Annotated in this window: 37 protein-coding genes; 23 read left to right on the top strand and 14 right to left on the bottom strand. The window is 67.4% G+C overall.

Annotated elements, in window-relative coordinates; genetic code table 11:
- From KDH83_RS09685 to KDH83_RS09650, 8 genes are all read left to right on the top strand, one after another.
- Positions 1-751 (top strand): amidase family protein (locus tag KDH83_RS09685; RefSeq protein WP_249204981.1); only part of this gene is annotated, 751 nt, incomplete at its 5' end.
- An 80-nt stretch (positions 752-831) separates the two neighbouring features.
- Positions 832-1,737, top strand: a complete 906-nt coding sequence (locus tag KDH83_RS09680; protein WP_212314837.1) for a LysR family transcriptional regulator — start codon at positions 832-834, stop codon at positions 1,735-1,737.
- A 107-nt stretch (positions 1,738-1,844) separates the two neighbouring features.
- Positions 1,845-2,651, top strand: coding sequence for a putative hydro-lyase (locus tag KDH83_RS09675; protein ID WP_212314835.1), 807 nt, complete (start codon positions 1,845-1,847; stop codon positions 2,649-2,651).
- Positions 2,652-2,875: 224 nt separating this feature from the next.
- Positions 2,876-4,126 carry an ABC transporter substrate-binding protein gene (locus KDH83_RS09670; RefSeq protein ID WP_212314833.1) on the top strand — a complete coding sequence of 417 codons (1,251 nt, stop codon included), beginning with the start codon at positions 2,876-2,878 and terminating at the stop codon, positions 4,124-4,126.
- 54 nt (positions 4,127-4,180) lie between these two features.
- Positions 4,181-5,032 carry a branched-chain amino acid ABC transporter permease gene (locus KDH83_RS09665; protein ID WP_212314831.1) on the top strand — a complete coding sequence of 284 codons (852 nt, stop codon included), beginning with the start codon at positions 4,181-4,183 and terminating at the stop codon, positions 5,030-5,032.
- Between the two features lie 7 nt (positions 5,033-5,039).
- On the top strand, positions 5,040-6,017 hold the full coding sequence (locus tag KDH83_RS09660; protein ID WP_249204980.1) for a branched-chain amino acid ABC transporter permease: 978 nt from the start codon (positions 5,040-5,042) through the stop codon (positions 6,015-6,017).
- Positions 5,998-6,720 carry an ABC transporter ATP-binding protein gene (locus KDH83_RS09655; RefSeq protein WP_212314826.1) on the top strand — a complete coding sequence of 241 codons (723 nt, stop codon included), beginning with the start codon at positions 5,998-6,000 and terminating at the stop codon, positions 6,718-6,720. The genes KDH83_RS09660 and KDH83_RS09655 overlap by 20 nt, the downstream gene beginning before the upstream one ends.
- A 4-nt stretch (positions 6,721-6,724) precedes the next feature.
- Positions 6,725-7,432 carry an ABC transporter ATP-binding protein gene (locus tag KDH83_RS09650; RefSeq protein WP_212314846.1) on the top strand — a complete coding sequence of 236 codons (708 nt, stop codon included), beginning with the start codon at positions 6,725-6,727 and terminating at the stop codon, positions 7,430-7,432.
- A 152-nt stretch (positions 7,433-7,584) separates the two neighbouring features.
- On the opposite strand, the gene KDH83_RS09645 is transcribed toward KDH83_RS09650, so the two are convergent.
- From KDH83_RS09645 to KDH83_RS09630, 4 genes are all read right to left on the bottom strand, one after another.
- The gene (locus KDH83_RS09645) at positions 7,585-8,661 is read right to left on the bottom strand and encodes a porin (protein WP_212314823.1); all 1,077 of its coding nucleotides are present in this window, start codon (positions 8,659-8,661) and stop codon (positions 7,585-7,587) included.
- A gap of 330 nt (positions 8,662-8,991) precedes the next feature.
- Positions 8,992-10,293, bottom strand: a complete 1,302-nt coding sequence (locus KDH83_RS09640) for a TRAP transporter large permease subunit (protein WP_212314821.1) — start codon at positions 10,291-10,293, stop codon at positions 8,992-8,994.
- Complete coding sequence (locus KDH83_RS09635) at positions 10,286-10,786, bottom strand: TRAP transporter small permease (RefSeq protein ID WP_212314819.1); 501 nt, start codon at positions 10,784-10,786, stop codon at positions 10,286-10,288. The genes KDH83_RS09640 and KDH83_RS09635 overlap by 8 nt, the downstream gene beginning before the upstream one ends.
- 7 nt (positions 10,787-10,793) lie before the next feature.
- Positions 10,794-11,768 (bottom strand): TRAP transporter substrate-binding protein, encoded by a 975-nt coding sequence (locus KDH83_RS09630; RefSeq protein WP_212314817.1) that lies wholly within the window; start codon positions 11,766-11,768, stop codon positions 10,794-10,796.
- A 342-nt stretch (positions 11,769-12,110) separates the two neighbouring features.
- Here KDH83_RS09630 and nudC point away from each other — a divergent pair, with 342 nt between their 5' ends.
- The 5 genes from nudC (at position 12,111) to KDH83_RS09600 (ending at position 21,585) form a co-directional block, all read left to right on the top strand.
- Positions 12,111-12,878 (top strand): NAD(+) diphosphatase, encoded by a 768-nt coding sequence (gene nudC / locus KDH83_RS09625; protein ID WP_212314815.1) that lies wholly within the window; start codon positions 12,111-12,113, stop codon positions 12,876-12,878.
- Between the two features lie 131 nt (positions 12,879-13,009).
- Positions 13,010-13,519 (top strand): winged helix DNA-binding protein, encoded by a 510-nt coding sequence (locus KDH83_RS09620; protein WP_103274551.1) that lies wholly within the window; start codon positions 13,010-13,012, stop codon positions 13,517-13,519.
- A gap of 100 nt (positions 13,520-13,619) precedes the next feature.
- The gene (locus KDH83_RS09615) at positions 13,620-17,243 is read left to right on the top strand and encodes a hydantoinase B/oxoprolinase family protein (protein ID WP_212314812.1); all 3,624 of its coding nucleotides are present in this window, start codon (positions 13,620-13,622) and stop codon (positions 17,241-17,243) included.
- Positions 17,244-17,467: 224 nt separating this feature from the next.
- Positions 17,468-19,012, top strand: coding sequence for a sigma-70 family RNA polymerase sigma factor (locus tag KDH83_RS09605; protein ID WP_349291612.1), 1,545 nt, complete (start codon positions 17,468-17,470; stop codon positions 19,010-19,012).
- Positions 19,013-19,128: 116 nt separating this feature from the next.
- Positions 19,129-21,585: a TonB-dependent siderophore receptor gene (locus tag KDH83_RS09600; protein WP_212314808.1), complete on the top strand. Its 2,457-nt coding sequence runs from the start codon at positions 19,129-19,131 to the stop codon at positions 21,583-21,585.
- Between the two features lie 34 nt (positions 21,586-21,619).
- Here the strand turns inward: KDH83_RS09600 and KDH83_RS09595 are convergent, their stop codons facing one another.
- Complete coding sequence (locus KDH83_RS09595) at positions 21,620-22,654, bottom strand: C45 family peptidase (RefSeq protein WP_212314807.1); 1,035 nt, start codon at positions 22,652-22,654, stop codon at positions 21,620-21,622.
- A gap of 172 nt (positions 22,655-22,826) precedes the next feature.
- Here KDH83_RS09595 and glnH point away from each other — a divergent pair, with 172 nt between their 5' ends.
- The 6 genes from glnH (at position 22,827) to KDH83_RS09565 (ending at position 28,347) form a co-directional block, all read left to right on the top strand.
- Entirely contained in the window at positions 22,827-23,573 is a 747-nt protein-coding gene (glnH, locus tag KDH83_RS09590) for a glutamine ABC transporter substrate-binding protein GlnH (RefSeq protein ID WP_212314805.1), read from the top strand.
- Positions 23,574-23,740: 167 nt separating this feature from the next.
- Positions 23,741-24,397: a glutamine ABC transporter permease GlnP gene (gene glnP, locus KDH83_RS09585; RefSeq protein ID WP_103274547.1), complete on the top strand. Its 657-nt coding sequence runs from the start codon at positions 23,741-23,743 to the stop codon at positions 24,395-24,397.
- On the top strand, positions 24,394-25,122 hold the full coding sequence (gene glnQ / locus KDH83_RS09580) for a glutamine ABC transporter ATP-binding protein GlnQ (protein ID WP_103274546.1): 729 nt from the start codon (positions 24,394-24,396) through the stop codon (positions 25,120-25,122). Before glnP ends, glnQ begins: the two co-directional genes overlap by 4 nt.
- Positions 25,123-25,434: 312 nt before the next feature.
- Positions 25,435-26,778 carry an MFS transporter gene (locus KDH83_RS09575; RefSeq protein ID WP_212314796.1) on the top strand — a complete coding sequence of 448 codons (1,344 nt, stop codon included), beginning with the start codon at positions 25,435-25,437 and terminating at the stop codon, positions 26,776-26,778.
- A 47-nt stretch (positions 26,779-26,825) separates the two neighbouring features.
- Entirely contained in the window at positions 26,826-26,990 is a 165-nt protein-coding gene (locus KDH83_RS09570) for a hypothetical protein (RefSeq protein ID WP_212314794.1), read from the top strand.
- Positions 26,980-28,347, top strand: coding sequence for an amidase family protein (locus KDH83_RS09565; RefSeq protein WP_212314792.1), 1,368 nt, complete (start codon positions 26,980-26,982; stop codon positions 28,345-28,347). Before KDH83_RS09570 ends, KDH83_RS09565 begins: the two co-directional genes overlap by 11 nt.
- On the opposite strand, the gene KDH83_RS09560 is transcribed toward KDH83_RS09565, so the two are convergent.
- Positions 28,320-29,216 (bottom strand): MurR/RpiR family transcriptional regulator, encoded by an 897-nt coding sequence (locus KDH83_RS09560; protein WP_212314790.1) that lies wholly within the window; start codon positions 29,214-29,216, stop codon positions 28,320-28,322. The two genes, KDH83_RS09565 and KDH83_RS09560, sit on opposite strands and share 28 nt — an antisense overlap.
- A 157-nt stretch (positions 29,217-29,373) precedes the next feature.
- Here KDH83_RS09560 and KDH83_RS09555 point away from each other — a divergent pair, with 157 nt between their 5' ends.
- Positions 29,374-30,843 carry a D-aminoacylase gene (locus KDH83_RS09555; protein WP_249204979.1) on the top strand — a complete coding sequence of 490 codons (1,470 nt, stop codon included), beginning with the start codon at positions 29,374-29,376 and terminating at the stop codon, positions 30,841-30,843.
- 150 nt (positions 30,844-30,993) lie between these two features.
- On the opposite strand, the gene KDH83_RS09550 is transcribed toward KDH83_RS09555, so the two are convergent.
- From KDH83_RS09550 to KDH83_RS09530, 5 genes are all read right to left on the bottom strand, one after another.
- A complete protein-coding gene (locus KDH83_RS09550) occupies positions 30,994-33,288 on the bottom strand; it encodes a bifunctional (p)ppGpp synthetase/guanosine-3',5'-bis(diphosphate) 3'-pyrophosphohydrolase (RefSeq protein ID WP_212314788.1) in 2,295 nt (764 codons plus the stop codon).
- 21 nt (positions 33,289-33,309) lie between these two features.
- Complete coding sequence (gene rpoZ / locus KDH83_RS09545) at positions 33,310-33,513, bottom strand: DNA-directed RNA polymerase subunit omega (RefSeq protein ID WP_006219679.1); 204 nt, start codon at positions 33,511-33,513, stop codon at positions 33,310-33,312.
- A 44-nt stretch (positions 33,514-33,557) separates the two neighbouring features.
- The gene (gene gmk, locus KDH83_RS09540; RefSeq protein WP_212314786.1) at positions 33,558-34,190 is read right to left on the bottom strand and encodes a guanylate kinase; all 633 of its coding nucleotides are present in this window, start codon (positions 34,188-34,190) and stop codon (positions 33,558-33,560) included.
- 97 nt (positions 34,191-34,287) lie between these two features.
- Complete coding sequence (locus KDH83_RS09535; protein WP_212314784.1) at positions 34,288-35,211, bottom strand: c-type cytochrome; 924 nt, start codon at positions 35,209-35,211, stop codon at positions 34,288-34,290.
- Positions 35,208-35,927, bottom strand: a complete 720-nt coding sequence (locus tag KDH83_RS09530; RefSeq protein WP_212314782.1) for a c-type cytochrome — start codon at positions 35,925-35,927, stop codon at positions 35,208-35,210. The genes KDH83_RS09535 and KDH83_RS09530 overlap by 4 nt, the downstream gene beginning before the upstream one ends.
- A 224-nt stretch (positions 35,928-36,151) precedes the next feature.
- Between KDH83_RS09530 and KDH83_RS09525 the strand changes: the two genes are divergently transcribed.
- Positions 36,152-36,922, top strand: coding sequence for an SDR family oxidoreductase (locus tag KDH83_RS09525; RefSeq protein ID WP_103274536.1), 771 nt, complete (start codon positions 36,152-36,154; stop codon positions 36,920-36,922).
- Positions 36,923-37,082: 160 nt separating this feature from the next.
- Here KDH83_RS09525 and KDH83_RS09520 read toward each other — a convergent pair whose 3' ends face one another.
- Positions 37,083-37,685 (bottom strand): C40 family peptidase, encoded by a 603-nt coding sequence (locus KDH83_RS09520; RefSeq protein WP_212314780.1) that lies wholly within the window; start codon positions 37,683-37,685, stop codon positions 37,083-37,085.
- A gap of 402 nt (positions 37,686-38,087) precedes the next feature.
- On the opposite strand from KDH83_RS09520, the gene KDH83_RS09515 reads away from it, so the two are divergent.
- Positions 38,088-39,593: an AMP nucleosidase gene (locus tag KDH83_RS09515; protein ID WP_212314842.1), complete on the top strand. Its 1,506-nt coding sequence runs from the start codon at positions 38,088-38,090 to the stop codon at positions 39,591-39,593.
- A 407-nt stretch (positions 39,594-40,000) separates the two neighbouring features.
- The gene (locus KDH83_RS09510; protein WP_212314839.1) at positions 40,001-41,512 is read left to right on the top strand and encodes an amino acid permease; all 1,512 of its coding nucleotides are present in this window, start codon (positions 40,001-40,003) and stop codon (positions 41,510-41,512) included.
- Between the two features lie 55 nt (positions 41,513-41,567).
- Here KDH83_RS09510 and KDH83_RS09505 read toward each other — a convergent pair whose 3' ends face one another.
- Positions 41,568-42,998: an aldehyde dehydrogenase family protein gene (locus KDH83_RS09505; protein ID WP_212314778.1), complete on the bottom strand. Its 1,431-nt coding sequence runs from the start codon at positions 42,996-42,998 to the stop codon at positions 41,568-41,570.
- A 69-nt stretch (positions 42,999-43,067) separates the two neighbouring features.
- A complete protein-coding gene (locus KDH83_RS09500) occupies positions 43,068-43,982 on the bottom strand; it encodes a LysR family transcriptional regulator (RefSeq protein WP_103274532.1) in 915 nt (304 codons plus the stop codon).
- Positions 43,983-44,176: the final 194 nt, after the last annotated feature.

Raw genomic sequence — 44,176 nt, 5'->3', positions numbered from 1 at the left:
CATGGCAGGCGTGCTGCCGCTGTCGGCCAACCTGGATTCCATCGGCCCCATCGCCGCCAGCGTGCGCTGCTGCGCCGAGCTGGACGCCATTCTGTCGGGCGACAACGAGCCGGCGCCCGCGCCGCTGCCGCTGCGCGGCCTGCGGCTGGCAGTGCCGGTCACGCTGGCGCTGGACGCCATGGACAAGCACGTGGCCGACGCCTTCGCGCGCGCGGTGGCGCGGCTGGCCGAGGCCGGCGCGCTGATCGACGAAATCGAGGTGCCGGAATTCGCGGAGCTGGCCGCCATCAATTCGAAGGGCGGTTTCACCGCTGCGGAGGCCTGGGCCTGGCACCGCGACCTGATCGCCCGCGCCGGCAAGCGCTATGACCCGCGCGTGGTGTCCCGCATCATGCGCGGCAAGGACATGAGCGCCGCCGACTACCTGGACCTGCTCGACGCCCGCGAAGCCTGGGTGGCGGGCGTGGACCAGCGCATCGCCGGCTATGACGCGCTGATCCTGCCGACCTCGCCCATCGTCGCGCCCGCGGTGGCCGACCTGGCGGCATCGGACGAGGCCTATTACGCGGCCAACGGCCTGATCCTGCGCAATCCCACGCTGATCAATTTCCTGGATGGCTGCGCCCTGTCGCTGCCGTGCCAGGCGCCCGGCACCGCGCCGGTGGGCCTGATGATCGCCGGCGGCAACGGCGCCGACCGCCGCATCCTGGGCATCGGCCTGTCGGTCGAGGATCTGCTGGCCGTTCGCTGACCGCGAATCACGGCGCGGGCCTTGGGCGCGCGCCGTGCCGGCGCTAAGATGGCGGCTGTACCAGCCGGGGTCCGGACCCGATGATCGACCTGCGCAACATCGAGACGTTTTTCTGGGTGGCCACGCTGGGCGGCTTTCGCGCCGCCGCGGAGAAGCTCAGCGCCACCCAGCCCGCGATTTCCCAGCGCATCGCCTCGCTCGAATCGGACCTGGGCGTGCGCCTGTTCGACCGCGACGTGCGCGGCATCAAGCTCACCGCCAAGGGGCGCGAACTGCTGTCCCACGCCGAGCGCATGCTGCAGATGCGGCGCGACATGCAGGAGGCCGCGCGCGCCAAGAGCGTGATGAGCGGCATGCTCAGGCTGGGCGTGTCCGAAACCATCGTCCATACCTGGCTGCCCAGGCTCATGGAGCACCTGCATGACGCCTATCCCGGGCTGATGGTGGAGATCCAGGTCGACACGACCACGGTGCTCAAGGCGCAGCTGGCCTCGCGCCAGATCGACCTGGCTTTCTTGCTCGGACCGATGGAAGAGCCCAGGGTCGAGAACCTGTACCTGTGCAACTATCCGCTCAGCTGGGTGGCCAGCCCCAAGCTCAAGGTCGGCCGCCAGCCGATCTCGCTCAAGCGCCTGGCCGAGTGGCCGGTGATCACCTATCCCTCCACCACCGATCCGCACCGCGCGGCGCGGCAGATGCTGCTGCAGGCCGGCGTGGAGTCGCCGCGCATGTATGGCAGCTCGGCGCTGAGCGTGATCGTGCGCATGGCGCTGGACGGCATCGGCACGGCGCTGATCGCGCCGGTGATCCTGCGCCGCGAGCTGGCGCAGGGCGAGCTGCGGATCCTGGACGTGAAGGATGGCGACGTGCCGCCGCTGCACTACACCGCCTGCTGGATGCAGGGGCCGGACAGCCAGGTGCCGCGCACCGTGGCCGAGGCGGCGCAGCAGATTGCGCGCGAGGAAGCGCAGCGCCATCCGGCATAACCCTGATAAGGATTTCTGATCGGGGTCTATCGCAACATGTGATTAGACGGCCGTGGCAAGTTCCGGTGCAATGCTCCCCATACCAGACAAGATTCAAGGGGATCAACATGAACGCAATCACCGTAGCGCGCGACAGCGTCGCGCTGGCCCGCCAGGCGCGGCTCGACGCCCGCAGCGGCCGGCTCACCGGCCCTACCGCCAACCTGGCGCCCGGCCATGTGCAGGCCAATCTGGCGATCCTGCCGCGAGCGCTGGCCGCCGACTTCCTGCATTTCTGCCAGCGCAATCCCAAGCCTTGTCCCTTGCTGGCCATGTCCGAGCCGGGCGACCCCTCGCTGCCGGAACTGGGGCAGGACATCGACATCCGCAGCGACATCCCGCGCTATCGCGTCTGGAAGCATGGCGAGCTGGTGGCCGAGCCCACCGACGTGCGCGACTGGTGGCGCGACGACCTGGTGTCCTTCCTGATCGGCTGCTCCTTCTCGTTCGAGGAAGCGATGCTGGACAACGGCCTGCCCGTGCGCCACATCCAGCAGGGCTGCAACGTGCCCATGTACCGGACCAATGTGCCCACGCATCGGGCGGGCGTGTTCGGCGGCCCGCTGGTCGTGTCCATGCGCCCGCTGAAGGCGGCGGACGCGATCCGCGCCATCCAGGTCACGTCGCGCTTTCCGTCGGTGCACGGGGCGCCGGTGCATCTGGGGGATCCGTCCCTGATCGGTATCGCCGATATAGCCAAGCCCGACTATGGCGACGCGGTCGAGATCCTGCCCGACGAGATCCCTGTGTTCTGGGCTTGCGGCGTGACCCCGCAGTCCGTGGTGGCGTCTGTGAAGCCGGAATTCTGCATCACGCATGCGCCGGGCCACATGCTGGTCACGGATCTGGTCAACAGCCAGATGGCGATACTTTGATATCTGAGCATAAGCCCCGCTAGCCAGCGGCGGCCTTAAGCGCTATTTTTGTTTTGCCTCCATAACGATCCATCACAGGACAAGGGGAAAAGGCGACAACGAACGAGTGCCGGCATCTTCCGCGATCGCGGAGGAGGGCGTCTTGCCGCCGGACGAAACGTACCCAGGCGGGGCGTCCGGCCCCGTCCATGTTCAGCCATCAGGCTTATTCCGGGAGTTCAGTAATGAAGATGAAGCTCATTGCGGGTGTGGTCGCAAGTCTGGCCCTGTTGTCCGCCGTGCCGGCCTCGGCGCAGCAGAAGACCGTACGCATCGGCGCGATCTATCCGCTGTCCGGCGCGCTGGCGTCCACCGGCGCCGAGATCAAGGCCGCGGTCGAACTGGCCGTGGAGATCGTCAATAATCCGCATCCCGAACTGGAAGGCATTCCGCTGGCTGCCGGCAGCGGCTTGCCGGCATTGGGCGGGGCCAAGATCGAAGTGGTGTTCGGCGATTCCCAGGGCAAGCCGGAGGTCGGGCTGGCCGACGCCCAGCGCCTGATCGACCAGGAAAAGGTGGTGGCCCTGACCGGCGCCTATCAGTCCGCCGTGACCAAGACCGCCAGCCGCATCGCCGAGCAGCGCGGCATTCCCTACCTGAACGGCGAGTCCAGCAGCCCGGACCTGACCGAGCGCGGCTACAAGTGGTTCTTCCGCACCTCGCCCAACGATGACACCTTCATCGAGAACATGATGCAGTTCCTGGACGGCGTGAAGGCCGTCCCGACCACCAAGATCGCCGTGGTGTACGAAAACACGGACTTCGGCGTGAACACCTACAAGGCGGTCGAGAAGTTCGCCAAGCAATACAAGCGCGAGGTCGTGGCCAATATCGCCTACAGCGCCGGTTCGGCCTCGGTCACGGCCGAGGTGCAGAAACTGTCGGCGGCCAAGCCCGACGTGGCGATCTTCGCCAGCTACACGTCCGACGCCATGCTGTTCGTGCGCACCATGCGCGAGAGCAAGTACGCGCCGCCGGTGCTGCTGGCCAACGACGCCGGCTTCATCGATTCGCGCTTCGTGCAGGAAGTCGGACCGCAGGTGCAGGGCGTGCTGTCGCGCGATGTCTGGGGCAACGACGTGGCCGCGGCCAAGGCGGGGCTCAAGAAGATCAACGACATGTACAAGGCCAAGACCGGCAAGGACCTGAACGGCAACAACGCGCGTTCCATGCAGGGCGTGCTGGTGCTGGCCGATGCCATCAACCGGGCCGGCTCCACCGATCCCGAGGCGATCCGCAAGGCGCTGGCCGCGACCGATCTGGGCGAATCGCAGGTGGCCATGCCCTGGGACGGCGTGAAGTTCGACGCCAAGGGGCAGAACCCCAAGGGCGCCGGCCTGATCCTGGAGCTGAAGGGCGCGGGCTACCAGACCGTGTGGCCGGACAAGTACCGCACGGACAAGAGCCTGCCCACGCTGCCGTTCAGCTGGAAATAAGCCGCATCACTTGAAAGCAGCGGCGGGCCGTGGCGCCCGCCGCAGGAGTCCCTCATGTTCGAAGCTCTCTCGGCAGGCCTGTTCAACGGCCTGATCTATGCCGCGGTGGCGGTGGGGCTGGCGCTGATCTGGGGCATCACCGACGTCATCAATTTCGCCCACGGCGAATTTCTGATGCTCGGCATGTATGCCGCCTATTGGCTCTTCACCCTCGGCCATATCGATCCCACGATGTCCGCGCCGCTGGTCGCCATCGCGCTGGCCTTCGTCGGCTTCATGACCTACGCGCTCATCATCCGGCGGCTGCAGAAGGGGCCGGCCATGGCCATCATCCTGGCCACCTTCGGCCTGGGACTGGTGCTGCGCCAGCTGGCCTTCATCGCCTTCAGCCCCGACTATCGCAGCCTGCCTGACACGCTGGTGTCCGGCAGCGTGTCGCTGGCCGGCGTCTCGCTGGGCCGTCCGCAAGTTATCACCGGACTGGTGGCGCTGCTGCTCGTGGCCGTGCTGTTCATCCTCGTCTATCGCACGCGCTGGGGCCACGCCCTGCAGGCGGTGGCGGAAGACCGCCAGGTGGCGGCGCTGGTCGGCATCTCGCCGGATCGCGTCAACGCCCAGGTCTGGATGCTGGGCAGCGCCGCGGTCGGCGTGGCCGGCGCGCTGCTGACCACGTTCTTCTATGTGTTTCCCTCGGTGGGCACGGTGTTCGGCCTGCTGGCCTTCGTGGCGGTGTGCATGGGCGGGTTCGGCTCCCTGCCGGGCGCCTTCATCGCCGGCATCCTGATCGGGATCATCGAGGCCATGACGGGCTACTTCGTCGCGCCGGCCTTGAAGACGGTGAGCGTGTTCATCCTGTTCATCCTGGTTCTCTGGTATCGGCCCAAGGGCCTGTTCGGACGGTGGTGAGATGGCGATGAACAAACCTGCTGATATTTCCACCTCGCCGAAATGGCCCTTGGCGGTGGCCGCGCTGCTGGCGGTCGGCCTGGCCCTGGTGCCCGCCGTGGTCACCGATTCCTTCACGCTGCAGGTGCTGCTGCTGGCGATCATGTTCGGCGCGCTGGGCGCGTGCTGGAACCTGGTCGGCGGCTTCCTGGGGCGGATCTCCTTCGGCCATGCCGTGTTCGTGGGCGTGGGCGGCTATACCACCTTGCTGCTGCTGCATCACCTGAAGCTCACGCCGCTGCTGGGCATCCCGCTGGGCGGGCTGATCAGCGCGGGCCTGGCCTGGCTGGTGGGCGGGCCGACGCTGCGCCTGTCGGGCCACTACTTCGCCATGGCCACCATCGCGCTGCTCCAGATCGGCCTGCTGCTGATGATCAACTGGGACTGGGCGGGCGGCGCCGTGGGGCTGGAGGCCCCGATCGGCGACGCCGCCTGGATGCTGCTGTTCCGCAGCAAGGTGCCGTACTACTGGATCGCCGTGGGCCTGGCTTTCCTGACGTTCTGCGCCACGTACTTCCTGGTGCATTCGAAGACCGGCTTCTACTGGCGCGCCATCAACGGCGACGAGGCCGCCGCGCGCAGCCTGGGCGTGGCCGCCGACCGCTACAAGATGCTGGCCTTCGTGCTGTCGGCCGGCATGACGGGCGTCTGGGGCGGTTTCTTCGCCATGTACGTGGGCTTCATCGATCCGGAGTCCATGTTCAGCCTGACCATGTCGGTGCAGGTGGTGCTGGTGACGATCCTGGGCGGCGTGGGCACGCTGCTGGGGCCCTGGCTGGGCGCGGCGGTGCTGCTGCCGCTGTCGGAAGGCACGCGGGTGCTGTGGGGCAGCTCGGGCTTGGGCCTGGACCTGCTGATTTTCGGGCTGGCCATTCTGCTGGTCACCATGTTCCTGCCCGGTGGCCTGATTACGTTGAGGAAGCGCCATGGCTCTGCTGGACGTTGAGAATCTGACCAAGCGCTTCGGCGGACTGGTGGCCAACAAGGACATCTCGCTGTCGGTGCAGGCCGGCGAGATCGTCGCCATCATCGGGCCGAACGGCGCGGGCAAGAGCACCTTGTTCAACGGCCTGGTCGGCCATCACGAGCCCACGTCGGGCAAGGTGGTGTTCGACGGCCAGTCCATGGTCGGCAAGCGCCCCGAGCAGGTGGCGGCGATGGGGCTGGTGCGCACGTACCAGATCCCGCGCAGCTTCGGCCAGATGACGGTGCTGGAGAATGCCATGGTGGGCGCCTTGCTGCGTCATCCCCGGCTGCCGGACGCGCGCCGCGAATCCATGAAGGTGCTGGAGCAGGTGGGGCTGGCGGACCGCGCCGGCGTCAGGGCCGCCGAGCTGAACGTGGCCGGCCAGAAGCGCGTGGAGCTGGCGCGGGCGCTGGCCACCGAGCCGCGCATGCTGCTGCTGGACGAGGTCGCCGGCGGCCTGAATCCGGCCGAGGCCATCGCGCTGGCCGAGATCCTGCGCGGCATCCATGCGGCGGGGGTCACGCTGATCATCGTCGAGCACGTGCTGGAAGTGGTGATGCGGCTGGCGCAGCGCGTGCTGGTGCTGAATTTCGGACAGATGATCGCCCAGGGCGCGCCGCAGGACATCGTGCGCGACCCGGCCGTCATCGAAGCCTATCTGGGGAGGAAGCACCGTGCATGAGGCGATGCTGAAGATCGAGAACCTGAGCGTGTCCTACGGCGGCGTGCAGGCGGTGCGGGATATATCCTTGGAAGTGCGCCCCGGCGAGATCGCCGCGCTGCTTGGCGCCAACGGCGCCGGCAAGTCCAGCACGCTGCTGGCCACCGTGGGCTCGGTGAAGCCCAAGGCCGGCCGCGTCATCTTCGAAGGGCGGGACATCACGGGCACGCCGCCCGACCGGCTGGTGACGCAGGGGATCGCCATGATTCCCGAGGGCGCGCGCGTGTTCGCGCGCCAGCCGGTGGAGCAGAACCTGCGGCTGGGCGCCTACACGGTGCGCGACGAGGGCGTCTACCGCGAACGGCTGGAGCAGGTCTATGGCCTGTTTCCGCGCCTGAAGGAACGGCGCGAGCAGATGGCCGGCACCATGTCGGGCGGCGAGCGCCAGATGTTGGCCATCGGCCGCGCGCTGATGAGCGGCCCCAGGCTGCTGCTGATCGACGAGCCCAGCCTGGGCCTGTCGCCGCTGCTGGTCGAGCAGGTGTTCGACGCGCTGGCCGCGCTCAATCGCGACCATGGCCTGTCGGTGCTGCTGGTCGAGCAGAACATGACGCAGGCGCTGGAGGTGGCGGCGCGCGCCTACGTGATGCAGAGCGGGCGGGTGGCGCTGTCCGGTTCGGCGGCGGAGCTGGCGGCGTCGGACGAGGTGCGCAAGGCGTATCTGGGCATGTGAGGGCGGGGCGGCGCGAGCCGCCTTGCGGTCCGGCTTGCCGTTCATCGGGCGCGTGACGGGATGGCGTCAGGGCAAAGAAAAACCCCACCGCGCGAGCGGTGGGGTTTTCTTCTTCATGCGGCCGGGGGCGGGCCTTGAATCGTGGTTGACGATCAGAAGATGTGGCGGATGCCGAGGCCGCCGCCGACCTGACTGGTGCGGCCGGAGATATCGCCGGTGGAGGCGTCGCGGACCTTGTTGTAGTCCACGGTGCCGTACACCTGGGTGCGCTTGGACAGCGCGTACTCGGCAACGGCGATCAGGGCGTAGCGCTTGCCCTTGTCGCCGTCGACCACGACGTTCTTGGCCTGGTCATAGTAGGCGGCGCCGGTGATGGTCCAGCGCGGAGTGGCCTGCCAGCTGGCGCCCAGGAAGTAGCCGTTGTCCTTGCGATCCAGGGTGCTGGCCGGGTCCACAGCGCGGCCCATGACGGCGTTGGTCCAGTTCGTCTGGTCCTTGCCGTTGAAATAGCCGGCGAAGACCTTGACGACTTCGAACTGATACGAGGCGCTGAGATTCCATACCTGCTGGCGCCTGTCGGAATCGCCACCGTCAAAGGTCTTCTGGAAGGCTCCACCCAGGCCGAGTTGGCCGATCGTGTAGCGCAGGCTAATGCCCATTTGCTGGCCAGCCTTGCGGTCCGACCACTTGTCGCCATTGGACCATTGGCCAATCACAGCCAGGTCTCCCAGAGTGTTCGCATAGCGGAAAGCATTATCCGCGCGGACGCGACCCATTGCAGCGGGCAACCACGAGTTCTCCGCGTAGTTACCGACCGTCAGCGGATCGAAGTAGTCCGCCATCAGGTCCTGGATAACGGTGTTCTGCAGGCCCATCGTGAGCGCGCCGATCTTGCCACCGTCCAGGCCGACGTAGGCCAGGCGGTTGAAGGTCTTGCTGGAATTGGTGGACTTGCCGTTCTGCACATCGAAGCCTTGCTCCAGGCGGAAGAAGGCGCGGTTGCCGTCGCCCAGGTCTTCCGAGCCACGCAGGCCCCAGCGGCTGTTGGAAATGGCGCCGTTGGACATCGAGAGGCGGCTGCCGTCTGCGCCGGTTCCGCCGTCGCTGGTATTGACGTAGCGGATGCTGACGTCGGCGATGCCGTACAGGGTCACGCTGGTTTCGGCGGCTGCGGTGCCGGCAGCCATGCCCAGGCCTGCGGCGGCGAGAGTGAGGGTGATGCGTTTCACGAAGACTTCTCCTTGTCGTTTCTGTTATGTAGAGAGCCGGGCTTGTGACTCGGCATGTTGCGTCTGGCTGATCGTCAGGCGCTGGGCCCATGCACCGACGCTGGGATGAGCGCGGGTCCGGAGCAGGGGTCCAAGGGGCTTGAGCGCGCCATCGTGGTGCAACCTCTAGCGCCCTGGAATTCTAAAAAGGTTACGAACGGTATGGGCGGATTAATCTTTTCGCGTTTTCCCTGGGTTTACAGGATTTGAAAAAATGACATTACGCGGACAATCGGGTAATTGTTCAAAAAAAACCCTGCAGCTAGTGCAGGGTTTTTGAGCGACCGAGGATCAGAGCGTCATGTGCTGGGGCAGCCACGTCGCTATGCCGGGCAGCACGTACAGCAGCAGCACGGCCAGGATCATCAGGAAGAACATCGGCAGCGAGGCGCGCGCGATATAGGGCAGCTCGCGCCCGCTCATGCCGGACAGCACGAACAGGTTGAAACCCACCGGCGGCGTGATCTGTGCCATTTCCACCACGAAAACGATGAAGATGCCGAACCAGATCAGGTCGATGCCGGCCGCCTGCACCGTGGGCAGCAGCACGCCCATGGTCAGCACCACGATGGAAATGCCGTCCAGGAAGCAGCCCAGGATGATGAAGAACACCATGAGCGCCATGATCAGCCCGAACTGCGACAGGCCCAGTCCGCCGATCCATTCGGCCAGCGCGCGCGGCAGGCCGATGTAGCCCATGGCCAGCGTGAGGAACTGCGCGCCCGCCAGGATCAGCGCGATCATGCAGTACAGCCGGGTGGCGCCCAGCAGCGATTGCATGAAGGTTGATCGATTCAGCGAGCCCTGCAGCGCCGAGAGGATCAGCGCGCCCACCACGCCCACGGCCGCCGCCTCGGTGGCGGTGGCGATGCCGCTGTAGATCGAGCCCAGCACCGCGCCGATCAGCAGCATGACCGGAATCAGGTGGCGCGAACGCGACAGCTTCTCGCGGAACGTCAGTCCCGGATCGGCCGCCGGCACTTCACCGGGATTGCGGATCGCCCACCAGGCGATGTAGCCCATGAACAACAGCGCCAGCAGGATGCCCGGCACGATGCCGGCGATGAACAGCTTGGCGATGGACACGTCCGCCGCCACGCCGTAGACGATCATGATGATCGAGGGCGGGATCAGGAGGCCCAGCGTGCCGGCGCCCGACAGCGTGCCCAGGATCTTGGATTCCGGGTAGCCGCGGCGCGTGAGTTCGGGGATGGTCATCTTGCCGACGGTGGCGCAGGTGGCCGCCGACGAGCCCGAGACCGCCGCGAAGATCGCGCAGCCAATCACGTTGGTGTGCAGCAGCCGGCCGGGCAGCCGGTTCAGCCAGGGCGCGAGCCCCTTGAACAGGTCTTCCGACAGGCGGGTGCGGAACAGGATCTCGCCCATCCACAGGAACAGGGGCAGGGCGGTGAGGGTCCAGCTGGACGCGGCGCCCCAGATCGTGACGGCCATGGCGTCGCCGGCCGGGCGGCTGGAGAAGATCTCCATGCCGATCCAGGCGGTGCCGGCCAGGGTCAGGCCGACCCAGACGCCGCAGCCCAGCAGCGCGAAGATCGAGACGACCAGCAGGGTGATGACGAGGAGTTCATTCATGGGTTTGCTGCGAAGTAGCGGCGGCGATGCCGCGCGAGCGCCGGACCAGCTCGTCGAGCAGGGCGACCAGGAACAGGACCGTGCCCACGGCCATGCTGATCTGGGGAATCCAGAGCGGCGTGGCGTCGTTGGACGTGGAGACGTCGTTGAATTGCCAGGAGTCGTAGGTCAGCTTGATGCTGAAGAACGCGAACGCGGCGGCCAGCAGGCAGCCCACGGCCAGCGCGAAGATGTCCAGGCGACGACTGCCGGCGGGCGACAGCGAGTTCAGGAGCAGCGTGACGCGGATGTGTTCGCCGTGCTTGAAGGTGCTGGCCAGCGCCAGGAAACCGGCCGCGGCCATGAAGTAGCCGGCATAGGCATCCGTGCCGGGGATGTTCAGGCTGAGCTGGCGCGCGATGATGGCGGCCAGCACCGAGACCAGCACGCCGACGGTGCACAGGCCGGCCAGCAGGCCGGCCGCGCCGTATAGAGAGTCCAGAAAGCGGCGCATGGCGATATCACTGCTTCCGGTAGCCGTCGATCATGGCCTGGCCGTCGGCGCCGGCCTTCTTGAGCCAGTCATCCAGCATGCGCTTGCCGATCACGGACAGGCCTTCCTTCAGCTCGACCGTGGGCTTGACGGTTTCCATGCCGTTCTTGGCCAACTCTTCCTGGTACCACTTGTTCTTTTCCTGCGACAGCTTCCAGCCGCGTTCCTCGGCCTGCGCGCCGGCCTTCTTCAGCGCGTCCTGCGTGGCGGGGTCGAGCGCGTCGAACGCCTTCTTGTTGACGATGACCGCGTTCTTCGGCAGCCAGGCCTGGGTGTCGTAGAACTTCTTGATGTATTCGTAGGTCTTGGTGTCGTAGCCGGTGGAGGCCGAGGACATGTAGGAATCGATCACGCCGGTGGCCATGGCCTGGGCCAGTTCGGCCTGCTGCACCGTGACGGGCTGGGCGCCGACCAGTTCGGCGATCTTGGCCGTCACCGGGCTGTAGGCGCGCCACTTCAGGCCCTTCATGTCGGAGATCTGCTTGATGTCCTTGTTGGCGAAGATGCCCTGGGGCGGCCAGGCCACCGCGTACAGCAGCGTCATGCCTTGCGAGTTGAGCTTCTTTTCCAGGAACGGCTTCTGCGCCTGGTAGAGCTTGAACGAGGCTTCGTAGCCGGTGGCCAGGAAGGGCAGGCCGTCCAGCTCGTACAGCGGGTCTTCGTTGGCGAAGTTGGTCAAGAGGATCTCGCCGATCTGGGCCTGGTTGCCTTGCACCGCGCGCTTGATCTCGGGTGCCTTGTACAGCGAGGCGTTGTTGTGCAGCGTGATCTTCAGCTTGCCGCCAGACAGGCTATCCACGTCCTTGACGAAGTTGGTCAGGTTCTCGACGTGGAAGTTGCTCGCGGGGTAGGCGCTGGGCAGGTCCCACTTGGTCTGGGCCTGCGCGCCCGCGCTGAATGCCAGGACGATGCTGCCGGCCAGCAGCGAGATTTTCTTGTGCATGGGGTGGTCCTTCTGTGCGGTGATATAGACGGGGCGGAGCCCGGTAGACATGGCGGAAAAGAGCCGGGCGCGGATGACGCGCCGCTGAAAAGCGCAATCATTCTATGTTGCCGGCCGGTCACGGCGAGCAGGCAAATGTTGAATTTACGGGTTATTCCTAGGCGTTGTGGCGCGCGCCCGCGCATGAATCCAACACATGGTCCGTAATGCGCGGCCGACATCGCGCGTGCTTGCGGTCCTGGCAAAGTGTCCGGCGCGCGAATCATGCATGCGATTGGCATCGAAGCTTGCTTGCCAAGTGAATAAAATTCCAGCATCCGCTATGCCATACAGGGGCCTGGAGTGAACTTCGTTTTTCGCCGTGATGAATTGCTGGTCGTGGAAGAGACCGGCGTATTGCCCGACGCGCAGGTGTGCGCGGGCCTGGGCCTGCCGCCGCAGGCGTTGCAACCTGTATGGCTGGATCCCGGCGCGCCGCAGCGCGCCGCGCACGTGGAGCCCGATATCGAAGCGCCGCAAGGCTACGCGTTCCGCAAGCTGCGCGGCCTGTTCGGCGTGTTGGACGATCACGGCATGGCCCAGGCCGGTCGCGCCTACCAGATCGCAGAATGGGCGCGCACGCACCGCTATTGCGGCGCCTGCGGCACGCCGGCGGAGCGCGTGGCGGGCGAGTTCTGCCTGCGCTGCCCGGCCTGTGGCCATAGCGCCTATCCGCGCATCTCGCCGGCCATGATGGTGCTGGTGCGGCACGGCGACGGCATCCTGCTGGCGCGGCATGCCGGGCGCATCTCGGCGATCTATACCGCGCTGGCCGGCTTCGTCGAGCCGGGCGAGAGCATCGAGCAGACCGTGCACCGCGAGGTCTACGAGGAAGTGGGCCTTAAGGTCGGCAACCTGCGCTACTTCGGCAGCCAGTCCTGGCCCTTCCCGAATTCGCTGATGATCGCCTACACGGCCGACTACGTGTCCGGCGAGATCCGCGTGCAAGAGGACGAGATCCTCGAGGCGCGCTGGTTCGGTCCCGGCGATCCCATGCCCGAGATCGCGGGGCGCGTGTCCATCGCGGGCGCGCTGATCCGCGCCCACATGCCGCAGGGCTGGGCCGGCTAGTCGCAAGACGGCATTTTTTCTAGGGGTATTCCCTTGAAAGGGGCGTTTCCGCTCGCGCCCTAGTTATTTTTTATTGATGAAATGTAGATAAATTATTAGTATTTTGAGGACATGAACTCCGCCAGCCAGCCATGACCTCAACCTTGATCGCCGCCTCCGCCCATCTGGCTGGGGGCAGTTCGCCCGATCTGTCCGAAGTCGAATTCGGCCTGATGATCGCCGGCCACGCGTTCGACCGATGGATCGTGCGCTGCATGGCGGCGGCCGGGCTGCCGGACCTGACGCGCACCGACGTGATGGTCTTTCACCACGTGTATCACCGGCAGCGGCCGAAGAAGCTGGCCGATATCTGCTTCACGCTCAACGTCGAGGACACGCACATCGTCAGCTACGCGCTGAAGAAGCTCGAGCGCCTGGGCATGGTGCAGGGCGAGCGCGCCAGCAAGGAAGTGTTCTACAGCGTCACCGAGGAAGGTTCGACGGTGCTCAAGCGCTACGCGGAAATCCGCGAGCAGTGCCTGACCTCCGGCCTGAACGGCCCGGGCGGCGGCGGGCTGGAGTTCAGTCGCCAGCTCGCGCACACGCTGCGCGCGCTGTCCGGCCTGTACGACCAGGCCGCGCGCGCCGCGACTTCCCTCTGATCCCGATCACCCGAATACGGCGCGGAGCCCGCTCCGCCGCCTGCAGCATCCGTCGGCACCGCGCCACGGCAATTTTTCTGTTTTCAAGGACTACCTGATCATGAAGTGGCAATTCTGGATTGACCGTGGGGGCACGTTCACCGACATCGTGGCGCGTCGTCCCGACGGCAGCACCACGACCGCGAAGATGCTGTCGGAAAACCCCGAGCAGTACCGCGACGCCGCCGTGGCGGGCATCCGTAAGCTGCTGGGCATCGCGCCGGGCCAGCCCGTGCCGACCGAGCAGGTCGAGTGCGTGAAGATGGGCACCACGGTGGCCACCAACGCGCTGCTGGAGCGCAAGGGCGAGCGCACGCTGCTGGTGACCACCAAGGGTTTCCGCGACGGGCTGCGCATCGCCTATCAGAACCGTCCGCGCCTGTTCGACCGCAACGTCGTGCTGCCGGAAATGCTCTATGAGTCCGTGGTCGAGGCCGACGAGCGCATGGACGCCGAGGGCAAGCTGGTGCGCGGGCTGGACGAGGACGGACTGCGCGCGGCGATGCGCGCCGCCCATGACAGCGGCATCCGCGCGGTCGCCATCGTGTTCATGCACGCCTGGAAGGCGCCCGAGCACGAGCAGCGCGCCGCCCGCATCGCCCGCGAGCTGGGCTTCACGCAGGTATCGGCCTCGCACGAAGTCAGCCCGCTGATCAAGTACGTGTCGCGCGGCGACACCACCGTGGTGGACGCCTATCTGTCGCCCATCCTCAAGCGCTACGTCGACCAGGTGGCCGGCGAGCTGCCCGGCATCCGCCTGATGTTCATGCAGTCCAGCGGCGGCCTGACTGACGCGCACCGCTTCCGTGGCAAGGACGCCATCCTGTCCGGCCCGGCCGGCGGCATCGTCGGCATGGTGCGCACCAGCGAACAGGCCGGCTTCCCCAAGGTGATCGGCTTCGACATGGGCGGCACGTCCACCGACGTGTCGCACTACGCCGGCGAATTCGAGCGCGAGTTCGAGACCCAGGTGGCCGGCGTGCGCATGCGCGCGCCCATGATGAGCATCCACACGGTGGCGGCCGGCGGCGGCTCCATCCTGCATTTCGATGGCGCGCGCCTGCGCGTCGGCCCCGATTCGGCCGGCGCCAATCCCGGCCCCGCCTGCTATCGCCGTGGCGGCCCGCTGGCGGTGACCGACTGCAACGTGCTGCTGGGCAAGATCCAGCCCGACTTCTTCCCCAAGGTGTTCGGCCCCGAGGCCAATGAGCCGCTGGACCGCGATGCCGTGGTGGCGCGCTTCACGGCCATGGCCGACGAGGTGCGCGCGGCCACCGGGCGCGAGATGACGCCCGAGCAGCTGGCCGAAGGCTTCCTGGAAATCGCCGTCGGCAACATGGCCGAGGCCATCAAGCGCATTTCGGTGCAGCGCGGCCACGACGTGACCGAGTACGCGCTGACCACGTTCGGCGGCGCCGGCGGGCAACATGCCTGCCTGGTGGCCGACGCCCTGGGCATGACCACGGTCTTCGCGCACCCGCTGGGCGGCGTGCTGTCGGCCTATGGCATGGGCCTGGCCGACCAGACCGACATGCGCCAGAAAACCGTCGAGCAGGTGCTGGACGCGGCGCTGATGCAGGCGCTGGCTGGCGAGCTGGACGAATTGGCGGGCCAGGCCGTGGGCGAACTGCGGCGCCAGCACGTGGCCGAGTCCGACATTTCCGTGCAGCGCCGCCTGCACCTGAAGTACCAGGGCACCGACACCTCGCTCGAAGTGCCGTTCGCCACGCTGGAGCAGGCGCGCCAGGATTTCGAGGCGGCCTATCGCCTGCGCTACTCCTTCCTGATGCCCGACCGGGCGCTGGTGGTCGAGACCATCTCGGTCGAGGCCACCGGCGGCGGCGAGCGCGTGGACGGCGCCTCGGTCGCGCAGACCCGTGACGCCGCGCTGGCGCCCAGCCGCCAGGTCCGCATGTACAGCGGCGGCGCCTGGCGCGACGTGCCGCTCTATGTGCGCGAGGCGCTGGCGGGCGGCGACAAGGTCGCCGGCCCGGCCATCATCTCCGAGCCGAACCAGACCACGGGGGTGGAAGCCGGCTGGCAGGCCGAGCTGACCGGGCAGGACAACATCGTGCTGCGCCGCGTCGAGGCGCGCCCCGAGCGCCGCGCCATCGGCACCCAGGCCGATCCGGTCATGCTGGAGGTCTTCAACAACCTCTTCATGTCCATCGCCGAGCAGATGGGCTACCGCCTGCAGAACACCGCGTACTCGGTGAACATCAAGGAGCGCCTGGACTTCTCCTGCGCGATCTTCGATGCCCAGGCCCGTCTGATCGCCAACGCGCCCCACATGCCCGTGCACCTGGGCTCCATGGGCGAGTCGGTGCGCACCGTGATGAACGCCAACCGCGGCCGCATGATGCCGGGCGACGCCTACGTGGTGAACGATCCGTACCATGGCGGCACGCACCTGCCCGACGTGACGGTCATCACCCCGGTGTTCGATCGCGGCGGCAAGGACATCCTGTTCTACGTCGGCTCGCGCGGCCACCACGCCGACATCGGCGGGACCACGCCGGGCTCGATGCCGCCGGATTCGCGCACGGTCGAGGACGAAGGCGTGCTCTTCACCAATTTCCAGTTGGTCAAGAACGGCGAGCTGCGCGAGCAGGCCGCCCGCGACATCCTTGGCTCGGGCCGCTGGCCGGCGCGCAATCCGGACCAGAACATCGCCGACATGCGCGCGCAGATCGCCGCCAACGAAAAGGGCGTGCAGGAACTGCTGCGCATGTGCGATCACTTCGGCCTGGACGTGGTGCGCGCTTACATGGGGCACGTGCAGGACAACGCCGAGGAAGCGGTGCGCCGCGTGATCTCGGTGCTGAAGAACGGCCGCTACGAGTACCCGCTGGACAACGGCGCGGTGATCAAGGTGGAAGTGCGGGTGGACAACGCGGCGCGCAGCGCCGTGGTGGACTTCACCGGCACCTCGCCGCAACTGGAGAACAACTTCAACGCGCCGGGCGCCATCGCCGTGGCCGCGGTGCTGTATGTGTTCCGCACCCTGGTCAACGACGACATCCCGTTGAACGACGGCTGCCTGGTGCCGCTGTCCATCGTGCTGCCGGAAGGCTCCATGCTCAGGCCCAACTCGCCGGCCTCGGTGGTGGCGGGCAACGTGGAAACGTCCATGTGCATCGTCAACGCGCTGTACGGCGCGCTGGGCGTGCTGGCCTCCAGCCAGGGCACGATGAACAACTTCACCTTCGGCAACGCGCGCCACCAGTACTACGAGACCATCTCGGGCGGCACCGGAGCCGGTCCGGTTCGCATCGACGCGGCCGGTCCTCGGGACGAGGGTTTCGCCGGCACTTCGGTGGTACAGGCGCACATGACCAACTCGCGCCTGACCGATCCGGAAGTGCTGGAGTTCCGTTTCCCGGTGCGCCTGGAGTCGTACGAGATCCGTCACGGCTCGGGCGGCGGCGGGCGCTATCCGGGCGGCGACGGCGGCGTGCGCCGCATGCGCTTCCTGGAAGACATGACGGCCGCGATCCTGTCGAACAACCGCCTGCACGCGCCGTTCGGCCTGTCGGGCGGCCAGCCGGGCGCCATGGGCCGCAACTATGTCGAGCGGGCCGACGGCACGGTGCAGCCGCTGGGTCCGCAGGACAGCGCCCAGCTGCGTCCGGGCGATGTGTTCGTGGTGGAAACGCCGGGAGGCGGCGGCTACGGCGCGCTGTAACTTCCATGGCAGCGCGGAATGGCGGCTTGTAGCCGCCATTCCGCGCGCGGCGGGCCGGGGCGGGGCGCAAGTCCGGCCCCCGGTTCGCGGCGGCATGCAGGCCGGGCTTGATGCCCGGCTTTTGCATGCTGGCGGGCGCGGTGGCGTATGAGATATGATAAGAATAATTCTCATAATCACTGACGCGGTTTGCTCCAGGACCGATGCGCAGTGGGGGGCGTGCCGTGTCGACTACCGAATTCGCAGTACCGCAACAGAGCATCGAGGGGATGTACACCGACCATGGCGGCTGGCTGAAAGGCTGGCTCCGGCGCAAGCTCGGTGATTCCTGCTCCGCCGCGGATCTGGCGCACGATACCTTCGTGCGCCTGCTGGCCAAGGACGCCTTGCCCGAGATCCGCGAGCCGCGCGCGCTGCTCACCACGATCGCGCAGGGCCTGGTGCTGAACCTGCGGCGGCGCCAGCGCCTGGAGCAGGCCTACCTGGAGGCGCTGGCTCGGTTGCCCGAGCCGCAGGCGCCTTCGCCCGAGACGCGCGTCATCCTGCTTGAAACCCTGCTGGAAATCGATCGCCTGCTGGATGGCCTGCCCCGGGCCGTGCGGCAGGCTTTCCTGCTGTCGCAACTGGAAGGCAGGCGCCAGGCCGATATCGCGGTCGAGCTGGGATTGTCGGTGCCCACGGTCAAGCGCTATGTGGCCAGGGCGCTGGCCCAGTGCTGCTTCGCCTTACGCCGCCGCGTTCCGCCCAGACTACGCGACGCTGCTCCGAACATGGATCTCTCCGCCCCGATCGCTCCGGAAGTGAGGCATCAGGCCGCCCAGTGGCTGGTCGAGCTGCAGGCAGATGACGTGGACGACGATACGCGGCGACGCTGGCAGGCATGGCGCCAGGCCGATCCCGAGCACGAGCGCGCGTGGCTGCGCGTCGAATCCTTCCGAGCCCGCCTGCAGGCGCTGCCCGGGCCGCTGGCCACGGCGGCGCTGGCCGTTCCGGCGTCCGGCGGCCGTCGCCGGCTGGTCAAGGCGCTGGCGCTGGCCATCTTCGCGGGCGGCGGCGCCTCCGTGCTGGACGAACAGCGCACCTGGCGGCGCTGGACGGCCGACAGCCGCACCGGCACGGGAGAGCGGGCGGAACGGCTCCTGCCGGACGGCACGCGGGTGACGCTCAATGCCGGCACGGCGATCGACCTGCGCTATTCCGCGAGCGAGCGCGTGCTGCGGCTGGTCAGCGGCGAGATCCTGGTCACGACCGCGCCGGATCCGCAGGGGCAGGGCGCGCGTCCGTTCATCGTGCAGACCGGGCAGGGCCGATTACGCGCGCTGGGCACGCGTTTTTCGGTGCGTGACCTGGATGGCCGCGGCGGCGCCACGGCGCGTATCGCCGTGTTTGAGGGCGCCGTGGAAATGACGCCGGCGCATGGCGGCGTGCCCGTGATCCTGCACGCGGGGCAGCAGGGCACGCTGATGCGCGACCAGGCCAGGGTTTCCGGCCCGGTCGGCGAGGACGCGGCGGCCTGGACCCAGGGCATGATCGTGGCGCAGGACATGCCGCTGCCGGCCTTCCTGGCCGAACTGGGCCGCTACCGCCCGGGCCGCCTGGATTGGGACGAGGGCGTGGCCCACCTGACGGTCACCGGCACCTATCCCACGGCCAACACCGATCGCGTGCTGGAAATCCTGCTCTATACGCTGCCGATCGAGCTGAGCTACCTGACCCGCTATTGGGTGACGGTCAAGCCTGGCGCCGGCGGCGATCATGGCGGCGGCTGAGGCGTAGCCTCCCATGAACGGCATATGTTTCCAGGCTGATCCCTTTTCGCGATTCGCGGGGCATGGAAGGTAAGGCAATCACGCTCACCTTCATTCTTGTTCCGAGGAAATACCCCATGGGTTCCAGCCGCCCGTCACCGACCGCCTCCATTCCCGCCGTCCGGCGCCTGCGCCGGGGCGCCATTGCTTGCGTCGCGGCTCATGGCCTGCTGCTCGGTGGCGCCGGCATCCCGCCGCTGTTGTACGCGCCGGCGGCGCAGGCGCAGCCCGCCGACGAGCCGCGCTTCTATGACATCCCGCCCGGTCCCTTGACGGCCGCGCTCAACCGCTATGGCCGCGAATCGGGGTTGATGCTGTCTTTTTCCACCGAGCAGACCGGCAGCCTGCAAAGCCCGGGCATCAATGGCCGCTACGCGGCGCGGGATGGCCTGCGCGCGCTGCTGGCCGGCACCGGGCTGGAGGCGGTGGCGCGGCCTGGCGGCGGCTATGGGCTCAGGTCGGCGCCCGGCGCGGGCGATGCGCAGATGCTGCCGGCCATCGAGGTCGCCGGCGCCTACGGCGAGACCGCCACCGGCCCGTTCACGGGCTATGCCGCGACGCGCAGCGCCACCGGCACCAAGACCGACACGCCCTTGATCGAGACGCCGCAATCGATCAGCGTGGTGGGGGCCGAGGAAATCGAGATCCTCAAGCCGCAGAATCTGCAGGACGCGCTGGGCTATGTGGCCGGCGTCAGCCGTTCCGAGGGCCTGGACCGGACCTCGGACACGCTGAACGTGCGGGGCTTCCAGCTCGACGGCAACGGCAACCAGTACCGCGACGGCACCAAGTACACGGTCAACATTTTCAATGGCCAGCAGGAGCCCTACGGACTGGAACGCATCGAGCTGCTCAAGGGCGCGTCGTCGGTGCTGTACGGCTCGGCCGCGCCCGGCGGCATCATCAACACCGTCAGCAAGCGCCCCACGGCCACGCCGCTGCGCGAGCTGAACGTCGAGACGGGCAGCTTCCGGCGCAAGCAGCTGTCCGGCGACTTCGGCGGTCCGATGGATGAGCAGGGCGCATGGTCGTACCGGCTGACCTTCCTGGGCCGCGACAGCGACACCTTCGTCGATCATGTGCCGGACCGCCGCGCATACGTCGCGCCGGCGCTGGCGTGGCGCCCCAGCGCCGCCACGTCCCTGACGCTGCTGGCCGACTACCAGCATGACCGGACCGGCTATGTGTATGGCCTGCCGGAAAGCGGCACCATCCTGCCCAACCCCAATGGCCGCATTCCGCGCGGACGCTTTACCGGGGAACCCGGCTACGACAGGTTCGTGCTGGATCGCTATTCGGTCGGCTACCTGTTCGAGCACGCTTTCAATGATCGGCTGAAACTGCGCAACAGCCTGCGCTACATGAACGCGCGCAACGAGTATCGCTCGATCTGGATCAGCGGTTTGCAGGACGACGGGCGCACTACCGAGTACCGGGGCGCCGCGCCGCGCTGGGACCGCTCATCGGGCGTGGTCTCGGATACCTCGCTGCAATACCTGGTCAGCACCGGTCCCGTGGAGCACACCCTGCTGGCCGGCATCGACTATTCATTGGCGAAGCACGAATCGGAACGCTATCAGCGCTCGGTGGCCAACATCGACCTCTACGATCCGGTCTATGGCAATCCGATTGGCGGCGTCGTCACGCGAAATCCCTTTTCCTGGAAGAGCAATACGAAGCGCCTGGGCCTCTACGCGCAGGACCAGATGAAGATCGCCGGCAAGTGGGTGCTGCTGCTGGGCGGGCGGCACGATTCCGTGCGCTATGACGCCAGCGACTACTTCACGGGCGCCAAGACCGCCGACGGCGAGAAGAGCAGCGCCTTCACGGGCCGGGCGGGGTTGGTGTACCTGACCGACAACGGGCTGGCGCCGTTCCTCAGCTACAGCGAATCGTTCGAGCCCACCGAGGGCGTGGACAGGCTGGGCGGCCGTTTCAAGCCGACCACCGGCCAGCAGTATGAAGCCGGCCTGCGCTATCAGCCGCCAGGTTCCAATACGCTGGTCTCGGCCTCGGTCTATCAGCTGACGCGCAAGAACGTGTCGGTGTCCGATCCGAACGATCCCACGCGATCCTTCATGATCCAGGCAGGCGAGGTCCGTTCGCGCGGCTTCGAACTGGAGGCGCGTTCGGCTTTGGGGCGCAACGCCAACCTCATCCTGGCGTATGCCTATACGGATGCCCGGACCACGCGGGCCAGCCCGCTGGAGCCCGAGCAGGTCGGACGCCGGTCGGCAGGGGTACCGTACAACCAGTTGTCGGTATGGGGTGATTACAGCTTTGGCAGCTTTGGCCTGCCGGGCCTGAAGGTGGGCGCCGGCATGCGCTACGTGGGCAGCGCCCGCAGCCAGGCCAATAACGACATTCCGGCGTTCACCCTGTTCGATGCGATGGTCAGCTATGCGACGGGGCCGTGGCGCTTCGCGCTCAATGCCACCAATCTCACCGACAGGACCTACATCGGCAGTTGCACCTACGGCTGCTTCTACGGCGAACCGAGACGGATCATCGGCACGGCCAGCTATCGTTGGTAGGGCGAGGCGGGCGCGGCAAGCCGCGCCGGCCTGCTCAGTCGGGATCGTTCATCACGTCCAGCGCGATGTCCGCGCGCGGCTTGCGGTCGTACACGCGCAGCGTGACTTCGCCGTCGCGGATTTCGAACACGGCGGTGGCCAGCGTGTTTTCGCCGTCCGGGTCGTCGCGGTCCGTGCGCAGGATCGGCAATTCGCCCTCGGTGTCGTGCAGCGCGGCCAGCAACTCGGCGCCGCCGGTCGCGGGCGACCAGCTGTCGACGATGCCTTCGATGCGGTGCTGGCGCGCGCGGGACGAGTCGGTGACGACCTGCGGCAGGGCGGCGGTGTCGGCGTGGATCATGTGGTTGGCATGGCCGTAGCGCGCGCCGATCTCCTGTATCGAGACATCGCCGGGCAGCACTTCCACGCTGAACAGCCTGGCATCCTGGGCCGAGCCCAGCGTGTGATGAAAGCCGCCGGCGCAGGGCGTGGCGCGCAGCAGTTGCACGGCCTCTTCCAGCGTGGCGCAGTCCAGCGCCGCGCGCGCCAGGAACATGCGCGGCACGCCTTCATGCCGTTGGCGCGCGCGCAGGTTGTTGATGGTCTGGACCAGTCCGGCGCGGTTGGCGCCGAAGGTATGGCCCGGCAGCGAGCCGGGGTAGTAGAAGCCGAGATAGCCGGGCGCGTCATCCAGCGCCACGTCCACCAGATGGCAGCGGCCATACAGATAGGGGTCGCCATCTTCGTTGTGGCCGATCCAGCGCGCGCCATCCGCCGACTTCAGGGCCGCCGAGGTGCAGCCGTCGGTGGTCTTGTGCAGCAGGTCGCCGCGACAGTTCCACAGGAGCGCGTCGGCCAGCGGCATGTCCAGGCCCTCGGCCAGTCCTTCGAATTCCTCCCATACGGCTGGCAGCGCCGCCTTGGCCTGCGCCGCCAGCGCGTCCAGGTAGGGATGCCCGCGCCACGGGCGCAGCGTTTCCCAGGTCTCGCTCTGGTCCAGGTAGGCGGACATCAGCGGGCGCGCCAGCTTGCCCAGCGCCTGTCCAACCTGCCGGCGCGTGCCGGCGATGCGTACATGCTTGTATGGCATGGGGGATTCTCCGGGGTGTCATGCGGATTGTAATTTTTCTAAGCTCTGGCGGGTGGGGACGGATGCGTTAAGATCGCCAATGCGTTGTGCCGGCGATCCCGGCGCTGCCCCAGGAATCATGCCCCGACGACAAACCCGGGGGGCCTCGAGCGTCCCCCAAGAGGAGAGTTACATGATCAAACGCAAGTTCGCCGCCGCGCTGGTCGGCCTGTCCGTAGCCATGTTCGGCGCCGCCTCGTCGGCCCAGGCCAAGGAACTGGTCGTGGCCACCGACACCGCTTTCGTGCCGTTCGAGTTCAAGCAGGGCAATACCTATACCGGCTTCGATGTGGACCTGTGGGCGGCCATCGCCAAGGAGCTCAAGCTTCAGTACAAGCTCCAGCCCATGGACTTCAACGGCATCATCCCGGGCCTGCAGACCAAGAACATCGATGTGGCGCTGGCCGGCATCACCATCCGCGACGATCGCAAGAAGGTCATCGACTTCTCCGATCCCTACTACGAAAGCGGCCTGGCCATCCTGGTCGGCGACAAGAACACCGACATCAAGGACGCCAAGTCCCTGGCCGGCAAGTCCGTCGCCGTCAAGACCGGCACCGCCACGGTGGACTTCCTGAAAGCCCAGGTGCCTGACGCCAAGCTGAAGCTGTTCCCCAACATCGACAACGCCTATCTCGAGCTGGCCACGGGCCGCGTCGACGCCGCCGTGCATGACACGCCCAACGTGCAGTACTACGCCAACACCGCCGGCAAGGGCCGCGTGAAGGTGGTGGGCTCGGTCAAGAGCGGCGACTTCTACGGCATCGCCTTCCCCAAGGGCAGCGATCTGGTCCCGCAGGTGAACAAGGCGCTGGCCACGCTCAAGGCCAACGGCGAGTACGACGCCATCTACACCAAGTGGTTTGGCAAGAAGCCCTGAGCATTGCCGCGTTTGGCTTTTCGGTAGTTCGGGGTTGCCCGGCAGCGGTTCGATCCGGTCGTTTCCTGCGGGACGGCCGGATCCGGCGAAGGGCGGCTCCAGGCCGCCCGGCGCCGGCCGGCATCCCCGCCTGGTAGCGGCGCGCATGGGCGCCTGAGGGGGAAATCGTGGAATTCGACTGGTCAGTCATCCGGGACGCGCTGCCCAACCTGCTCGAAGGGACCTTGATGACCGTCAAGATCACCTTCTGGGGCTTGTTCGGCGGGTTCCTGCTCGGCGCGCTTTCCGGCGTGGTCCGGGCCTACGGGCATCCCATCCTGTCCGGCATCGCCCAGGTGTACGTCGCCGTCATCCGCGGCACGCCCATCGTGGTGCAGGTGATGTTCATCTATTTCGCCTTGCCCATCATGGCTGGAATCCGGGTGGACGCGGAATGGGCGGCCATCGTCACGCTGATGATCAATTCGGGCGCCTATATCTCCGAGATCGTGCGGGGATCGCTGCTGTCCGTGCACAAGGGCCTGAAGGAAGCCGGGCAGGCCATGGGGCTGCCGTTCCACAAGATCCTGCTGCACATCATCGGGCCGGTGGCGTTCCGCCGCATGATCCCGCCGCTGGGCAACCAGTGCATCATCAGTCTGAAGGACTCCTCGCTCTTCATCGTGATCGGCGTGGCGGAACTGACGCGGCAGGGCCAGGAAATCATGGCCGCCAACTTCCGCGCGGTCGAGATCTGGTCCGCGGTGGCCATCGTCTACCTGATCCTGACCGGTGCGATGGCGCTGGGCCTGCGCCTGCTGGAAAAGAGGATGCGCATACTATGAGCATGGTTGAATTCCACAACGTCACCAAGCGTTTCGGCGAGTCCTTGGTGCTGAACGACATTTCGCTGAACATCGACGCGGGCGAGGTCGTTGTGGTGGTCGGGCCGTCGGGCTCGGGCAAGTCCACCTTCCTGCGTTGCATCAACGTGCTGGAGACCATCAACGGCGGCGACCTGCTGGTCGACGGCCTGAGCGTGAAGGGCGACGCGGCCCAGGTGCGCGAGATCCGGCGCGAGGCCGGCATGGTGTTCCAGCAGTTCAACCTGTTCCCGCAGATGACGGCGCTGGAGAACGTCATGTTCGGGCCTGTCCACACGCGCGGCATGGGCCGGGACGAATCGCGCAAGCTGGCCCAGGAACTGCTGGGCAAGGTCGGCCTGGCCGAACGCATGAACCACTATCCGTCGGAGTTGTCGGGCGGCCAGCAGCAACGGGTGGCCATCGCCCGCGCGCTGGCGATCAAGCCCAAGCTGATGCTGTTCGACGAGCCGACCTCGGCGCTGGATCCGGAGCTGCGGCACGAAGTGCTGAAGGTCATGAAGGACCTGGCCGAGGAGGGCATGACGATGGTGGTCGTGACCCACGAGATGGAATTCGCCCGCAAGGTCGGCAGCCGGCTGATCTTCATCGACGGCGGCAAGGTGGCCCATGACGGCCCGCCCACGGAACTGCTGGGCAATCCGCCCAGCCAGCGCCTGCGGGATTTCCTGCAGCACGTGGCCTGAGCATTGCTGCCGACGCCGGCCTGCGCCGGCGGCTGCGCACCCGAAAGAGCGGACATCGTCCGCTCTTTTTCATTAAGGCCCTCGCATGAAGGGCGGTTCCGTCCGTCCTCTCGGGCTGTTCCTTCTGGCTGTCCTTGACGGCTCGCGATCCGGGGCGTCGGGTTGCGCGCGCCTGCCCGTTTATTTTTGAATCGTATGTTTCATGGTATCTACCTATAGATCAAACGTTTCATGAATTCTACGATGCGTTCCTGACCATGGCGCGGCGATCGGATGCACGCGCATGGCTGACTATGGGGAAAGGAGCGTGACATGAGCATCGCCGGCAACGCTGGGCAAGCAGGAACCATGGGCATGGGCGCGACCGCGCCGGCCAACGCGGAACGGGCGGCGTCCGCCTACGCCAAGGTGACCCGGCGCATCGTACCGTTCATCGTCCTCTGCTACTTCTTCAGCTACCTGGATCGCGTCAACGTCGGCTTCGCCAAGCTGCAGATGCAGCAGGCGCTGGGCTTGAGCGACGTGGTCTACGGCATCGGCGCCGGGATCTTCTTCTGGGGCTACATGCTGTGCCAGGTGCCCAGCAGCCTGTTGATCTACAAGCTGGGCATGCGGCGCTGCATGGCGGCCATCATGATCCTGTGGGGCCTGGTGTCGGCGGGCACCATGCTGGTGACGACGCCCACCGAGTTCTACGTGGCGCGCTTCCTGCTCGGCGTCACCGAGGCGGGATTCTTCCCGGCAGCCGTCATGTACCTGAACAAATGGTATCCGGCGGATCGCCAGGCGCGCATCATGTCCATCCTGTTCATGGCCATGCCGCTGGGCATGGTGCTGGGCGGGCCGATCTCGGGCGCGCTGATGACGGGCACGCATGACCTGCATGGACTGCAAGGCTGGCAGTGGATGTTCCTGCTGGAAGCCTTGCCGGCGATCCTGCTGGGGCTGCTGGTGCTGCGCATGCTGCCGGAATCGCCGCAGGCCGCGGCGTGGCTGACGCCGGAGGAGGCGGCGGCCGTCAGCGGCGCGCTGTCGGCCGAGAACGCGCGCAAGAGCAGCAGTCTCGTGGATGCGCTGAAGAACCCGATCCTGTGGATGTTGATGGCCATTTGCCTGTTGTTCAATATCGGCAACTACGGGCTGGTGTTCTGGCTGCCCACCATCATCCAGTCGACCGGCATGCAGTCGCCGCTGGAGATCGCGTTCCTGACGGCGATTCCCTACGGCGTGGCCTGCGTCGTGATGAACCGCAATGCCGCGCACGCCGAGCGCAGCGGCGAGCGCCGGCTGCACACGGCGATACCGATATTGGTGGCGGCCGCGGGCATGTGGGCCAGCACGCTGTTCCCGCACAATACGGTGGCGGCGATGGTGTTCCTGACCGTCGGCGTGTCCGGCCTGATGGCCACGCTGGCCATGTTCTGGGGGCTGCCGGGCCGCATCCTGGCCGGCACCGCCGCCGCCGGCGGCATCGCCCTGATCAACAGCGCCGCCAGCCTGGCCGGGCTGATCGGCCCGGTGCTGATGGGCGGCGTCAAGCAATGGACCGGCAGCATCTCGATCGCGGTGCTGGTGCTGGCCGCGCTCATGCTGGCGGCGGCGCTGCTGATTCTTGCGATCCCGAAGCGCCTGATGGCGGCGGGAGCGGTGCGATGACGCCGGCCTTGGCGGATCCGCGGCAGTCGTCGGACCCGCAGGCCTGGATGGATGTCGTGCTGCGCGGCCTGGAGGGCGCGGTGTCCGCCGAGGATGCCGGGGCGGCGGCCGATCTGGTGCGCAACATGGGGCGCATGGTCCCGGCGCTGGAACAGGCCCTGGAGGAATCGGCGCGCGTCGATTCCAAGGAGGCAGACAACCATGGCATCTGAGCGTAGCGCGGCGGCGATCCACGATGCCTTCGTGAGCGGCAGGCTCAGCGCCGAGCGGATCGCGGCAGACTGCCTGGCGCGTGCCGCCGCAGTGCAGCGCTTCAATGTGTTCTCGCGCGTGCTGGAGACCGAGGCGCTGGCGGCGGCGCGAGCCCTGGACCGCCAGCGGGCTGCGGGCGTAGCCATGCCGGCGCTGGCCGGGGTGCCGTTCGTGGCCAAGAACCTGTTCGACCTGCGCGGCCATCCCACGCTGGCCGGCGCGGCGCCACGGCAGGTGGACGCGCCCGCCGCACAGGATGCGGCCGTGCTGCGGGCCTTGCTGGACGCCGGCGCGGTGCCCATCGGCCTGACGCACATGGACGAGTATGCCTGCGGCGCGACGGGAGAGAATGTGATCGGCGGCGCGGTGCGCAATCCCCGGGATCCTTCGAGGATCACGGGCGGCTCATCGGCGGGCACGGCCGCCGCGATCGCGGCCGGCGTGGTGCCGCTGGGCCTGGGCTCCGACACCAATGGCTCGATTCGCGCGCCTGCCGCCTTCTGCGGCATCTGGGGCTTGCGTCCCGGCACTGGCCGCCTGTCCACGCGAGGATGTTTTCCTTATGCGGAAAGCCTGGACGCGGCGGGGCCGATGGCCGCGGATGCCGGCAGCCTCGCCCTGGCTTGGCGGGCGTTGAGCGGCCCGGCGCCGGAAGCCGAGACCGGCGGCCGGGGCCGGCTGCGGGTTGGCGTGCTGCGGGCCGGCTTCGCGGAGCATGCCGAGCCGCAAGCCTGGAACGCGGTGCTGCGCGTGGCGGCCGCTTTCGCGTCCGCGCGCATGATAGACCTTCCGGATGTGGACCGCGCGCGTGACGCGGCCAGCATCATTTCCGCCTACGAGGTCGCGCGCAATCACATGCGGCATGGTTTTGCCGGGCGTCATGCCGGCTACAGCGCGATGGTCAGGCAGCGGATGTTGGCCGGCCTTGCCGTGCCGGATGACTGGTACCGGACCGCGCAGGCCTGGCGACGGGTCTGGCGCGCGCGCACGCAGGCCCTGTTCGAGGACGTGGATCTGCTGCTGACTTGCGCCACGCCGTATGCCGCGCCGCCAGTCGGTGTCGAACGCCTGGTCGGCGAGCAGGGGCGCATCTATGCGCCGCGCGCGGACGCGGGGCACATGACGCGGCCGGTATCGCTGGCGGGCCTGCCCGTCGTCGCGGCGCCGGTGGCCGTGCCGGGCGCGGACATGCCCCTGGGCGTGCAGTTGATCGGCCCGCCTGGGGGCGAGGCCTCGTGCCTGGCCGCGGCCATGCGCCTGGAAGAGGAGGGCGTGTGCGGCTTTCCTGCTCAGCCACGGCCGGCGGACGGCAGGTAGGCGCCGCTGCGGTGCAACTGCTCTTCCGCCTGTTTCAGGGTCTTGATCGCTCCCTTGCCTTCCTGCGCCAGCAGTTGCTGCACCAGCGCTTCGACCAGCGCCATGCCGGCGCTGATCGACGGGAAGAAGGACTGGCTGTCCACCGAGAACACCAGCGTGCAGTCGGCTTGCAGCGCGATCGGCGCCGCCACGCTGTCGCTCAGCGCGACGACCTTGCTGCCCGCGCTGCGCGCGGCCTCGGCGACGCGGACGATTTCCTGCGAGTAGGGCGCGAAACTGGCCATGACCACCGCATCGTCCGGCTTCAGGGCCCGCAGATCCATTTCCAGCGTGCCGGCGTCGCCGCGCACCAGGTGCACGGAATCGCGGAACAGACGGTACAGGTAGTGAAAGCCGAAGGCGATCGGGTAGCTGGAGCGGAATCCCGCCACGTGCACGGTGCTGGCGCCGGCCAGGATGGCGGCCGCCTGCGACAGCGGCTTGGCGTTGGCGGCGCCGGTCTGCTCCAGGTTGCGGTGCTGCGCCTGCAACATGGTTTCCAGCATGCGGTCGGATCCGCTTTCGCGCACCAGCTTCTGCGCGCGTTGCGCATACGGCTGCGGACCGCCGCGGAACGCATCGACGAAGACCAGCCGCAGGCTTTGCCAGCCGTCATAGCCCAGATGCTGGGCCAGGCGCACCAGGGTGGCCGGCTGCACGCCGGCGTCCGCCGCGATCTTGCGCATCGACAGCAGCGGTACTTCGCTGGGATGGTCGAGCAGATGGCGCGCGCCGCTTTGCAGCTGGGCGCTGAGCTCGCCGAACTGCTCGCGCAGCGCGGCGAGCAGGGCGTCCAGGGAGTGGGGCGGCTTGGCGGGTGATGGCGGCATGGTCTGGGTCGCGGGATTGAGCGTGAAACGATTGTTGCATAGGCCCGGCCGCCCGTGTTGCGGCGAGGACGGGATGTTTTAGGATCGCGTTGTAGCGACGCGCAAGTTGAAGGACCGGCTCCGGCGCGGTGGCGAAAGCGAAATGAAGGAGATAGGCATGGAAAACAAGATGACTGGGCAGCGGCCGGAAGCGGAGCTGATGTTTCGGCGGGCCACGCTGGTCGACGGAACCGGCGCGTCGCGACGCCGCGCGGACGTGGCGGTCGCCGGCGGCAGGATCGTGGCGGTGGGCGAGCTGGACGGCTGGCGCGCCGATCGGATCATCGAGGCGGACGGGCGCGTGCTCGCGCCGGGCTTCATCGATACCCATACGCATGACGACGGCTACCTGCTGGTGCATCCGGACATGAAGCCCAAGGTGTCACAGGGAATCACGACCGTGGTGACCGGCAATTGCGGCATCAGCGTCGCGCCGCTGGTCCATGCCGATCCGCCGCAGCCATTGGATTTGATGGGACCGCCGGCGCTGTTCCGCTTCGAGACCTTCGGCGCATGGCTGGATGCGCTGCGAAGCCAGCCGGCCAACGTCAACGTGGTGCCGCTGGTGGGGCATTCCACGCTGCGGGTCCGCGCCATGCGGGACGTGTCGGGGGCCGCTACGCCCCAGGAAATCGACGCCATGCGCCGCGAGGTCGAACTGGCGCTGCGCGCCGGCGCGTTCGGCGTGTCCACCGGCACCTTCTATCCGCCCGCGGCCGCGGCCTCCGAGGCGGAGATCATCGCGGTCTGCGAGCCGCTGAAGCGGCTGGGCGGCATCTACTCCACCCATCTGCGCGACGAGACGGACGATATCGTCGCGTCCATCGAGGAAGCCCTGCGGGTTGGCCGCGCACTGGATTGCATGGTGGTGTTCTCGCACCACAAGGTCGCCGGCAAGCGCAACTTCGGGCGGTCCGAGCAGACGCTGGGAATACTGGCCGAGGCCGCGCGCTCGCAGCCGCTATGCCTGGACTGCCACCCGTATCCGGCCACATCCACCATGCTGCGGCTGGACCGCGTCAGCCAGTCGTCGCGCACCATGATCACCTGGTCCAAGGGTTATCCGGAAGCTGGCGGGCGCGACTTCCACGAATTGATGGCCACGCTGGGCCTGGACGAAGCTGGCCTGCTGGAAAAGCTGAAGCCAGCCGCCGCGATCTATTTCGTGATGGACCCGGGCGACGTGGAACGCATCGCCCGCCACCCGCTGACCCTGTTCGGCTCCGACGGCCTGCCATTCGATCCGCGCCCGCATCCGCGCCAGTGGGGCACCTTCCCGCACATCCTGGCAAAGATGGTGCGTGAATCCGGCCTGATGACGCTGGAACAGGCCATCCACAAGATGACCGGCCAGGCCGCGCAACAATACGGCCTGCAGGACCGCGGCCGCATAGAAACCGGCTGCCACGCCGACCTGGTCCTGTTCGACCCCGACCGCATCCAGGATCGCGCCACCTTCGAAGACCCGATACAGGTCAGCGAGGGCATCGAGGGCGTATGGCTCAACGGCAGCCAGACCTGGGACGGCCGCCAGACGCTATCCGCCCGTACAGGCCAGGTACTGCGCCGCGCGGCAAGTCCCGCCTGAATGACGAGAACAGTCGCAGAGATCAGGCAGCAATAAAGATCACGCCGCAATAAAAACGGGTACCCCCCAATCGGGATGTCACGGATCCGGCTCCGCCGGTCCGTAGACATGCCCCCTTGAGGGGGAAGCGCGCAGCGCTTCGGGGGTGGGTCACCCTTTCACTCGGACGATCTTCTGCACCTGCGGCACGTGCCGGATGGCGCGGATCACTTGGGCCAGGTGCTTGCGGCTGTCGACCTGGATGGTCAGGTGCAGCGATACCGTGGCGACGGCGTCGTCGTGCATCGTGACGTGGACGATGTTGGCGTCGGCGGCCGTGACTTCGGCGGCCAGCCGGCCCAGCACGCCGCGCTCGTTGCGCGTGACGATGTCCAGGCGGGTGGCCAGGTGCTTGGCCGTGTGCGCGTCCCAGCCCACGTTGATCCAGCGTTCCGGCTCGCGCAGGCGCTGGCGCATGGCCACCGGGCAGTCGGCCGTGTGCACGACCAGGCCGTGGCCCATGCGCATGCCGGCGATGATGGGATCGCCGGGCAAGGGGCCGCAGCAGGGCGCGAGCTGCACCGCCTGGCCTTCGTTGCCCTGGATCAGGATGGGCGCGCTGCGGGCCGAGGTCAGCTCGTCCACCGCGGCGGCGGTGGTGGCGACCAGCTGGTGCTCGGGCGCGAAACGGCGCGCGACCACGGCGGCCAGGCGCTTGCCCAGGCCGATGTCGGCCAGGATTTCCTCGCGCGAGCTGGCGCCGGTGCTGCGCGCCAGCTTCTGCCAGGCGGGATCGTCGGTGGCGGGCAGCGGCATGCGCAGCTCCTGCATGGCCTGGCCCAGCAGGCGTTCGCCGAAGGCGACCGATTCCTCGTACTTGACTGTACGCAGGTAGTGGCGGATCTCGGAGCGAGCCCGTCCGGTGCGCACGTAGTTCAGCCACTGCGCGTTGGGGCGCGAGGCTGGCGACGTGACGATCTCCACCGTGTCGCCGCTGCTCATTTCGGTGCGCAGCGGCACGAACTCGCCGTTGACCTTGGCGGCCACGGCCTGGTTGCCGATGTCGGTGTGGATGGCGTAGGCGAAGTCCACCGGCGTGGCGCCGCGCGGCAGCGAGATGATCTTGCCGCGCGGGGTGAACACATAGACCGCGTCGGGGAACAGGTCGACCTTGACGTGCTCCAGGAACTCGCCGGAATCGCCGGTCTGGCTCTGGATGTCCAGCAGCGATTGCAGCCACTGGTGGGTGCGCTTCTGCAGGTCGTTGAGGGTCAGGTCGGCGCCCTTGTACAGCCAGTGCGAGGCCACGCCTTCCTCGGCCACATGGTGCATGTCGCGGGTGCGGAACTGGAATTCCACGGGCGTGCCGTAGGGGCCGACCAGCGTGGTGTGCAGGGACTGGTAGCCGTTCACCTTGGGAATGGCGATGTAGTCCTTGAACTTGCCCGGCACCGGGCGATACAGCTGGTGCAGCGTGCCCAGCGCCAGATAGCACTCGGGCAGGGTATGGACGATGACGCGGAAACCGTAGATGTCCAGCACGTCCGAGAAGGACTTTTTCTGGTCGACCATCTTGCGGTAGATGCCGAACAGGGTCTTCTCGCGGCCGGTGACCTCTGCCTCGATGCCGGCCGCGGGCAGGGCGGCGCGCACCGAGTCGGCGATCTTGCTGATGACTTCGCGACGGTTGCCGCGCGCGGCCAGCACGGCCTTGTACAGCACCTGGTAGCGGTTCGGGTGCATGGCCGCGAAGCACAGGTCCTGCAGTTCGCGGAACAGCAGGTTCAGGCCCAGACGATGCGCAATGGGCGCATAGATATCCAGCGTCTCGCGCGCGATGCGGCGGCGCTTTTCGGGGTTGACCGCGTCCAGCGTGCGCATGTTGTGCAGCCGGTCGGCCAGCTTGATCAGGATGACGCGCACATCGCGCGCCATCGCCAGCAGCATCTTGCGGAAGCTCTCGGCCTGCTGTTCGGCCTTGGTGGCGAAGTCCAGGCGGTCGAGCTTGGACAGGCCGTCGACCAGTTCGGCGACCTCGGGGCCGAATTTCTCGGCGAGCTCCGTCTTGGTGACGCCCTGGTCTTCCATCACGTCGTGCAGCAGCGCGGCCGATAGCGCGTTGACGTCGAGCTTCCAGCCCGCGCAGATTTCAGTGACGGCGATGGGATGCGAGATGTAGGGCGAGCCGCTGGCGCGGAACTGGCCCAGATGCGCCTGGTCGGCGAAGCGGTAGGCTTCGCGCACGCGTTCTACATCTTTCTTGTCGAGATAGCTGCCGATGATCTCGGTCAGCGGCGCCAGGGAGGCGACGGGAGAGGCCGTCGCGTCAGCCGCCTCCTGGGCGGCGACGGAAGGCGGTGGAGGCGGGGTCTTGTCCTTCTTGCCCGTGCGCCGTCCCAGACGGGAGCCGGCGCGCAAGGCGGCGAGCAGACCTGATGAAGCGTACTTCAGCCCGGGAAAAGCCATGCGTGCCGCCCCCGGAGAGAATCAGGTCGGAACTTTGCGGAGCATTTCCACGCCGGTGAGGCCGCCCGCGATTTCGCGCAGCGCAGTGACCGTGGGCTTGTCTTTGCTGTCCAGGCGCGGGGCATGGCCTTGCGCCAGCTCGCGGGCGCGGTAGGTCGCGGCCAGCGTGAGCTTGAAACGGTTGGGGATCTGGTTCAGACAGTCTTCGACGGTAATGCGAGCCATTAGGACACCTGGTGCTGATGGAAATGGAAGGAAATGCTTGCGTTTCAGTGCGCCGCCGGGATGCCGAGCTGCGCGAACAGCGGAGCGTGGCGGGCGGCCTGAGACGAAAAGCGCAGCCGCGCGGCGCTGACGATTTGGGTCAGTTCCGACAGGGCCACGCTAAATTCTTGATTAATAATAACATATTCGCATTCCGGGGCGTGTGCGATTTCACCGCCCGCCGCCATGAGCCGGCGCGCGATGACTTGCGGCTCGTCCTGGCCACGCGCCTTGAGCCGGGCTTCGAGTTCCTCGATCGACGGCGGCAGGATGAAAATGCCGATGGCGCCCGGAAAACGCTGCTTGACCTGGCGCGCGCCCTGCCAGTCGATCTCGAGCAGCACGTCGCGTCCTTCGCGGGTGGCGGCGTCGATGCGGTCGCGGGGCGTGCCGTAGAAATTGCCATGCACTTCGGCCCATTCCAGCAGGGCCTGCTCGTCGCGCATGCGCTTGAAATCGTCGACCGCCACGAAGCGGTATTCGCGACCGTCTTCTTCGCCGGGACGCGGCGCGCGCGTGGTGCAGGAAACCGAGAGCAGGATGGAAGGGTCTTGCTGGAGCAGGGCCCTGACCAGGCTGGATTTGCCCGCGCCGCTGGGCGCGACGACCATGAAGACGTTTCCGGAATTGGCGTGCATGAATATGTGACGAGCGTGTGATGCCGAGACCGCAAGAATAACAAATCGCGCGGCGCGGCAGGGGCGAAACCCGCTGCCGCGCCGCGTTTTCAGCGGTTCAGGGCTTGGCCGCCTGCAACAGCTTGCCGCCGGGCGCGGGGGAATCGCTGCCCAGCAGATGGCCGTTGACCTCGATGCCGTAGAGCGAGTCGTCGGAGTCGTGGTACTTGGCACGGGTCGCGGCCACCGACTCGGCGTAGCGCGGATCCTGCGGCCGTTCGTGGGCGTTCATGAAATAGGCGACGTCCCAGGCTTCCTGGTCGCTCAGCATGCCGGCCTGTCCCAAGGGCATGTTGGCCTTGATGAAGCCGGCCGCGTTGCCGATCTGGTGCATGCCGGCGCCCCAGTTGAACGAGTCCGCTCCCCACAAGGCGGGGAAGACCCAGTGCTTGCCGTTCTTCTGGCCCTGGCCCTCGGCGCCGTGGCACACGGCGCAGTACTGGGCGTAGACCTTTTCGCCGCGCAGGTAATCGGCCTTCTGAGCCGGCGCGGGCAGCTTGCGGTAGCCCTGGCCTTCCAGCGCGACGCCGGTCGGCGCCTTGCTGGCCAGCCAGAACATATAGGTCTGTAAAGCCGTCAGCACGGGATCGTCGGCGGCGGGCGGCTTGCCGTTCATGCTGTAGCGGAAACAGCCCTGCAGGCGCTCGGCCAGCGTATTGACGTGGCCGTTCTTGGCCCGGTACGCGGGATACAGCACATAGGCGGCCCACATGGGCGCCGAGTCCGGGCGGCGGCCCGCGTCCAGGTGGCAGCTGCTGCAATTCAGGTCATTGCCGACGAACTTGCTGGCGGCCTGGGGCGTGTGCAGGAAGATCTGTTCACCCTGGCGCACGATCTTGCCGAACTCGGTGTCGGGCAAGGAGGCGGCCGACGGCGGCGTGAAGCTGGGGCGCGGCTCGGCGGCCAGCGCGGCGGTGGACATCGACAGGGCGAGGGCGGCGGCGAGCCAGGCGACGGGCGAGCGGGTCAGGCGCGGTTTCATTGCTTGGCTCCCGGAGCGGCGGCTTGCGCGGCGAGTTGCTCGGCGGCCTTGGGCAGGCCGGCGTAGTAGGCCGACACGGCATCGATTTCGGCGTCGGTCAGGCGGGTGGCCACGGCGGGCATCAGGCCCAGCGGGCCGGGCGGGCGCTGGCCCTGGCGCCAGGCGCGCAGCTGGCCGGAGATGTAGGCGGCCGATTGGCCCGCCAGCGCGGGGAAGTTATCGCCGACGCCGATGCCGCCGGGACCGTGGCATTGGTTGCAGGCGGGGACATTCTTGTCCCAGGCACCCCGGGTGGCCAGCCAGGCGCCGGTGTCGGCGGGCGCGGCGCGGCCCATCGCGGTCGCGGCGAGTTTGTCCGTATCCAGCGGCGAGGGCAGGGAGGCGTAGTACGCGGCGACGGCCTGGCGCTGAGCGGGATCGAGCGCCTGGGCCGTGGCTTTCATGATCGGACTGACGCGTCCGCCATCGGCCATGGCATCCAGCTGTTCGGCCAGGTACTTGGCGCCCAGACCCGCCAGTCGCGGGAAGCCGGCGGAGGGATTGCCTTCGCCCTTGGCGCCGTGACAGGTGACACAGGCGGGCGCGCCGTTGGCGCCCTGGGTGCTGATCTGGGCGCCGTCGGGCGCGCCGAGCGTACAGGCCGGCGCGGCAAGCAGGGCGCCCAGCGCCAGGGCGCAGGCCCGGCGTCGCGCAACGGTGAGGGACCGTCTAGGCATGGAGCTTCTCCGTTTGGTGCTGATTTTTGTAATAAGCAAATTTCCATAAATTATAAAGAAACTTGTGACAGATCATCGCGCAGGCTGGCGCTTGAGTCGTGTCAGGCTGCGCCCGCGCCTTGATCCCAACCCGAAAGACGGTGAAACCGCGCTGGTACGTTCGCTTGCAGCGTGCGCCATGGCCTTGGGGTAGGATTTCGCCCATCGACAAGAAGGAGAATCCGATGCATACGAACGAGATCGACGCGCAGCGCGTGGCCCTGGTGACCGGAGCGGGCACGGGCATAGGCCGGGCGGTGGCGCTGGAGTTCCTGGCCCAGGGTTACCGCGTGGTGCTGGCGGGCCGGCGCCGCGAACTGCTTGAGGAAACGCGCACGGCGGCGGGCGAAGACGGCGTGCGCGCGCTGGTGATGCCGACGGATGTGTCCGACGAGCATGCGGTGCGGGATCTGTTCGACGCGGCGCAGCGTGAGTACGGGCGCCTGGATGTGCTCTTCAACAATGCCGGACGCGGCGCGCCGGCGGTGCCGATCGAGGAATTGTCGGTCGATGTCTGGCGCGATGTGGTGAACACCAACCTGACCGGCATGTTCCTGTGCGCGCAGGCCGCCATCCGGGTCATGAAGTCGCAGACGCCGCGCGGCGGCCGCATCATCAACAACGGCTCGATCTCGGCGCATGCGCCGCGGCCGTTTTCCATCGCCTATACCGCGACCAAGCACGCGGTGACCGGCCTGACCAAGTCGATTTCGCTGGATTGCCGGCCCTACGGCATCGCCTGCGGCCAGATCGACATCGGCAACGCGGCGACCGACATGACCGAGCGCATGGCCGCCGGCATCCTGCAGGCCGACGGCAGCACCAAGGTGGAGCCGCGCATGGACGTAGCGCACGTCGCGCAGGCCGTGGCCGCGATGGCGCGCCTGCCGCTGGACGCCAATGTGCAGTTCATGACCATCATGGCCACCAACATGCCCTTCGTAGGCCGCGGCTAGGGGGAGGCTCACCCCCCGAAGCGCTGCGCGCTTCCCCCCTCAAGGGGGGCGCCGCTGCGGACCGGCAAAGCCGGATCCGCGCGGCCCCGCTGGCGTGGCGCCTGCTCTGGCGCCATGAGCAATTCGATTGCCCCAAGCCTACGCGCTTGGGGTGTTTCTTTTAGCGCTCAGCCTGGGCGAGCATCTGGCCGGGAGTCGGTTCCAGATAGCGGCGGGCGCCGACGTAGCGCTTGGTCCAGTAGGGATTCTTCATTTCGTCCACGCGCACCTTGGCACCGCGGCGCGGGGCGTGCACGAACTTGTTCTGGCCGATATAGATGCCCACGTGCGATGTGACGCCTCGGCCCCGGGTGGCGAAGAACACCAGGTCGCCGGGACGCAGGTTCTGCTTGTTCTTGATGGCTTCGCCTTCGGTGCGCTGCTGGCGCGCGGTGCGGGGCAGTTCCAGGCCGGCGATCTCGCGGAAGACATGCAGGACCAGGCCGCTGCAGTCGAAGCCCTCGGAGGCGTCGTCGCCGCCCCAGGCATAGGGGGTGCCGATGGCTTCCAGGCCGGCTTGCACGACGCGTTCGCGCAGGGTGGGGACGGTGGGTTCTTGCGCCAGGCGCAGGCCGTTGAGGTTGGCGCGGGCCTGGGTGGCGGTGGACAGCGAGGCCTGGGCGGCGCCCGGGATCCAGGACAGGGTCAGCGCCAGAAGGGGGACGGACAACAGGCAGGCAAGGCGGGGAGGGGCAGTTCGGTCTTTTCGCGTAGGCGGCGTCATTGCGTCACTTCAGGAAATCGGAGCGGGCGGCAAGGCTTGGCCAGGGGTTACGGCACCCTGGCAAGCCGGCGGAAAGGGCGCAGCGCCGGGCGGTCCTCACCGGTGCTGCAGTACCATTGTAATGGAATAAAGTTTCATTACATTTGTCGTGCAATGCAGCATCCCGGCGGGGCCATTGTTACGTCATTCGCAGAATAAAGAGTAACGGGCCGAGGCCGGCTGCCTGGAATCGGGCGCGATGGGTTCCGTGCGCCCCTTGCGCGCGACAGTCGCCGCGATGACCGTTCATGTACGCGCGGCTCATGCATAATCAATGCATCGGCCCGGTGCCGCGCATGCCGCATGCGGCGGCGCCGCAAGGCCGACATAAAACAGATAAGAAAGCGGAGTAAAAGCGCAATGATGAACGTAGTCCACCCCGAATCCTCCATGAACCGGCCCGACGCCTTGCCTTTCGAACCCTTCCAGGACGCGGTTGCCGCGGTCGACCGGCTCGAAGAGATCTACAGCCGCAATACCGCCTTCCTGCGGGCGGCCTTCCATGAAGTGCTGGAGCACGCCGGCGCCCGGGAAGGCGACAAGTCGCGGGCGCGGGCCTACTACCCGGCCATCCGCATCCGTGTCGAGACCTACGACCCCATCGACACGCGCCTGTCCTATGGCCACGTGGCCGAACCCGGCATCTACCAGACCACGATCACCCAGCCGGCGCTGTTCCGCGACTATCTGATCGAGCAGGTCGGACTGCTGCTGCAGAACCACCGCGTGGCGGTCGAGGTGGGCGAGTCGGACTCGCCCATTCCCCTGCATTTCGCCTTCCCGGAAGGCGCCTACGTCGAGGGCGAGCACCTGGAAGCGCTCAAGCGCCCGCTGCGCGACCTGTTCGACGTGCCCGACCTGGCCGTGACCGACGACGCCATCGTCAACGGCTCCTGGCGCGGCAAGGACGGCGAGCCCAAGCCGCTGGCGCCCTTCACCGCGCAGCGCGTGGACTACTCGCTGCACCGGCTGCAGCACTACACGTCGACCGCGCCCACCCATTTCCAGAACTTCGTGCTGTTCACGAACTACCAGTTCTACGTCGACGAGTTCTGCGCCCGCGCCCGCGCCTTGATGGCCAGCGGCAACCAGGATTACGAGATGCTGGTGGAACCCGGCAACCGCATCACCCGGCGCGGCGAAAGCGGCCCGGCCGAGGCGGGCGAGCCGCCGCGACTGCCGCAGATGCCGGCCTATCACCTGGTGCGCGGCGACCATTCCGGCATCACCCTGGTCAATATCGGCGTGGGCCCGTCCAACGCCAAGACCATCACCGACCACATCGCCGTGCTGCGCCCGCACGCCTGGCTGATGCTGGGCCATTGCGCCGGCCTGCGCGATTCCCAGCGCCTGGGCGACTACGTGCTGGCGCACGGCTATGTGCGCGAGGATCACGTGCTGGACGCCGACCTGCCGACCTGGGTGCCCGTGCCGGCGCTGGCCGAGGTGCAGGTGGCGCTGGAACAGGCGGTCGAAGAGGTGGCTGGCCTGTCGGGCTGGGACCTGAAGCGCATCATGCGCACGGGCACCGTGGCCACCATCGACAACCGCAACTGGGAGCTGCGCGACCACGTCGAACTGGTCGAACGCTTCGCCCAGTCGCGCGCCATCGCCCTGGACATGGAATCCGCCACCATCGCCGCCAACGGCTTCCGCTTCCGCGTGCCCTACGGCACCTTGCTGTGCGTGTCGGACAAGCCGCTGCACGGCGAACTGAAGCTGCCCGGCATGGCCAGCGCCTTCTATCGACGCCAGGTCAACCAGCACCTGGAAATCGGCATCCGCGCCCTCGAACGCCTGCGCGGCATGCCGCCCGAACGCCTGCACTCCCGCAAGCTGCGCACCTTCATGGAAACCGCCTTCCAATAGCCGGCACGGCGCGTCCAGGCATATCTTCCCTGTCCCTCGTTGATTCATCAGCAATATGGGGACAGGGAATCGGCTTCCTGCTACAAGTCTGCTATTGCGGCAGCGCCAGCGCAGCGCTGCCGCGACAAGGCTACCCTGATCGCATTTGCACCACCGCCGCTCCCGACAGGGCTTCCCCAAGCGGGGCCTCGCGGAGCCGGCTTTGCCGGTCCGCAGTGGCGCCCCCTTGAGGGGGAGCGCGTGAGCGCTCGGGGGTGGGCTCATTTTTTTGCTATGCTCGCGCGTTGCTCGGATACCCGGAGCGCCGGCGGCCTATCCCGCGGCATTTCCCGGGCTTCCCCAGATCCCATAAGGAATGCACTTTGGCACCATCGGAACACGATGAATCCCGCGCCGCCAGCAAGGCCGTGACCGGAGGCGAAAGCCCCTCCGGCCTGCGCCGCGCCCTGTCCGCGCGCCACCTGACGATGATCGCCGTCGGCGGCTCGATCGGCACCGGCCTGTTCGTGGCCTCGGGCGCGACCGTGGCCCAGGCCGGCCCCGGGGGCGCGCTGCTGGGTTACGCGCTGATCGGCATCATGGTCTATTTCCTGATGACCAGCCTGGGCGAGCTGGCCGCGGCCATGCCGGTTTCCGGCTCGTTCTCGACCTATGGCGCGCGCTACGTCGAAGAAGGCTTCGGTTTCGCGCTGGGCTGGAACTATTGGTACAACTGGGCCGTCACGGTGGCAGTGGACCTGGTGGCCGCGCAGTTGGTGATGGCCTACTGGTTCCCCGACGTTCCAGGCGTGTACTGGAGCGCGCTGTTCCTGGCGATCACCTTCGGGCTCAATGCCTTGTCCGCGCGCGGCTTCGGCGAAGCCGAATTCTGGTTCGCGTTGATCAAGGTGGTGGCGGTGCTGGCCTTCGTGGCCATGGGTGTGATGATGCTGCTGGGCATCATCCGCGGCGGCGAGACCGGCGGCCTGGCCAACTGGACCGTGGGCGACGCGCCTTTCGCGGGCGGTTTCGCGGCGTTGATCGGCGTGGCCATGGTGGTGGGCTTTTCCTTCCAGGGCACCGAACTCATCGGCATCGCGGCCGGCGAATCCAAGGATCCCGCGCGCAACCTGCCGCGCGCGGTGCGCCAGGTGTTCTGGCGCATCCTGCTGTTCTACGTGATGGCCATCCTGGTCATCGGCCTGCTGATTCCCTATACCGATCCGCAGCTGCTGCGCACCGAAGTCACCGACGTCAGCGTCAGCCCCTTCGCGCTGATCTTCGAGCGCGCCGGCCTGCTGGCGGCCGCCTCGGTCATGAACGCGGTGGTGCTGACTTCGGTGCTGTCGGCCGGCAACTCCGGCATGTACGCCGCCACCCGCATGCTGTACAGCCTGGCGCGCGACGGCAAGGCGCCGGCGGTGTTCGGCCGCGTGACCGGCAACGGCGTGCCGTTGTGGGCGCTGGTGGCCACGACCGTGGTCGCGGCGCTGTGCTTCTTCAGCTTCATCTTCAGCCCCAAGGCCGTTTACGTCTGGCTGCTGAACACCTCGGGCATGACGGGCTTCATCGCCTGGCTGGGCATAGCCATCAGCCATTACCGCTTCCGCCGCGGCTATGTGGTTCAGGGCCGCAACCTGGCGGATCTGCCCTATGTCTCGCCGTTCTTCCCGTTCGGCCCGATCTTCGCCTTCGCCTTGTGCCTGATCATCACGCTGGGGCAGAACTACCAGGCCTTCCTGCAGGACCGCATCGACTGGGGCGGGGTGGTGGCCACGTACGTCGGCATTCCGCTGTTCCTGTTGATCTGGCTGGGCTATCGCCTGGTGCGCGGTTCGCGCTTCGTCAGCTACCGCGACATGCGCTTCCCGGACGCGCGGGCGCGCAGCGATTACCTGGACACGGCGCTGCGCGGCGGCGGGGTGACGGAAACGCGCTGATCGGCACGCACCGGCGCCGTCCCGGGGGGGAGGGCGCCGGCATTACGGCAAGCTCTCAGCCCGCCACGTAGGCGGTCTTCACCGTGGTGTAGAACTCGATCGCGTGGCTGCCTTGCTCGCGCGAACCCAGGCTGGATCCCTTCCGGCCGCCGAAGGGCACGTGGTAGTCCACGCCGGCGGTCGGCACGTTCACCATCACCATGCCGGCCTGCGCGTGCCGCTTGAAGTGCTGGACATGCTTCAGGGACGTCGAGCAGATGCCGCTGGCCAGGCCGAATTCCGTGTCGTTGGCAAGGGCCAGCGCGTGCTCGTAGTCCCGGGCCGGCATGACCGCCGCGACCGGTCCGAAGATTTCTTCGCGGCAGATGCGCATGGCGTTGTCGCAATCCGCGAAGATGGCGGGCGCCATGTAGTGGCCCGGCGTGCCGAGCTGCAGCTCGCCGCCGCCGCACAGCAATCGCGCGCCTTCCTGCCTGCCGATGTCCACGTAGCGCAGGTTCTGTTCCAGTTGGTCGCGGCTGGCGACGGGGCCGATGTCGGTTCCAGCCTCCAGCGCGTGGCCGATCCTGAGCGAGGCCGCACGGTCCTGCATTTTCCGCAGGAAGCGCGCATAGACGCCTTGCTCGACGATGATCCGGCTCGCTGCCGTGCAGCGCTGCCCCGTGGAATAGAACGCGCTTTGCACCGCGCACTCCACTGCCACGTCCAGGTCGGCGTCGTCCAGCACCACCATCGGATTCTTGCCGCCCATTTCCAGCTGCGCCTTGGCCATGCGTTGCGCGGCGGCCAGCGCCACGCGCCGGCCCGTGGCGACCGAACCGGTGAAGGAAATGGCGTCGATGCGGCGGTCGTCCAGCAGGGCCTGACCCACCTGCGAGCCGCGACCCATCACCAGGTTGAAGACGCCCGCCGGCAGCCCGGCCCGGCTGATGATCTCGGCCAGCGCCCAGGCGCAGCCCGGCACCAGTTCGGCGGGCTTGAACACGACCGTGTTGCCATAGGCCAGCGCGGGCGCGATTTTCCAGGCGGGAATCGCGATCGGGAAGTTCCACGGGGCGATGATGCCGACCGTGCCCACGGGTTCGCGCGTCACGTCGATCTCTATGCCCGGCCTGACCGAGGCCAGCTTGTCGCCGCGCTGGCGCAGGGCTTCGCCGGCGTAGAACTTGAAGATGTTGCCGGCGCGCGTAACTTCGCCGATGCCTTCGGGCAGCGTCTTGCCTTCTTCCCGCGACAGCAGCCGGCCCAGCTCCTCGCGGCGCGCGAGGATTTCGGCGCCGATGCGGTCCAGGGCATCCGCGCGGGCCTGCGGGGTGCTGAGGCCCCATGCCGCCTTGGCCTCGTGCGCGGCGGCGATCGCGGCGTCGGCCATGCCGGCGTCGGCCTGGGCGTAATCGTCGATCGTATCGCGCGTGTCGGAAGGATTGATGTTGGCGACGCAGGCGGCGCTGTCCAGCCACTGGCCGGCGATGTAGTTCGGTTTCATGGGATCAATGTGGGTAGAGTGAGATGGAGTTGTGGACAGAGCAGGGCGGCAGTCTTCCTGGGCCGCCATTCAGGCATCGAGCAGCGATAGCTCCAGGCGCTTGATGCGTTGGGCGACGCCGCGGGCGAACTCCAGCGTCACCTTGGATAGCGGCCGCTGGCTCGGCACGACGATGCCGACGGTCAGGGCGTTGATATTGGGCTCCTCGATGGGACGCCATACCACTTCGCCGCTGGAGATTTCCTCCAGGAACGCCAGCTTCGAGAAAAAGGAAATGCCGCGCCCGGTGACGATCAGGCGCTTGAGCAGCAGGGTGGAGTTGCAGGTCACGCTGGGGGTCAGCAGATCCCAGAATTCGGAGAACTTCGGCGACACGCCGCCTTGCATGGGAAATCGCCCCTCCAGCCGCAGGAAGGCATGGCTGCGGCAGTCGGCAAAGCTCACGACGTCCTTCCTGGCCAGCGGATGCGAGGATGCCATCACCACGCCGGGCGGCAGCGCGACCTGGGTCATCACGTCCAGCCCGGCCGGCAGCTTGGAAATGAAGGTGATGCCCACGTCGTACTCGCCGCTGAGCACCTTGGACGCCACATCCCAGGGCGTGACGGCGGTGATGGCATACGTCACGGCGGGGTATTGTCCCGAGAACTCCTCCACAGCCGCGGGCAGCAGGTCGACGAACAGCGAATCCATCGCGGCGACAGATACATGGCCCGTGCGTTCGTCCTTCAGCTCGTCCAGCTCGCCGCGCATCAGGTGGAAGTCGTTGAGGGTCGCGCGGATGTGCTGCAGCATGCGCTCGCCGGCCGCGTTCAGGCGTATGCCGTTGGGCAGGCGGTCGAACAGATCGGTGCCCATCTCGGCTTCCAGCTTGAGTATCTGCCGGTTCACCGCGCTGGAGGCGACATAGAGGTTCTGCGCGGCCTTGCGGATCGATCCGCAACGGGCGACTTCGACAAAGTACTTCAGGACGCTGGCGTGCATGGAGAGTCTTCTGGTTGCAATCTCGGGATTCTGCCCGCGATCCCGGGCGCGCCGGCACTAGCATTGGCCCTAGTGTGCCGTCCCGCGGATACGCCCGCACGACACTACGGGACAGCACAGTAGTGTGCTGTCCCGTAGGTACGTGCGCATGACGAAATTCATCCGTAGGCGTCAGGGCTAGGCGCAAACCGCAG

The sequence above is a fragment of the Achromobacter sp. Marseille-Q0513 genome (assembly GCF_018195695.1).
GTDB lineage: Bacteria > Pseudomonadota > Gammaproteobacteria > Burkholderiales > Burkholderiaceae_B > Achromobacter.
This window is presented reverse-complemented; position numbering and strand designations above follow the sequence as displayed.

Excerpts from the sequence above, each read along its gene's own strand:
- KDH83_RS09620 (WP_103274551.1), top strand. The coding sequence starts at position 13,010 with ATGACCTCAACCTTGATCGCCGCCTCCGCCCATCTGGCTGGGGGCAGT.
- KDH83_RS09500 (WP_103274532.1), bottom strand. The coding sequence starts at position 43,982 with ATGCACGCCAGCGTCCTGAAGTACTTTGTCGAAGTCGCCCGTTGCGGA.
- KDH83_RS09650 (WP_212314846.1), top strand. The coding sequence starts at position 6,725 with ATGCTGAAGATCGAGAACCTGAGCGTGTCCTACGGCGGCGTGCAGGCG.
- KDH83_RS09505 (WP_212314778.1), bottom strand. The coding sequence starts at position 42,998 with ATGAAACCGAACTACATCGCCGGCCAGTGGCTGGACAGCGCCGCCTGC.
- rpoZ (WP_006219679.1), bottom strand. The coding sequence starts at position 33,513 with ATGGCTCGCATTACCGTCGAAGACTGTCTGAACCAGATCCCCAACCGT.
- KDH83_RS09660 (WP_249204980.1), top strand. The coding sequence starts at position 5,040 with ATGAACAAACCTGCTGATATTTCCACCTCGCCGAAATGGCCCTTGGCG.
- glnQ (WP_103274546.1), top strand. The coding sequence starts at position 24,394 with ATGAGCATGGTTGAATTCCACAACGTCACCAAGCGTTTCGGCGAGTCC.
- KDH83_RS09640 (WP_212314821.1), bottom strand. The coding sequence starts at position 10,293 with ATGAATGAACTCCTCGTCATCACCCTGCTGGTCGTCTCGATCTTCGCG.
- KDH83_RS09560 (WP_212314790.1), bottom strand. The coding sequence starts at position 29,216 with ATGCCGCCATCACCCGCCAAGCCGCCCCACTCCCTGGACGCCCTGCTC.
- KDH83_RS09565 (WP_212314792.1), top strand. The coding sequence starts at position 26,980 with ATGGCATCTGAGCGTAGCGCGGCGGCGATCCACGATGCCTTCGTGAGC.
- KDH83_RS09635 (WP_212314819.1), bottom strand. The coding sequence starts at position 10,786 with ATGCGCCGCTTTCTGGACTCTCTATACGGCGCGGCCGGCCTGCTGGCC.
- KDH83_RS09570 (WP_212314794.1), top strand. The coding sequence starts at position 26,826 with ATGGATGTCGTGCTGCGCGGCCTGGAGGGCGCGGTGTCCGCCGAGGAT.
- KDH83_RS09555 (WP_249204979.1), top strand. The coding sequence starts at position 29,374 with ATGGAAAACAAGATGACTGGGCAGCGGCCGGAAGCGGAGCTGATGTTT.
- KDH83_RS09670 (WP_212314833.1), top strand. The coding sequence starts at position 2,876 with ATGAAGATGAAGCTCATTGCGGGTGTGGTCGCAAGTCTGGCCCTGTTG.
- KDH83_RS09595 (WP_212314807.1), bottom strand. The coding sequence starts at position 22,654 with ATGCCATACAAGCATGTACGCATCGCCGGCACGCGCCGGCAGGTTGGA.
- KDH83_RS09615 (WP_212314812.1), top strand. The coding sequence starts at position 13,620 with ATGAAGTGGCAATTCTGGATTGACCGTGGGGGCACGTTCACCGACATC.
- KDH83_RS09600 (WP_212314808.1), top strand. The coding sequence starts at position 19,129 with ATGGGTTCCAGCCGCCCGTCACCGACCGCCTCCATTCCCGCCGTCCGG.
- KDH83_RS09525 (WP_103274536.1), top strand. The coding sequence starts at position 36,152 with ATGCATACGAACGAGATCGACGCGCAGCGCGTGGCCCTGGTGACCGGA.
- KDH83_RS09535 (WP_212314784.1), bottom strand. The coding sequence starts at position 35,211 with ATGAAACCGCGCCTGACCCGCTCGCCCGTCGCCTGGCTCGCCGCCGCC.
- KDH83_RS09680 (WP_212314837.1), top strand. The coding sequence starts at position 832 with ATGATCGACCTGCGCAACATCGAGACGTTTTTCTGGGTGGCCACGCTG.
- KDH83_RS09550 (WP_212314788.1), bottom strand. The coding sequence starts at position 33,288 with ATGGCTTTTCCCGGGCTGAAGTACGCTTCATCAGGTCTGCTCGCCGCC.
- KDH83_RS09515 (WP_212314842.1), top strand. The coding sequence starts at position 38,088 with ATGAACGTAGTCCACCCCGAATCCTCCATGAACCGGCCCGACGCCTTG.
- KDH83_RS09665 (WP_212314831.1), top strand. The coding sequence starts at position 4,181 with ATGTTCGAAGCTCTCTCGGCAGGCCTGTTCAACGGCCTGATCTATGCC.
- KDH83_RS09575 (WP_212314796.1), top strand. The coding sequence starts at position 25,435 with ATGAGCATCGCCGGCAACGCTGGGCAAGCAGGAACCATGGGCATGGGC.
- KDH83_RS09520 (WP_212314780.1), bottom strand. The coding sequence starts at position 37,685 with ATGACGCCGCCTACGCGAAAAGACCGAACTGCCCCTCCCCGCCTTGCC.
- glnH (WP_212314805.1), top strand. The coding sequence starts at position 22,827 with ATGATCAAACGCAAGTTCGCCGCCGCGCTGGTCGGCCTGTCCGTAGCC.
- KDH83_RS09530 (WP_212314782.1), bottom strand. The coding sequence starts at position 35,927 with ATGCCTAGACGGTCCCTCACCGTTGCGCGACGCCGGGCCTGCGCCCTG.
- gmk (WP_212314786.1), bottom strand. The coding sequence starts at position 34,190 with ATGCACGCCAATTCCGGAAACGTCTTCATGGTCGTCGCGCCCAGCGGC.
- KDH83_RS09655 (WP_212314826.1), top strand. The coding sequence starts at position 5,998 with ATGGCTCTGCTGGACGTTGAGAATCTGACCAAGCGCTTCGGCGGACTG.
- KDH83_RS09675 (WP_212314835.1), top strand. The coding sequence starts at position 1,845 with ATGAACGCAATCACCGTAGCGCGCGACAGCGTCGCGCTGGCCCGCCAG.
- KDH83_RS09630 (WP_212314817.1), bottom strand. The coding sequence starts at position 11,768 with ATGCACAAGAAAATCTCGCTGCTGGCCGGCAGCATCGTCCTGGCATTC.